Annotated in this window: 45 protein-coding genes and 1 riboswitch; of the genes, 24 read left to right on the top strand and 21 right to left on the bottom strand. The window is 71.2% G+C overall.

The window, feature by feature from the left end; genetic code table 11:
• Positions 1 to 84: 84 nt before the first annotated feature.
• From JJ683_RS13165 to trpS, 3 genes are all read right to left on the bottom strand, one after another.
• Positions 85 to 2979: an FAD-binding and (Fe-S)-binding domain-containing protein gene (locus tag JJ683_RS13165; protein ID WP_200174736.1), complete on the bottom strand. Its 2895-nt coding sequence runs from the start codon at positions 2977 to 2979 to the stop codon at positions 85 to 87.
• A gap of 93 nt (positions 2980 to 3072) precedes the next feature.
• Positions 3073 to 4131, bottom strand: coding sequence for an inner membrane protein YhjD (yhjD, locus tag JJ683_RS13160; protein ID WP_200174735.1), 1059 nt, complete (start codon positions 4129 to 4131; stop codon positions 3073 to 3075).
• Positions 4132 to 4157: 26 nt separating this feature from the next.
• Entirely contained in the window at positions 4158 to 5219 is a 1062-nt protein-coding gene (gene trpS / locus JJ683_RS13155) for a tryptophan--tRNA ligase (RefSeq protein WP_200174734.1), read from the bottom strand.
• A gap of 136 nt (positions 5220 to 5355) precedes the next feature.
• On the opposite strand from trpS, the gene JJ683_RS13150 reads away from it, so the two are divergent.
• Positions 5356 to 5784 (top strand): CBS domain-containing protein, encoded by a 429-nt coding sequence (locus JJ683_RS13150; RefSeq protein WP_200174733.1) that lies wholly within the window; start codon positions 5356 to 5358, stop codon positions 5782 to 5784.
• Between the two features lie 58 nt (positions 5785 to 5842).
• Here JJ683_RS13150 and JJ683_RS13145 read toward each other — a convergent pair whose 3' ends face one another.
• From JJ683_RS13145 to JJ683_RS13125, 5 genes are all read right to left on the bottom strand, one after another.
• Entirely contained in the window at positions 5843 to 6322 is a 480-nt protein-coding gene (locus tag JJ683_RS13145) for a barstar family protein (RefSeq protein ID WP_200174731.1), read from the bottom strand.
• A gap of 31 nt (positions 6323 to 6353) precedes the next feature.
• The gene (locus tag JJ683_RS13140; protein WP_372435298.1) at positions 6354 to 6758 is read right to left on the bottom strand and encodes a guanyl-specific ribonuclease; all 405 of its coding nucleotides are present in this window, start codon (positions 6756 to 6758) and stop codon (positions 6354 to 6356) included.
• Positions 6759 to 6828: 70 nt separating this feature from the next.
• The gene (locus tag JJ683_RS13135; RefSeq protein ID WP_200174729.1) at positions 6829 to 7641 is read right to left on the bottom strand and encodes an exodeoxyribonuclease III; all 813 of its coding nucleotides are present in this window, start codon (positions 7639 to 7641) and stop codon (positions 6829 to 6831) included.
• A 10-nt stretch (positions 7642 to 7651) separates the two neighbouring features.
• Positions 7652 to 8860: an MFS transporter gene (locus tag JJ683_RS13130; protein ID WP_372435297.1), complete on the bottom strand. Its 1209-nt coding sequence runs from the start codon at positions 8858 to 8860 to the stop codon at positions 7652 to 7654.
• Positions 8861 to 9065: 205 nt separating this feature from the next.
• Entirely contained in the window at positions 9066 to 10289 is a 1224-nt protein-coding gene (locus JJ683_RS13125) for an NADP-dependent isocitrate dehydrogenase (protein ID WP_200174728.1), read from the bottom strand.
• 389 nt (positions 10290 to 10678) lie between these two features.
• Positions 10679 to 10799: riboswitch (SAM riboswitch) on the top strand.
• Positions 10800 to 11209: 410 nt separating this feature from the next.
• On the opposite strand from JJ683_RS13125, the gene JJ683_RS13120 reads away from it, so the two are divergent.
• Together JJ683_RS13120 and metX are read left to right on the top strand one after the other, a co-directional pair.
• Positions 11210 to 12532 (top strand): bifunctional o-acetylhomoserine/o-acetylserine sulfhydrylase, encoded by a 1323-nt coding sequence (locus tag JJ683_RS13120; protein ID WP_200174727.1) that lies wholly within the window; start codon positions 11210 to 11212, stop codon positions 12530 to 12532.
• Positions 12533 to 12534: 2 nt separating this feature from the next.
• Positions 12535 to 13680 carry a homoserine O-acetyltransferase MetX gene (gene metX / locus JJ683_RS13115; RefSeq protein ID WP_200174725.1) on the top strand — a complete coding sequence of 382 codons (1146 nt, stop codon included), beginning with the start codon at positions 12535 to 12537 and terminating at the stop codon, positions 13678 to 13680.
• A 103-nt stretch (positions 13681 to 13783) separates the two neighbouring features.
• Here metX and JJ683_RS19145 read toward each other — a convergent pair whose 3' ends face one another.
• The 3 genes from JJ683_RS19145 to JJ683_RS13100 all read right to left on the bottom strand — a co-directional run bounded on the left by JJ683_RS19145 (position 13784) and on the right by JJ683_RS13100 (position 16413).
• Positions 13784 to 14149 carry a DUF3017 domain-containing protein gene (locus tag JJ683_RS19145; protein ID WP_200174724.1) on the bottom strand — a complete coding sequence of 122 codons (366 nt, stop codon included), beginning with the start codon at positions 14147 to 14149 and terminating at the stop codon, positions 13784 to 13786.
• A gap of 44 nt (positions 14150 to 14193) precedes the next feature.
• Positions 14194 to 15045 carry a bifunctional methylenetetrahydrofolate dehydrogenase/methenyltetrahydrofolate cyclohydrolase gene (locus JJ683_RS13105; RefSeq protein ID WP_200174723.1) on the bottom strand — a complete coding sequence of 284 codons (852 nt, stop codon included), beginning with the start codon at positions 15043 to 15045 and terminating at the stop codon, positions 14194 to 14196.
• A 318-nt stretch (positions 15046 to 15363) separates the two neighbouring features.
• Positions 15364 to 16413: an Rv1352/Rv1906c domain-containing protein gene (locus JJ683_RS13100; protein WP_200174722.1), complete on the bottom strand. Its 1050-nt coding sequence runs from the start codon at positions 16411 to 16413 to the stop codon at positions 15364 to 15366.
• A 486-nt stretch (positions 16414 to 16899) separates the two neighbouring features.
• On the opposite strand from JJ683_RS13100, the gene JJ683_RS13095 reads away from it, so the two are divergent.
• The 7 genes from JJ683_RS13095 to JJ683_RS13065 all read left to right on the top strand — a co-directional run bounded on the left by JJ683_RS13095 (position 16900) and on the right by JJ683_RS13065 (position 22830).
• The gene (locus JJ683_RS13095; RefSeq protein ID WP_200174721.1) at positions 16900 to 17301 is read left to right on the top strand and encodes a hypothetical protein; all 402 of its coding nucleotides are present in this window, start codon (positions 16900 to 16902) and stop codon (positions 17299 to 17301) included.
• 218 nt (positions 17302 to 17519) lie between these two features.
• Complete coding sequence (locus tag JJ683_RS13090; RefSeq protein WP_200174720.1) at positions 17520 to 17984, top strand: tRNA (cytidine(34)-2'-O)-methyltransferase; 465 nt, start codon at positions 17520 to 17522, stop codon at positions 17982 to 17984.
• 31 nt (positions 17985 to 18015) lie between these two features.
• Positions 18016 to 19680, top strand: coding sequence for an ABC-F family ATP-binding cassette domain-containing protein (locus tag JJ683_RS13085; RefSeq protein ID WP_200174719.1), 1665 nt, complete (start codon positions 18016 to 18018; stop codon positions 19678 to 19680).
• A 115-nt stretch (positions 19681 to 19795) separates the two neighbouring features.
• Entirely contained in the window at positions 19796 to 20110 is a 315-nt protein-coding gene (locus JJ683_RS13080; protein ID WP_200174718.1) for a helix-turn-helix transcriptional regulator, read from the top strand.
• The gene (locus tag JJ683_RS13075; protein ID WP_200174717.1) at positions 20103 to 20699 is read left to right on the top strand and encodes a hypothetical protein; all 597 of its coding nucleotides are present in this window, start codon (positions 20103 to 20105) and stop codon (positions 20697 to 20699) included. The genes JJ683_RS13080 and JJ683_RS13075 overlap by 8 nt, the downstream gene beginning before the upstream one ends.
• Positions 20696 to 21634, top strand: coding sequence for an ABC transporter ATP-binding protein (locus tag JJ683_RS13070; RefSeq protein ID WP_200174716.1), 939 nt, complete (start codon positions 20696 to 20698; stop codon positions 21632 to 21634). The genes JJ683_RS13075 and JJ683_RS13070 overlap by 4 nt, the downstream gene beginning before the upstream one ends.
• Positions 21631 to 22830: an ABC transporter permease gene (locus JJ683_RS13065; protein ID WP_200174714.1), complete on the top strand. Its 1200-nt coding sequence runs from the start codon at positions 21631 to 21633 to the stop codon at positions 22828 to 22830. Before JJ683_RS13070 ends, JJ683_RS13065 begins: the two co-directional genes overlap by 4 nt.
• A 113-nt stretch (positions 22831 to 22943) precedes the next feature.
• Here JJ683_RS13065 and JJ683_RS13060 read toward each other — a convergent pair whose 3' ends face one another.
• On the bottom strand, positions 22944 to 24818 hold the full coding sequence (locus JJ683_RS13060) for a flavin-containing monooxygenase (RefSeq protein ID WP_200174711.1): 1875 nt from the start codon (positions 24816 to 24818) through the stop codon (positions 22944 to 22946).
• Between the two features lie 200 nt (positions 24819 to 25018).
• Between JJ683_RS13060 and JJ683_RS13055 the strand changes: the two genes are divergently transcribed.
• A complete protein-coding gene (locus JJ683_RS13055; RefSeq protein WP_200174709.1) occupies positions 25019 to 26290 on the top strand; it encodes a helix-turn-helix domain-containing protein in 1272 nt (423 codons plus the stop codon).
• Between the two features lie 189 nt (positions 26291 to 26479).
• On the top strand, positions 26480 to 27487 hold the full coding sequence (locus JJ683_RS13050) for an esterase/lipase family protein (protein WP_242474688.1): 1008 nt from the start codon (positions 26480 to 26482) through the stop codon (positions 27485 to 27487).
• Positions 27488 to 27607: 120 nt separating this feature from the next.
• Here JJ683_RS13050 and JJ683_RS13045 read toward each other — a convergent pair whose 3' ends face one another.
• The 3 genes from JJ683_RS13045 to JJ683_RS13035 all read right to left on the bottom strand — a co-directional run bounded on the left by JJ683_RS13045 (position 27608) and on the right by JJ683_RS13035 (position 31695).
• Positions 27608 to 30937: an error-prone DNA polymerase gene (locus tag JJ683_RS13045; RefSeq protein WP_200174742.1), complete on the bottom strand. Its 3330-nt coding sequence runs from the start codon at positions 30935 to 30937 to the stop codon at positions 27608 to 27610.
• A 229-nt stretch (positions 30938 to 31166) separates the two neighbouring features.
• Entirely contained in the window at positions 31167 to 31367 is a 201-nt protein-coding gene (locus JJ683_RS13040; RefSeq protein WP_207280202.1) for a hypothetical protein, read from the bottom strand.
• Positions 31368 to 31404: 37 nt separating this feature from the next.
• Positions 31405 to 31695: a hypothetical protein gene (locus tag JJ683_RS13035; protein WP_200174706.1), complete on the bottom strand. Its 291-nt coding sequence runs from the start codon at positions 31693 to 31695 to the stop codon at positions 31405 to 31407.
• Positions 31696 to 31796: 101 nt separating this feature from the next.
• Between JJ683_RS13035 and JJ683_RS13030 the strand changes: the two genes are divergently transcribed.
• The 9 genes from JJ683_RS13030 (at position 31797) to JJ683_RS12995 (ending at position 36791) form a co-directional block, all read left to right on the top strand.
• Positions 31797 to 32690 (top strand): alpha/beta hydrolase fold domain-containing protein, encoded by an 894-nt coding sequence (locus JJ683_RS13030; protein ID WP_200174704.1) that lies wholly within the window; start codon positions 31797 to 31799, stop codon positions 32688 to 32690.
• A gap of 285 nt (positions 32691 to 32975) precedes the next feature.
• On the top strand, positions 32976 to 33140 hold the full coding sequence (locus JJ683_RS13025; protein WP_182359248.1) for a hypothetical protein: 165 nt from the start codon (positions 32976 to 32978) through the stop codon (positions 33138 to 33140).
• 66 nt (positions 33141 to 33206) lie between these two features.
• Positions 33207 to 33341: a hypothetical protein gene (locus JJ683_RS19455; RefSeq protein WP_277952134.1), complete on the top strand. Its 135-nt coding sequence runs from the start codon at positions 33207 to 33209 to the stop codon at positions 33339 to 33341.
• 64 nt (positions 33342 to 33405) lie between these two features.
• The gene (locus tag JJ683_RS13020; RefSeq protein WP_200174703.1) at positions 33406 to 34338 is read left to right on the top strand and encodes a hypothetical protein; all 933 of its coding nucleotides are present in this window, start codon (positions 33406 to 33408) and stop codon (positions 34336 to 34338) included.
• An 85-nt stretch (positions 34339 to 34423) separates the two neighbouring features.
• Positions 34424 to 34657, top strand: a complete 234-nt coding sequence (locus JJ683_RS13015) for a hypothetical protein (protein WP_200174702.1) — start codon at positions 34424 to 34426, stop codon at positions 34655 to 34657.
• Between the two features lie 52 nt (positions 34658 to 34709).
• Positions 34710 to 35093 (top strand): hypothetical protein, encoded by a 384-nt coding sequence (locus JJ683_RS13010; RefSeq protein ID WP_200174701.1) that lies wholly within the window; start codon positions 34710 to 34712, stop codon positions 35091 to 35093.
• 327 nt (positions 35094 to 35420) lie between these two features.
• Positions 35421 to 35996 (top strand): carboxymuconolactone decarboxylase family protein, encoded by a 576-nt coding sequence (locus JJ683_RS13005; protein ID WP_200174700.1) that lies wholly within the window; start codon positions 35421 to 35423, stop codon positions 35994 to 35996.
• 145 nt (positions 35997 to 36141) lie between these two features.
• The gene (locus JJ683_RS13000; RefSeq protein WP_200174699.1) at positions 36142 to 36492 is read left to right on the top strand and encodes a type II toxin-antitoxin system RelE/ParE family toxin; all 351 of its coding nucleotides are present in this window, start codon (positions 36142 to 36144) and stop codon (positions 36490 to 36492) included.
• Positions 36489 to 36791: a helix-turn-helix domain-containing protein gene (locus tag JJ683_RS12995; RefSeq protein ID WP_182346126.1), complete on the top strand. Its 303-nt coding sequence runs from the start codon at positions 36489 to 36491 to the stop codon at positions 36789 to 36791. The genes JJ683_RS13000 and JJ683_RS12995 overlap by 4 nt, the downstream gene beginning before the upstream one ends.
• Before the next feature lie 205 nt (positions 36792 to 36996).
• Here the strand turns inward: JJ683_RS12995 and sigJ are convergent, their stop codons facing one another.
• From sigJ to JJ683_RS12975, 4 genes are all read right to left on the bottom strand, one after another.
• On the bottom strand, positions 36997 to 37905 hold the full coding sequence (gene sigJ, locus JJ683_RS12990; protein ID WP_200174698.1) for an RNA polymerase sigma factor SigJ: 909 nt from the start codon (positions 37903 to 37905) through the stop codon (positions 36997 to 36999).
• Positions 37906 to 37932: 27 nt separating this feature from the next.
• Entirely contained in the window at positions 37933 to 38475 is a 543-nt protein-coding gene (locus JJ683_RS12985; RefSeq protein WP_242474687.1) for a hypothetical protein, read from the bottom strand.
• Positions 38476 to 38509: 34 nt separating this feature from the next.
• Positions 38510 to 38902 (bottom strand): GNAT family N-acetyltransferase, encoded by a 393-nt coding sequence (locus tag JJ683_RS19140; RefSeq protein ID WP_235686464.1) that lies wholly within the window; start codon positions 38900 to 38902, stop codon positions 38510 to 38512.
• Between the two features lie 119 nt (positions 38903 to 39021).
• Positions 39022 to 39414, bottom strand: a complete 393-nt coding sequence (locus JJ683_RS12975) for a type II toxin-antitoxin system TacA family antitoxin (protein ID WP_200174695.1) — start codon at positions 39412 to 39414, stop codon at positions 39022 to 39024.
• Between the two features lie 113 nt (positions 39415 to 39527).
• Here JJ683_RS12975 and JJ683_RS12970 point away from each other — a divergent pair, with 113 nt between their 5' ends.
• Positions 39528 to 39986: a DoxX family protein gene (locus JJ683_RS12970; protein ID WP_242474686.1), complete on the top strand. Its 459-nt coding sequence runs from the start codon at positions 39528 to 39530 to the stop codon at positions 39984 to 39986.
• A gap of 94 nt (positions 39987 to 40080) precedes the next feature.
• Here the strand turns inward: JJ683_RS12970 and JJ683_RS12965 are convergent, their stop codons facing one another.
• Complete coding sequence (locus tag JJ683_RS12965; RefSeq protein ID WP_307810912.1) at positions 40081 to 41664, bottom strand: DNA polymerase Y family protein; 1584 nt, start codon at positions 41662 to 41664, stop codon at positions 40081 to 40083.
• Complete coding sequence (imuA', locus tag JJ683_RS12960; RefSeq protein ID WP_200174694.1) at positions 41654 to 42514, bottom strand: DnaE2-dependent mutagenesis accessory factor ImuA'; 861 nt, start codon at positions 42512 to 42514, stop codon at positions 41654 to 41656. Before imuA' ends, JJ683_RS12965 begins: the two co-directional genes overlap by 11 nt.
• A 409-nt stretch (positions 42515 to 42923) precedes the next feature.
• Between imuA' and JJ683_RS12955 the strand changes: the two genes are divergently transcribed.
• Positions 42924 to 43682, top strand: coding sequence for a Clp protease N-terminal domain-containing protein (locus JJ683_RS12955; RefSeq protein WP_200174693.1), 759 nt, complete (start codon positions 42924 to 42926; stop codon positions 43680 to 43682).
• 162 nt (positions 43683 to 43844) lie between these two features.
• Positions 43845 to 45056, top strand: coding sequence for a low temperature requirement protein A (locus tag JJ683_RS12950; protein ID WP_200174692.1), 1212 nt, complete (start codon positions 43845 to 43847; stop codon positions 45054 to 45056).
• The last annotated feature ends 210 nt before the right edge of the window (positions 45057 to 45266 follow it).

Genomic DNA, 45266 nt, shown 5'->3' with positions numbered 1-45266 from the left:
CGTTGCTGCTGGCCGCCGGCGCGATCCGCCTGCTGCGCCGGCGCCGCTGAGTCCACCCGGCACGTCGGCCACCCGGCGCCGCCGTCACCCGGCGGCTCCGAGGCGCTCCGCGAGCACCTGCGCCAGGTGGCGTGCCCGCACGTCCGCGCCGTCGCGCGCCTGGGTGCGGCAGCTGAACCCGTCAGCGATGACAAGGGCGTCCGCGCCGGCGGCACGGATCGCGGGCAGCAGATTCTGCTCGGCCACCGCCATCGACACCTCGTAGTGCCCGTTTTCGAACCCGAAGTTGCCGGCCAACCCGCAGCAGCCCGGGCTCATCTCCGTCTGCTGGATGCCTGCGCGGCGCATCAGCGCACGGTCGGCGTCGTCGCCGAGCTCCGCATACTGGTGGCAGTGGGTCTGCACCACCGCATCCTGCGGTTCCGCCGGCGGCTCCCAGCCGGGCGTGTGGTCGACGAGCTGCTCGGCGAAGGTGCGCACCAAGCCCGACAGCGCGCGGGCGCGGTCGTCCTCCGGAAGCAGCCGGGTGATCTCGCTGCGCAACGCCGCGGTGCAGCTCGGCTCCAGGCCGATCACCGGGTTGCCCGCCGCCAGATACGGCGCCAGCACGTCCAGGCTTTTGCGGACGGTCTTGCGCGCCAGTGGCAGCTGCCCCGTGCTCAGCGCGGTGAGCCCGCAGCACACCGGCCCGCCGGGCAACTCCACCCGGTAGCCCGCGTCCTCGAGGACGGCGGCCGCGGCCATGCCCACACCCGGATCCAGGTGATTCGTGAACGTGTCCGGCCACAGCACCACCGTGCCCCGCGCGGCCACCGGCACCGGTGCCCGGTCGCGCCATTGCCGGCGCAGCGTGCGCGGCGCGAACCGCGGCAGGTCCCGCCGCACGTCGATGCCCGCGACGCGCTTGGCCGCCGCCCCTGTCAGCCGGCCGCCGGACAGCGCGTTCACCACCCGGGGCGCCCTCGAGGCGAGGCGCGCCCACTGCGGCAGCCGGCCCAGCGCGTAGTGCACGCGCGGCCGGAGGCGCCCGCGGTAGTGCTGGTAGAGGAACTCCGACTTGTAGGTGGCCATGTCCACGTTCACCGGGCAGTCGGACTTGCACGCCTTGCAGCTCAGGCACAGGTCCAATGCGCCGAGCACCTCCTGGGAGCGCCAGCCCTCGTCGATCACGTCGCCCTGCAGCATCTCGAACAGCAGGCGGGCCCGCCCCCGCGTCGAGTGCTTCTCATCGCGGGTCACCTGGTAGCTGGGGCACATCGCGACGCCGTGCTCCACGCGGCACTTGCCGATACCCAGGCACCGGCTCACCGCCTGCCGGAAGCTGCCGCGGTCGTCGGGATAGCTGTACGCGGTATCCCATTCCCGCACGCCCAGCTCCAACCAGCGGACGTCGTCGTCCACCTTCTTGGGGTGCACGAGGATCCCCGGGTTGAGCAGGCCGTCCGGATCCCACAGACCCTTGAACCGCTCGAACAGGCTGATGACCTGAGGACTGTAGGCGCGGGGCAGCAGCTCGGACCGGGCCTGCCCGTCGCCGTGCTCCCCGGAGATCGACCCGCCGTAGCGCGCCACGATGTCCGCCGCGTCGAACAGGAACGCGCGATAGCGGTCCACCCCCGGCGCCGTGGACAGATCCGCGTCCAGCCGGATGTGCAGGCAGCCCTCGCCGTAGTGACCGTAGGAGACGCCGCTCAGGCCGTACTCGCCGAGCAGTCCGCGGAAATCGGTCAGGTAGTCGGCGAGGTGCTCGGGCGGTACCGCGGCGTCCTCGAACCCCGGGTAGGCCGCGTCCCCGTCGACCGTGCGCGCTGCCAGTCCGCTGCCGTCCGCCCGCAGCGACCACACCACCTTCTGCTGCGCGAGGTCGGTGAGCACCACGGCCCGCCCGTCGGAACCGACGGGCATGCCGATGCCGCGCGCGAGCGCCTCAGCGGCCGCGCGGGCTTCCTGTGCGGTCGCGCCGCCGGTCTCCACCAGCAGCCAGTCCGACGTGTCCGGCAGCGCGTCGGCGGCAGTGGCGCGCGCACCATGAAGGCGCACGCCCGCGAACAACTTGCGGCCCATGCTCTCCACCGTGAGCGGAGAGTGTTCGAGGATCGCCGGCACCGCCCGCGCCGATGCGACGTCCCCGTCGAACCCCAGCACCAGCAGCGCGCGGTGCGCGGGCGGCCGCACCAGGTCCAGCGTGGCGCTCAGCACCACCGCGCAGGTGCCCTCGCTGCCCACCAGGGCCCGCGCCAGGTTGCGGTGGTTGTCCGGCAGCAGCTCGTGCAGGCCGTAGCCGCTGACCTGCCGCGGGAACCGGCCCAGCTCGGTCCTCAGCACCGCCAGGTTCTCGGTCGTCAACGCGTCCAGGCCCCGGTACAGCCGCCCCGCCGCGTCGTCGCGCGCGGCGGCCGCGGCCATCTGTTCCGCTGTGGTGGGCCCCAGATCCAGGCGCGTGCCGTCGGCGAGCATCACCTCGAGAGCACGGATGTTCTCGCTGGTCTTGCCCCAGGCCACCGAGTGGGAGCCGCAGGAGTTGTTGCCGATCATCCCGCCCACGGTGCAGCGCGAGATCGTCGACGGGTCCGGCGCGAAGGCGAGACCCGACGGCGCGAGCGCCTCCCGCAGGCGGCCGCCGACGACTCCCGGCCGCACCACCGCCGTCGCCGCGGCGGTGTCGATGTCCTCGATCGCGTCGAAATACCGGAAGGTGTCCATGACGATGCCCGCGCCCAGGCAGTTTCCGGCGATCGACGTCCCCGCGCCGCGCATGGTCAGCGGCACCGCGTGGTCGCGGCAGGCCGCCAGGGTGGCCGCCACATCGTCCTCGCCGCGGGGCAGCACGACGGCCGTGGGCACGTGGCGGTAGTTCGACGCGTCGGCGCTGTAGAGGGCGAGGGAGGCCGGATCGTCGAGTACGTCGGCCGCGGTGGAGCGGCGCAGCCGGGCGACGACGTCTGCCGAGGCGCCGACGGTGTCCATCCGGCTCGCCATCGGGTCCTCCTTCACGGGTGCGGCGTGCGTCTCCCGCGAGCGTAGTCCCCCGCCGGTTCCGCCGGGCCGGACCGGGCGTTCAGCGCCGCCCCGTCAGCGCCGGCGGCCCCGCGCCATCCGGCCGATCCCCCAGCCCGCGGCGGCACCCACACTCACGCCCGCGAGCGCGGCGATCCCCGCGCCCGGCTCGCGCTCGTCCACCCGCGGCCGGATGACGACGGGATCGGGCACCGGCACCGGCGCCAGGTCCAGACTCTCCTCACTGGTGGCCGCGAAGGCGGTGGCGAAGAGGGTGATCCGCGCGGTGATGTAGGCGAAGACCATGATGCCGATGATGGGGCCGAAGGTGGCGCCCGCCGGGCCCTGCACGATGTTCGACAGATACACGACCGCGACGCGCTTGAACAACTCGAATGCGATCGCCGCCAGCAGGGCCCCCATCGTCGCGCTGCGCAGCGCCACGCGCTCACGCGGCAACCGGGCGATCACCCAGGTGAACAGCACCCAGGAGGCCGCGATGCCCATGAGGACGGACACCACCGTCAGCAGTACTCCGGCCCCCGGCATGGCGTCCAGGTGCAGCCATTGAAGCACCTTCTTCCCCAGCGCCCCGGACCCCAGCGCGGTCACGCCCAGCGAGACCGCCATCGCCGCGCCCAGCCCGCACAGCGCGCCCAGGTCGTGAACCTTCTTGGCCAGGAACTTGGGCGGCGGGCTGGTCTGCTCCCACTGCTCGGTCAGCGCGGCGCGCAGGTGCGCCATCCAGCCGAGCCCCGTGTAGAGGGCGCCCAGGATGCCCAGCACGCCCACCGCCGCACGCGAGTTGATCGCCGTGTCGACCAGTTCGTTGATGGTGCCGCCCATCGACCCCGGCACGTTGTCGGTGATCTGCGTGCGCAGCTCGTCCAGCAGCTCCGCGTTGCCGGCGAGCACGAACCCGGCCACCGCGAAGGCGACCATCAGCAGCGGAAACAGCGCCAGCACAGTGAAATAGGTGACGGCGGCGGCGTAGTGGTCGCCTCGCTCGTCCTTGTAGCGGGTGGCCGCCCGCATGACGTGGTCGAACCAGGGCCACGCGGCCCGGCGCCGGTCCAGGAACGACGGGCCCTTATCCTCGTCGGTCTTCCCGGTCGCAGTGCCGCTGCGGGCCATACGGCTCAACTCCTTTCCCGCGGAGGTCAATCCCCCGAAGCGAGGAAGCCCACCCTGTCGTAGACGCGCTTCAGGGTTCCCGACGCTACCGCACGCGCCCGCTCCGCGCCGTGCGAGAGCACGCGGTCGAGCTCGGCCGGGTCGGCCAGGTATCCGTCCACCGCGGCACGCAGCGGCGTGACGAACTCGGTGAGGACCTCGGCGGTGTCGCTCTTCAGCTCGCCGTAGCCGCTGCCCGCGAACCGCTGCTCGAGCTCTGCGATGCCGCGGCCCGACAGCGCCGAGTTGATCGTCAGCAGGTTCGACACGCCCGGCTTCTCCTCGCAGTCGAAGCGCACCTCGTTGCCGGTGTCGGTCACCGCGGACTTGATGCGCTTGGCGGAGACCTTCGGGTCGTCGAGCAGGTTGATGATGCCCTTGGGGTTGTCCCCGGACTTGCTCATCTTCTTCGTCGGCTCCTGCAGGTCGTAGACCTTGGCGAACTCCTTGATGATCGTGGCCTCCGGCACTACGAACGACTTGCCGTACCGCGCATTGAACCGCTGCGCCAGGTCACGTGTCAGTTCGAGGTGCTGGCGCTGATCCTCGCCCACCGGCACGAGATGCGAGCGGTAGAGCAGGATGTCCGCCGCCATGAGCACCGGATAGGTGAACAGCCCCACCCCGGTGCTCTCCGTGCCTTGCTTGGCCGACTTGTCCTTGAACTGCGTCATCCGGCTGGCCTCGCCGAACCCGGTGATGCAGTTGAGCACCCACGCCAGCTGCGCGTGCTCGGGCACCTGGCTCTGCACGAACAGCGTCGAGCACTGCGGGTCGATGCCGATGGCTAGCAGCTGCGCCACGGCGACACGGGTGCGCTTGCGCAGCAGCTTCGGATCCTGCGGGACCGTGATCGCGTGCATGTCGGGGATGAAGTAGAACGCGTCGTGTTCGTCCTGCAACGGCACCCACTGCCGCAGCGCGCCGAGGTAGTTGCCGAGGTGGAACGAATCCGCGGTGGGCTGGATGCCGGAGAGCACCCGGGGCTTGCGCTCCTCCGCCGGGGCCGGTGGTGCCGCGGGGGCCGGTGACGTGGACGGTTCTGCCATGTCACCCATACTTTCACGGGCCGCGCAGCCCCCCGCCCCCGGCCGAGGTGGCGCCCACGCCCGCACCCCTGGGAAAGTGTCGTGGCTCACAGTAGAATCGTGTGATCGTCCGAGGACGCTCAACAGGGGAGTCCGCATGCGTATCGCAGACGTTCTGCAGTCCAAGGGCACCGCGGTGCTCACCGTCGCACCGAGTGTCACCGTCCGTCAGGTCATCGACGACATGGCCCGCCACAATGTGGGCGCGTTGGTGGTGGTGCTCAACAACGAGGTGCTGGGGATGATCTCGGAGCGCGACATCATCCGCCGGCTGCACCAGTGCGGCGCCGGCGCGCTGGGCACGCCGATCGCCGAGATCATGTCCACCACCGTGTTCACCTGCGCATTGGGCGACTCGGTGGACAGCCTCGCGGCCACCATGACCGAGCACCGCATCCGCCACCTGCCCGTCGTCGTGGACGGCGCGCTGCGCGGAATCGTCAGCATCGGCGACGTGGTCAAGAGCCGCATGGACGAGCTCGAGACCGAACGCGACCACCTCGAGTCCTACATCCACCGCGGCTGACACCCGGCTCGGCCGAACCTCGCCGTGGCGTTATCCCACCGCGGCGCGCCGCCGGAGCTCAGCCCAGTTCCACCGGCTCGGCGCCGAAGTCGCGCCACTGCTCCTGCACGTCGTCCGACTCGCCTGGGGCCACCACCAGCAGCACCCGGAACTCCACCTCGGAGTCACCGTAGTGCTCCTCGTAAAACTGGAACGCGTCGACGAACCACTCGAGCTCGTCCGGCTCGTCGGCCAGCAGCTCGGACGCGTGCCGGATGACGATGGCGTACCCGGACGCCTCCCCCACGGTCTCGTCGAGCTCGCGCATGCACTCGTCGAACGCGTCCTTGTTGTTGCCGAAGTAGTCGGGGAACTCGAGGGCGGCCGAGAACTCCTCGAACACCCCGCCGACGGTGTGCATGTGCTCCGCCGAGACGGTATTCACCGCGAACCCGGCGTTCTCGAGAGCCACGATGACCTCGCCGGCCGCGGTGTCGCCGGGCCGGGCGATCCCGACCGTGCGCCCGCCGGACGCGGCGAACTTCTCGACCTCGGTCATGGCGCCTCACCTCTTCTGCGGGCGGCCACCGTCAACGCATGCGCGTGAACGTCGAGTAGTGGTCGCCCGTGTACCAGGCTGAACCCTCGTCCCCTGTGACTATGCGCTCCGCGTCCCGTCCTTGGCCAGGTTTCCTCGGATTGACGTCCCATTCCCGGTACCGGATGCGATCGCCGTCGGCGTCGCTCCCCGGCAGCCTCTTCTCCCTGTTGCCGAAGCGCTGCCCGCCCCGGGTGCCCGGGGCGTCGGCCGCCTCCGGCCAGTCGCCCGCGTCGATGAGCGCGAGGGTGCGCCAGGCGGCCTCCGGGACCCCGGGGACCGCGGGATGGCCGCCGGCCTCGGCCACCGCGTGCGCGCCGGCCGTCGCTCCGTCCCCGGGCACAGCCGCCGGGCCGCAGCCGGCAAGCAGCGCGGCGACGACGGCGAGGGCCGCCACCAGCAGCGCAACAGCGCGACTGGGCCCCCGAGTTGTGGACCGCAACACAGCGGGCCGCAGCGGGGGCCGCTCAGCGCGCATAGGTGACGCTGACGGGCGCGTGGTCGGACCAGCGCGTGTCGTAGCTCTCGGCGCGCTCCACGACGCCTGCGGACGCCGACGAAGCGAGCCCGGACGTGGCGACGTGGTAATCGATGCGCCAGCCCGCGTCGTTGTCGAAGGCCTTGCCGCGGTAGGACCACCAGCTGTAGGGGCCGTCGACGTCGCCGTGCAACGCGCGGATCACGTCCACCCAGCCCGTGTCCTCGGCGAACATCCCGTCCAGCCACGCGCGCTCGTTCGGCAGGAAGCCCGAGGACTTCTTGTTGCCCTTCCAATTCTTCAGGTCCCGCTCGGTGTGGGCGATGTTCCAGTCTCCGCACACCACGGCGTCCCGGCCGGCCGCCGCTGTGCGCGCCATGTGCTCGGCGAACGTCGCCATGAACCGTTCCTTTTCGTCCTGCCGCGGGGTGTCGGTCTCCCCGGACGGCAGGTACAGGCTGGCCACCGTCATGTCGCCGAAGTCCGCCTCGATGTAGCGGCCCGACGCGGCGAACTCGGGGTCGCCGTGGCCGATGCGATGCGCATCGGCGGGCACCCTCGACAGGATGGCCACACCGTTGCGCCCCTTCTGCTCCGGTTCGGCGGACACTATGTGCCAACCGTCCTCGGCGGCCGGCGCCAGCGCGGTGTGCAGCTGCGCGTCGGTGGCCCGCACCTCCTGCAGGCAGACCACGTCCGCCCGGGTACCGGCCAGCCAGTGGAGCAGCCCGTGCTCCTTCTTGGTGGCGGCGCGGACGCCGTTGATGTTGACGGTGCTCACGGTGAGATCGCTCTTCGACACGCCCTGAAGGCTAATGCACCGTCACCGGCGCGTCGTCCCGGTCCGCGTCCGCCCGCACCTTGCCTGCGTCGGTGCGCCGTTGCACCGCCGCGCTCACCGCCAGGATCAGCAGACCGGCCACCGCCAGCCCGGCGCCCACCGCCGCCGGGGCGGTGTACCCGAAACCTGCGGCGATCACGACGCCGCCCAGCCATGCCCCGCCCGCATTTGCGACGTTGAGCGCGGAATGGTTGAGCGCCGCGGCCAGGTTCTGGGCGTCGGCGGCCACGTCCATGAGCCGCGTCTGCAGCGCCGGCACCATCGCCGCCCCGGAGGCGCCGACCAGGAACACGGCGGCGAGCACCGTCACCGGGTTGTGCGCAGCCACGACGAACAGGCCCATCACGGCCGCGATGAGGGCGAGCATCGCGAACATCGACGGCATCAGGGCCCGGTCGGCTAGTCGTCCGCCGACGAGGTTGCCCGCGACCATGCCGAGGCCGTAAAGCGCCAACGCCATGGGCACCAGCGCGGAGGACAGGCCGGCGACGTCGGTGAGGGTGGTCGCGATGTAGGTGTAGACGGCGAACATGCCGCCGAAGCCGACCATCCCGACGGCCAGCGTCAGCCACACCTGCGGCCGCCGCAGCGCCCCCAGTTCGGCGCGGGGGCTCGACGACGGCGCTGCCGCCATGGACGGCACCCAGCGCAGCAGCGCCGTCATCGTAGCCAGCCCGATCACCGCCACCAGGCCGAATGCGCTGCGCCATCCCAACTGCTGGCCCATCGCCGCGGCGAGCGGGACGCCCAGCACATTGGCCACCGACAGTCCCAGCATGACCGTCGCGACGGCCTTGGCCCTCCTGCCCGCCCCCGCCAGACGCGCGGCCACGAGCGACGCGACCCCGAAGTACGCACCGTGCGGCAGCCCCGCGAAGAAGCGCGACGCGATCAGCACGTTCATGTTCGGCGCCAGCACGGTGACGGCGTTGCCCACCGTGAAGGCGGCCATGAGCGCCACCAGCAGGCGCCGCCGCTCCACGCGCGCGGTGAGCGCGGAGATCGTCGGCGCACCCACCACCACGCCCAGGGCGTAGGCGGAGATCACGTGCCCGGCCGCCGGCTCGGACACCCCCATGCCGTCCGCGATCTGCGGCAACAGCCCCATCGCCACGAACTCGGTGGTGCCGATGCCGAAGCCGCCGAGCGCGAGAGCCGTCATCGCAACGCGCACGGACATGCGGGCACCGCCTTCCTGGTCGTGGAGTACCGGCATGGCTTTTCACCAACGGCACGGCGGCCACCCGCCCCCACGCTCAACGGGGCACGGGCGCGCGATCATTCCCCGCCGTCGGCATGACACGCGCCACGCATGGCGACGGCCGGGGCCCGATGGGACCCCGGCCGGATATCCGCCGCCGGACGCCGCTGCGCGCGGCGCCGCGTCAGGCGCGGGCCTTCGCGGCCTTGAGGTTGTCGTCGAGCGCCCCGAGGAACTCCTCGGTCGTCAGGTAGCCCTGGTCGCCCCCGACGAGCAGCGCCAGGTCCTTGGTCATCTTGCCGCTCTCGACGGTCTTGATGACGACGTCCTCGAGCAGGTGGCAGAACTCCACCACATCGGGGGTGTTGTCGAGCTTGCCGCGGTGCTCCAGCCCCCGGGTCCACGCGAAGATCGACGCGATGGGGTTGGTGGAGGTGGGCTTGCCCTGCTGGTGCTGGCGGTAGTGCCGGGTAACGGTGCCGTGCGCGGCCTCAGCCTCCACCGTCCGCCCGTCCGGCGTCATGAGCACGGAGGTCATCAAGCCCAGCGAACCGTAGCCCTGGGCGACGGTGTCGGACTGCACGTCGCCGTCGTAGTTCTTGCAAGCCCAGACGTAGCCGCCCTCCCACTTGAGCGCGGAGGCGACCATGTCGTCGATGAGGCGGTGCTCGTAGGTGAGCCCGGCGGCGTCGAACTCCGCCTTGAACTCCTCCTCGTAGATGCGCTGGAATTCGTCCTTGAACATGCCGTCGTAGGCCTTGAGGATCGTGTTCTTCGTCGACAAGTACACCGGGTAGTTCTGCTGCAAGCCGTAGGACAGCGACGCGCGGGCGAAGTCCTGGATCGACTTCTTGTAGTTGTACATCCCCATGACGACGCCGCCGTCCTCCGGGATCTTGCACACCTCGTGCTGGATCGGCTCGCTGCCGTCCTCGGGCGTGTAAGTGATGGTGACGGTGCCGGCGCCGGGGACCTTGAAGTCGGTGGCGCGGTACTGGTCGCCGAAGGCATGGCGGCCCACGACGACCGGTTTGGTCCAGCCTGGGACCAGGCGCGGCACGTTGGAGATGATGATGGGCGCGCGGAAGATGGTGCCGCCGAGGATGTTGCGGATGGTGCCGTTGGGCGAGCGCCACATCTTCTTGAGGCCGAACTCCTCCACCCGGGCCTCGTCCGGCGTGATGGTGGCGCATTTGACGCCGGCGCCGTGCTTCTTGATGGCGTTGGCCGCGTCGACGGTGACCTGGTCGTCCGTCGCGTCGCGGTGCTCGACGCCCAGGTCGTAATACTCCAGATTCACATCCAGGTACGGATGGATCAGCTTGTCTTTGATGAACTGCCAGATGATGCGGGTCATCTCGTCGCCATCGAGCTCGACGACGGTTCCCTCGACCTTGATCTTGGACATGTGGTCCGCGTCCTCCTAGACAAGCCTGTTCAACTCGCGCAGCGCGGCCCATCTTGTGGATGCACGCCCGTCGGCCGGCTGCAGGGCGACCGCGCGGCGCACGTGCCCCTCGGACACCGGCCGTACTGACATACTCCGTCATGGTGCAGATTAGTACCCCGGGTCACAGATGTGGTGACGTGGTGACGAAATCCGCATCGGGAACCGGGATGGCGGGCACGGTCGCGGCACCCGGCCGCGCGCGCCCCGCGCTCTGCAGTACGAGCGTACTCGATAGCCCGCGCCCCGCACCCCTTCAGGTCCCGGTGACTACAACCGGTCCGGCTCCGCGAACCCGCCGGAACCGACCAGTTGAAACCGCAGGGGCGTATGCGGCTAAGATCGGGTCAGGTCATGAGCGTCAGCGTCAAGCCCCGGCTTGCTGGCCGGCAACCCTCCAACCGCGGTGGGGTGCCCCGGGTGATGACCAGGTCGTCCGTGGTCGCCTTCCCTCTACGGCACGCAGGCCCCCGCGCAGGCGTGACTCCCGCCGGGCAGGCGACCGTTGCGGACGACAAGCGCGGGCCCGCTGGGGCGGGCCCACAGAAAAGGGGTAAGCCCCAACGGAGGTTCACACATGTGTTGTCGTAGCTGACGGAAGTACCGATGCCCGCATCGCCGCCGCCAGCCCGGGCCACGCCCGGCGTCGCGACGCGATGCACCCTGCCCGACGGCTTCGCCCGCGCTCGCCGGCGAGGCCCGCGCACGCACCGCGACGGGAAGCGTTCGACCTCCGTCGCGGCGCCGCGCACCATCGGACCACAGCACCACCGGACCATGGAGCGCACCGCGCGGGCACACGCCCGGACCGGCCGGAGCCATCCGCCCTCCGTCGCGCACGCCCACCGGGGCGCGCGGCGACCAGCCCCTGGAGCACAGCGATGACAGAGAACACCGATCCCACCGCCAACTGGTCGTTCGAGACCAAGCAGGTCCACACCGGCTACACCCCGGACCCGACGACCAAGGCGACGGCGCTGCCGATCTACCAGACCACGTCGTACCAGTTCGACAGCACCGACCACGCCGAGGCGCTGTTCTCGCTGGCAGAGCCCGGCAACATCTACACCCGCATCATGAACCCCACCGTCGACGCGGTCGAGCAGCGCATCGCCGCGCTCGAGGGCGGCGTGGCGGGGCTGCTGCTGTCCTCCGGCCAGTCCGCCACCATGTACGCGCTGCTCAACATCGCCGGCGCCGGAGACCACATCGTGTCCAGCCCGCACATCTACGGCGGCACGTTCAACCTGTTCCACTACACGCTGCGCAAGATCGGCGTGGACGTGAGCTTCGTCGACGACCCCGACGACATCGCGCAGTGGCGCGCCGCCGTCAAGCCCAACACCAAGGCGCTGTTCGGTGAGACCATCGGTAACCCGCGCGGCGACGTCCTCGACCTGCCCGGCATCTCCGGTGTGGCGCAGGAGGCCGGCGTGCCGCTGATCGTCGACAACACGATCGCCACCCCCTACCTGCTCAACCCGCTCGAGCACGGCGCCAACGTGGTCGTACACTCTGCCACCAAGTACCTCGGCGGCCACGGCACCACGATCAACGGCGTCCTCGTCGACGGCGGCAACTTCGACTGGACCGTCAAGCAGTCCGACGGCACGCCTCGCTTCCCCGGATTCACCGAGCCGGACGAGAGCTACCACGGCGTCGTCTACGCGGACCTCGGCGCGCCCGCGTTCGCTCTCAAGGCGCGCGTGCAGCTGCTCCGCGACATGGGCAACGCCCCCTCGCCATTCAACGCGTTCCTCACAGCGCAGGGCCTGGAGACGCTGAGCCTGCGCATCGAACGGCACGTGGCCAACGCGCAGCGCGTCGCCGAGTTCCTCGAGGCACGCGGCGAGGTCGAATCGGTCTCCTACGCCGGCCTCGCCTCGTCGCAGTGGCACGAGCGCGCCAAGAAGCTGCTGCCCCGCGGCACCGGCGCCGTGCTCACCTTCAACATCGCCGGCGGCGAGAAGGCCGCGCGCGCCTTCATCGACGCGCTCACCCTGCACAGCCACGTGGCCAACATGGGCGACGTCCGCTCGCTGGTGGTCCACCCGTGGTCCACCACGCACCAGCAGCTCTCCGAGGCCGAGCGCGAGGCTGCCGGCGTCTACGCCGGCCAGGTGCGCCTGTGCGTGGGCATCGAGGGCATCGACGACATCCTCGCGGACCTGGCGACCGGCTTCGCGGAGGCGGCAGCATCTTGACCATGAGCACGGTCCACCCTGCCCGTCCGGCGTCGCTCGCGTGGCCGGACGGGCAGTCGGGCGCCGTCGAGATAGGACCGCTGGTCCTCGACTGCGGAATCCGGCTCCCCCAAGTCACCATCGCGTTTCAGCGGTGGGGCGCACTCAACGCCGCGCGTGACAACGTGGTGCTCGCGCTCCACGCGCTCACCGGAGACACGCACGCCGCCGGCCCCGCCGACGAGCGGCACGCGTCGCCGGGCTGGTGGAATGGCCTGATCGGTCCGGGGCTGGCCCTCGACACCGACGAGTGGTGCGTGATCACCACCAACTCGCTCGGCGGCTGCAACGGCAGCACCGGGCCGTCGTCCCCCGCGCCGGACGGGCGCCCGTGGGGCTCACGCTTCCCGTACCTGTCCATCCGCGACCAAGTGCGCGCCGAGTCCCGCGCGCTCGAAGAACTCGGCATCGACCGCGTCGCCTCCGTGATGGGCGGGTCGATGGGCGGCGCCCGCGCGCTCGAGTGGGAGGTCACCTATCCCGAACAGGTCGACTCCGCGCTGATCCTCGCCGTGGGCGCGCGCGCCACGGCGGACCAGATCGGCACGCAGACCACCCAGCTCGAGGCGATCCGCCGCGACCCCGACTGGCAGGGCGGCGACTTCTACGGCACCAGCCTCCGGCCCGACACCGGCCTCAAGCTGGCGCGACGGTTCGCCCACCTGACCTACCGCACCGAGTTCGAGCTGGACGAGCGCTTCGCCAACGCTGGCCAGATGGACGAGGACCCGCTCAAGGACGGCCGCTACGCGGTGCAGAGCTACCTGGAATACCAGGCGGACAAGTTCGTCGGGCGCTTCGACCCCGGCAGCTACGTGATCCTCACCGAATCGCTCAACCGGCACGACGTGGGCCGCGACCGCGGCGGCGTGCAGGCGGCGCTGGCCGGCTGCACGGTCCCCACCATCGTCGCCGGCTGGGACTCCGACCGGCTCTACCCCCTCCGGCTACAGGCGGAGATCGCCGAGCACCTGGCCGGATGCGTCGAGTTCCTGCAGTACGAGAGCCGCTACGGGCACGACGCGTTCCTCATCGAATTCGACGCGGTCGACGCCGCCATCGGCAAAACGATGGAACTGGCGCGCAAGGCGGCCGCCGCGCGGCGCTGACGCGGAATCCTGTGCTCCCCCGGCCAGGACCCCGTGCGGCCCGCCAGGACTCAGTACGGCCCGCCGGGATTCCGTGCGGCCCCGCCGGGTGACGGCCGCCCGGCTACCCGGTGCCCAGCGACTCGATCGACAGGCCCAGCCAGATGATCAGGCCGCCGAACGCGGCCAACGTGGCCACATCGAAGGCCCGGCTGCGCACGGCCAGCACCCCCACCCGCTCCGGCGAGAGCACCAGGCGCACCGCCGCCGCTATCAAGGTGACCAGGCCGAACAGTACAGTGCCGCGGCGCCACCGGTCCATCGCCACGAGCACCATCGCCGCGAACAGCCCGCAGGCGATGAGGATCAGCGGCAGGTGGATGGTGCGCAGCCGGTAGAGGAGCGTCGTCGGCGGACCCGTGGGCGCGGCGATGCGGCTGGGCACGGCCTTGCCCGCTCCCGGACCTCCCCCGTCGCCCGCGTTGCTCATCAGCTGTCCCCTACTGTGTTCCCGACCCGGCCTTCGTCGTCGGCCTACCCTGCGTCCCGTTCGGCACGCTCGACCACATTCTGCAGCAGGAAGGCCCGGGTGAGCGGGCCGACGCCGCCCGGGTTCGGCGACACGTGACCGGCCACCTCCCACACGCCCTTGTCGACGTCGCCCACCAGGCCGGCGTCCGTGCGCGTGACCCCCACGTCGAGCACCGCGGCGCCCGGCTTGACCATGTCGGCGGTGACGAGTCCAGGCCTCCCGGCGGCGGCGATGACGATATCCGCGCGCCGTACCTCGGCCGCCAGGTCCTTCGTGCCCGTGTGGCAGAGGGTGACCGTGGCGTTCTCGGTGCGCCGGGTGAACAGCAGCCCGATCGGTCGGCCCACGGTGACCCCGCGGCCGACGACCACCACGTGGGCGCCGGCGATCGGCACCTCGTAGCGGCGGAGCAGATGCAGGATCCCCCGCGGGGTGCACGGCAGCGGAGCCTCCTTGCCCAGCACCAGGCGGCCGAGATTCGTCGGGTGCAGGCCGTCGGCGTCCTTGTCCGGATCCACCGCCTCCAGCGCCTCGTTCTCGTCGAGGTGTTCCGGCAGGGGCAGCTGCACGATGTAGCCGGTGCACTCGGGGTTCGCGTTGAGCTCGGCGATGGTGTCCAGCAGCTGCGCGCGGGTGACGTCGGCCGGCAGATCCCGGCGCAGCGAGGTGATGCCCACCTTGGCGCAGTCGTTGTGCTTACCGCGCACATAGGTGTGCGAGCCCGGGTCGTCCCCCACGAGGATCGTGCCCAGGCCGGGCGTGATGCCCTTCGCCGCCAGCGCCGCCACCCGGGTGGTGAGGTCGGCGAAGAGTTCGTCGCGGGTCAGCTTGCCGTCGAGAGTCGTCGCAGTCACCATGCCATTCTGGCAGGTCCGCGCCCGGCCCGCCGGGGCGGTCCGGGCGGGCGTGGCGGACATGGGTGACCGACTTCGCGCTCGAAGTTCGAACGCGACCCTGACGTCGCGCTCGAAGTTCAAAGGCGAAACCTCGTCGCGCCCGCAGTTGCCGGGTCCGGTCCGTAGTTACGGACCACATGCGGCAACTGCGGGCGTCACCTGATGTCGCGCTCGAACTTCGGGCGCGAAATCCACACTGTGCTCGAAGTTCGAACGTCACTGAAGAACGGGGCCCGCCCCGCCCGAACTTCGCACGCGACACCGAAGCCGGAGTGGTCACCGCGCCCGGTACTGCAGCACTTTCTCGTCGGCGAGCCGCGTCGGTCCCTGCGTGATGACGAGGGCGCCGGGGCTGATCGCGTACTGCACCCCGTCGTTCGTCGCGGTGAAGCCGGAACCCGAGGGCACCGGGTCATCGATCTCGATCGCCGCGCCGTCCTCCAGCCGCACGCCCTTGTAGTAGAAGCGACCGACGCCCGTCCGGCAGATCACCACCAGCGACCCGCCGGTACGGGCGGCCACGACGGCCGGGTCGTCGGAGTTGCAGCGCGCCGACGCGCGGCCGACGAAACCTTGGCCGTCAGTGGGCAGATCGCCGCTGCGCGCGGGAGGCGGGGTAGTCGCCGGCGGGGCCGTGGCGGGGGCCGCACCGGTGGGCACCAGCCGCAGACGTTCGACGCGCACGGCCACATCGCCGGGCAGGATCGTGAGATAGCCGGGCCCGGAAACGTTGTCGTTGGCGATGATGCACTCGAACGCGCCGGTGGTGCACGACAGCCGCTCCCAGTAGCCCGACGCACCGTCGGCCGGTGACACGGCGTACTCGCCGGGCTGGATGTCGGAACCCACCTTGAAGATTCCGCTCGTGGGCAGCACGCCGGTGTCCACGCTGGGCGTCGGGGCCTCTGCCGTGGTCGGAACCGTCCCTGTGTCCGGAGCGGAGGCTTCGCTGGTGGCCGGGGCGGGTGCAGTGACGGCGCCGGCATTCTCGGCTGTGTCGCGGTCGCCGATCAGCACCACCACGAGCGCCACGATGAGAGCCGCCACCGCCAGCACCGCGACGGCGCCGACCACCCACGGCCACTGCTTCTTCGGCGGCGGGGGCGGAGGCGGCGCGGCATAGCGATAGCCGTATGCCTGCTCCAGCGGATAGCCCTGGTCCTGCGGGTAGGGCCGCTGCAGCGGGATCTGCTGCGTGGGATCGTCGTGGGCGTATCCGGGATGGCCGTACGGGGTCTGCGAATACGCGATGGGGGTGTCGTCGCCCGGCGGGCCGTCACCGTACGGGTGCTCGGGATCGGGCGGCGTCTGCGGCGGCACGGACATCGCTGGCCTTTCTGGAGCGTCTCGGCAGGTATGACGACCGTAGTCCGAGCCGCGCCGCTCTGGGCCCGAAGCCTTTTCATCACCGCCGCTTCACACAGAAGCTCCTGCGGCCGATTCGTGGATCTACGCTTGTCGTCGGAAGCTCCGGCACGAACGAGGCGACGGAGACGACGCGCGGGCGGCGGCGACGATCCGGCATCGGCGGACTCGGTACCGGAGCGCCGGATAGTCGCCCGGCTTCTTCGAACCGTGAGGGATCACCAGCGACGATGATCTTCCGGAACACGGGCCCGGCGACGGGTCCACGCAGTCGAGCTCCACTACCGCGTCAGCGCTTTCGGAATCCGGGTGCCTTCCTCGGATTTGTTTCACGCTGACCCCGGCCATTAGATTCATTGCCGGCGTTCCGCTTCGAAGGGGCGGACCGATCTTTTCAGGGGAGTGTTGATGGCTCTGTTCCCATCGGCGGCTCGAGGTGCCGCGGCAGTGCTGATCGCAGTGTCGTGCACGGCCTGTTCGGGTGTAGAATCCACGCACCTCGCTAACGACGCGGATTGTGAAGTTGTTTCAGAATTAAATTATACTCGTGATGCAATCCTGTCGACCACGGGAACTTTCCCCCAGGGCAGCAGGAACCGCGATTCATTCTGGAATGATAAACTCGATAAATACTGCCGACTGGGCGAACTGCATGATGACACCTCGCACAATGTGACAACGCAAACATTGTCACATTCACTGACGGACGTCGGGCGTCAATTCGTTGCCATATTTGATTCTGCGGAATGCAGCATAGCGGTTAGTCGCGAATGCCTGGCCGACCTGAACGCGCAATTTAACGAGTTAACCCAGAAGATAGATGCAGTCGACGAGTTCTGCGCGGAATAGTCTCGCATGACTGAGGCGCTCGAGGTTCGAAGGCCGCGCCGCGTCGCGCCCGTAGTTGCCGGGTCAGGTTCGTAACTACGCACCGAATGCGGCAACTGCGGGCGCCACGTGACTTCGCGCCCGAAGTTCGGGCGCGACGGAAGTCCCGCGCCAACCACGCTTGAACTTCGAGCGCGACACCGAGCAACCCCGCCGACCCGAGTGGCATCCTGTACGCCGTGCTCAAAGTGATGTTCCACCAGCCGCTCATCCCGCCGAACACCGGCAACGCCATCCGCATGGTCGCCGGTACCGGGGCGGAGCTGCACCTGGTAGAGCCGATGGGGTTCGACCTGTCGGACAAGCATGTGCGCCGGGCCGGGCTCGACTACCACGACCTGGCCCGGGTGTTCGTGCACCCCGACGTGGAGTCGGCGTGGGCGGCGGTCGCCCCGGGGCGGGTCTTCGCGTTCACCACCCACACCTCCACCTCGTTCGCGCAGATCGAGTACCGCGACGGCGACGTGCTGCTGTTCGGGTCGGAGACGACAGGCCTTCCGCAGGAGGTGCTCGATGATCCGCATGTCACCGCGCACGTCCGCATCCCCATGATCCCCGGGCGCCGGTCGATGAACCTGTCGAACTCGGCGGCCGTCGCCTGTTACGAGGCGTGGCGGCAGCTGGGCTATCCCGGCGGCGTCTGAACCGTCGACCCGCACGGTCATACTTGTCCGTGTGAGCGCACTCCTGCAGGCCACCGGCCTCTCCGCCGCGCATGGCGACCGCACCCTGTTCTCCGGCCTCGACCTGACGGTGGGCCCCGGCGACGTGGTGGGGCTCGTCGGCGCCAACGGGGCGGGCAAGTCGACGCTGCTGCGGATGCTCGCCGCGGCCACTCGGACCTGCAACGCAGGCACGGAAGCCAGCGCCGTCATGCTGACCCCTCCCGGCGCGACCGTCGGCCACCTCGCGCAGGAGCACGAACGCCGCCCGGGCGAGACGGTGCTCGGCTTCATCGCGCGCCGCACGGGCGTCGCCGAGGCCGAGGAGGCCATGAATGCCGCCGCCGAGTCGCTGGCCGACGGCGGCGGCGAGGACCGCTACACCCCCGCCTTGGAGCGCTGGCTTGCGCTGGGCGGCGCCGACCTGCCCGAGCGCGCCGCGGCCGTCGCCGCCGACCTGGGCCTGCGGGCCCCGACCGGCGACGCCGACCCGCTCGACGCCCCGATGACGGGACTGTCCGGCGGCCAGGCGGCGCGCGCGGCGCTGGCGGCGCTGCTGCTCTCCCGCTACGACCTGCTGCTGCTCGACGAGCCGACCAACGACCTCGACCTGGACGGCCTGGCGCTGCTCGAACGGTTCGTCGCCGACGCCCGGGTGGGCCTGGTGGTGGTGAGCCACGACCGGGAGTTCCTGGCGCGCACCGTCACCCGGGTGGTGGAGCTGGACCTGGCCCAGCAGTCGGTGGACGTCTACGACGGCGGCTACGAGGCGTACCTGGCGGAACGGGCGGTGGCGCGCCGCCACGCCCGCGAGGCCTACGACGCGTACGCGGACACCCGCTCCCGGCTCGAGGACCGGGCGCAGATGCAGCGCAACTGGCTGTCGCAGGGCGTGCGCAACGCGCGCCGCAAGGCCGGCGACAGCGACAAGATGGGTCGTCGGCTCCGCGCCGAGTCGTCCGAGAAGCAGGCGGCCAAGGCGCGGCAGACGCAGCGGGCGATCGAGCGGCTCGAGGCGGTGGAGGAGCCGCGCAAGGAGTGGGAGCTGCGCATGACCATCGCGCCCGCGCCGCGCAGCGGCACCGTCGTCGCCACCGCCTCGGGCGCCGTCGTGCGCCGCGGCGACTTCACCCTGGGACCGGTGACGGTGCAGGTGGAGCAGGGCGACCGCATCGTCATCACCGGCGCCAACGGGGCGGGCAAGTCGACGCTGCTGGCCCTGCTGCTGGGTACGGCCGCGCCCGACGAGGGCAGCGCTGCGCTCGGCGCGGGCGTGCGGGTGGGCGAGATCGACCAGGCCCGCGGCGCGTTCACAGGGCCGCACCCGCTGGCGGAGGCGTTCGGCGCGCAGGTGCCCGAGTGGCCCGACGCGGACGTGCGGACGCTGCTGGCCAAGTTCGGCTTGCGCGCCGCGCACGTGGGCCGCGCGGCCGCGTCGCTGTCGCCCGGCGAGCGCACCCGCGCCGCGCTGGCACTGCTGCAGGCGCGCGGGGTCAACCTGCTGGTGCTCGACGAGCCCACCAACCACCTGGACCTGCCCGCGATCGAGCAGCTCGAGCAGGCCCTGGATGCCTACGAGGGCACGCTGCTGCTGGTCACGCATGATAGGCGGATGCTCGACGCGGTGCACGCCACCGCCCGCTGGCAGGTCGCGGACGGCCGGGTGCGCGAAGCCTGACGGCGCGGGCGGCGCTGCCCCGGCGCGGGCCTGGACGTCGACGCGCCATCGAGCAAACCCGTCGGGTTATTGTTTCCACTTGCGAATGCGTTGGGTTTATACAACACTTCATTACGTGAGCGTTGCACGCAGGGGACGATCGCTCCCCATCCACAATCGGGTCGGCGTGCTGCGCGCCGACAGACGGATGTCGCGCGCGCAGCTGGCCGAGCTGGTCTCGGTCAACCCGCAGACCATCGGCGCCCTGGAGCGCGGGGACCACTACCCCAGCCTGGACCTGGCGCTGCGCATCTGCGAGGTCTTCGCACTGCCCGTCGAGGCGGTGTTCTCCCGCACGGAGTTCGCGCCGCTCGCACAGAGCCTCCTGCCCCCACCACAGACAGGCCGGACCGGCGGATCCGGCTCAGAAGGCGGTGACCATCATGTCTGACTTCGGCGTCGTCGAGCGCTATCAGGCCTACCGCACCCGCAGATTCCTCGAACAACAGCAGCGACACAGCACGTGGATGCCGAGGCTGCGTACACGCCCGGCGCGCCGCACGCTCGTCGCCCTGCTGTGCATGCTGTACGCGGCGATGATCGTCATCGCCGTCCTCACCTACTGGGAGATCACCGCCGCATACTGGGCGTGGCTGGGCGCGACGGTGCTCATGCTCGTGCTGTGGACGGCGGTGCAGATCGTCTCCGGCCGCCAAGGCGACGCCCCCCGCGATGCGCTCGACGAATACGAGCTGCAGCTGCGCAACAGCGCCCGCTCGATCGGCCTGACGATCACGCAGGTCGCCGCCTTCGTTCCCGCGGCCGTGCTCATCTTCGTCTCCAGCAACGGCGACGCCACGCCCGAACTCGCCTATATGGGCGGGCTGCTCGTGGTCACAGCGCTGCTCATCGGCGGCACCTCCCCGACGCTGATGCTCGCGTGGTCTCGCCCTGACCCGGACCCGGACCCGGAGGACGAAGCGAACGACCGACCTCCGTTCCCCACAGCCGATCCCGAACATCCCATGGAGCAGCAATGACCAGATCGACCACTGTCCGCGGCGACCCGCCGCGCACCCGCGGCACCACTTTGACCATCGACGGCATCTCGAAGTCCTACGGGACCGTCCACGCCCTCGACGACATGAGTTTCACCGTGCAGCCCGGTGAGATCTTCGGATTCGTCGGCAGCAACGGTGCAGGCAAGACGACGACGATGCGCATCGCCCTCGGCGTGCTCGCCGCCGACGCCGGCGAGGTGCGCATCGGCGAGAAGCCCGTCGACCTCGACGTGCGCCGCACCGTCGGCTACATGCCCGAGGAAAGGGGGCTCTACCCCAAGATGAAGGTGGGCGCGCAGCTGGCCTACCTCGCCCAGCTGCACGGCCTGAGCAGGCCCGACGCCGAGGCCGCGGTGCAGCGCTGGACCGAAAGGCTCGGCATCGACGGCCGGGTTGGCGACACCGTCGACGCGCTGAGCCTGGGCAACCAGCAGCGGGTGCAACTGGCCGCCGCCCTGGTGCACGACCCGGCCGTGCTCGTGCTGGACGAACCGTTCTCCGGCCTCGACCCCGTCGCCGTCGATGTCATGAGCGACGTGCTGCGGGAGAAGGCCGCGGACGGGGTGCCCGTCATCTTCTCCAGCCACCAGCTCGAGCTGGTCGAGCGGCTCTGCCACCGGGTCGGCATCATCGCGGGCGGGCGGATGCGCGCCATCGGCACCGTCGACGAGCTCCGCGCACGGGGTGAGGCCCAGCTGGTGGTGCACGCCCCGCAGGCGCCCGCCGGGTGGGCGTCGACCGTGCCCGGGATCGCCACGGCAGAGCAGTCCGGAGAGCACACACTGCTCACCCTCGCACCGGGCGCCGACGACCAGGCGGTGCTCTCCGCCGCGTTGCGCACTGGGCCGGTGCACGAGTTCACGCTGCGCCGCCCGTCGCTCACCGAGCTGTTCCGAGAGGTCGTGACCGCATGAACGCCACCATCTCCCCCGCCCGCGCCGTAGGCCTGGTGGCCCGCCGCGAGTTCACCACGCAGATCCGGAAGAAAAGCTTCCTGATCAGCAACATCATCATCCTCATCGCCATCATCGGCGGGATCATCGTCTACTCCGCGTTCTCCGGCGGCAGCGACGACGGGCACGACGCGACGGTGGCCATCGTCGGCGACCAGTCCCTGGCCCAGCCGCTGGAGTCGACCGGCGAGGCGATGTCGATGACGATCGACGTGCACGAATCCCCCGACGAACAGGCCGCCCGCACCGCTGTCGAAGGCGGCGACGTGGACGCGGCCCTGATCCCCGCGGCGGACGGTTCGGTCACGGCGATCACGGAGTCCGAGCTGAGCGCCGACCTGCACACGGTCATCTCCGCCGCCGTGAGCTCGGCGGCCCAGGAACGCGCGCTCGCTGCCCAGGGGGTAGACGTGGCCGCGGTGGACCAGGCGGTGTCCGCCGCCACCGTGCACGTCGACGCGCTCGACCCGCCCGACCCGGAGAAGGGCCAGCGCATCGCCATGTCCATCGCCGCCGTGGTGCTGCTGTACATGCAGATCCTCACCTTCGGCATGTTCGTGGCGATGGGCGTCGTCGAGGAGAAGTCCAGCCGCGTCGTCGAGCTGCTCCTGTCCACGGTGCGGCCGCTGCACCTGCTGTGGGGCAAGATCTTCGGCATCGGCGCCGTCGGCCTGATGCAGCTCACCGCCTACGGGGTGGCCGGCGTCGCCACGGGCCTGGCCACGGGCGTGCTGACGGTGACCGGCACCGCGGTGGCCACGCTCCTGGCCACCCTCGGCTGGTTCATCCTGGGGTACGCCCTATTCGCGGTACTGTACGCGGCAGCCGGATCCATGGTCTCGCGCCAGGAAGACGTCAACTCCACGGCGATGCCGCTGATGATCCTCATCGTCGCCATGTTCATCGTCGCGTTCTCCACCGTCGACAACCCGGACAGCACGGTGGGCACGGTGCTCAGCTGGATACCACCGTTCTCCGCGATCCTCATGCCGCTGCGCATCGCCGCCGGGGTGACCGGGCCCGGCCAGATCGTCGGCACCATCACGATCATGCTCGTCGTCATCGGCGCGCTGTCGGTGGTGGCCGCCAAGATCTACCAGCGCTCGATCCTGCGCATCGGCAAGGTGGTGGGCTGGAAGGAGGCGCTGGGGCGGTAGCGGCCGGGGCGCGCTGCCCCTCGGTCCGAGCCTCTCCGACAAACACCCGAGCACCGGTTCCCGCGGATCTCGCGGGAACCGGTGCTCGGTTCGGCGGGGCTGCTCGGCGCCGGTCAGCTCAGGTGGTGCACCTCCTGCAGCCCGTAGATGGGCGTGTCGATCCCCTCGTAGCGCGCCTTGAGCTGCAGCGCCAGGTACAGCGAGTAATGGCGCGACTGGTGCAGGTTGCCGCCGTGGAACCACAGGTGCTCCTGTCGGGTCGGCTTCCACATGTTGCGCTGCTCGCCCTCCCACGGCCCCGGGTCCTTCGTGGTGTCCGAGCCGAGGCCCCACACCTTGCCGACCTTGTCGGCGGTGGCCTGGTCGATGAGGTCGGCCACCCACCCGTTCATCGAGCCGTACCCGGTGGCGTAGACGATGACGTCCGCGGGCAGCTCGGTGCCGTCGTCGAGGATCACCGAGCCCTCGGTGATCTCGCGGACGCCGCCGCGGGCCAGCTTGATGTCGCCGTTCGCCACCAGCTCGGCGGCCCCGACGTCGATGTAGTACCCGGACCCGCGGCGCAGGTACTTCATGAACAGCCCCGAGCCGTCGTCGCCCCAGTCGTGCGCGAAGCCGGCCTTCTCCAGGCGCGCGTAGAAGTCGGCGTCGCGCTCGCGGATCTTGTCGTACACGGGGATCTGGAACTCGTGCATGATGTGGTATGGCATCGACGCGAAGGTGAGGTCGGCCTTGTGCGTGGTCATGCCCGCCGCCACCGCGCGCTCCGAGTACAGGTCGCCCAGTCCCAGCTCCATCAGCGAACCCGACTTGACGATGTGCGTGGACGAGCGCTGCACCATCGTCACGTCCACGTCGTTCTCCCACAGCGCCCCGCAGATGTCGTGCGCGGAGTTGTTGGCGCCGATCACGACGACCCGCTTGCCGGCGTACTGGTCGGGCCCCGGATGCCGGGACGAGTGGTGCTGGTCGCCGCGGAACCGCTCGGCCCCCGGGAACTGCGGAACGTTGGGCTTGCCGGACATGCCCGTCGCCATCACGAGGTGCTTCGGGCGCAGGGTCAGCGGCCGACCGTCGCGCTCCACGTGCACCACCCACTCGCCGGCCTCGTCGTCGTAGCGCGCCGAGGTGGCGGTGGTGGAGCACCAGTACGGCACTTCCATGACCTTGGTGTACATCTCCAGCCAGTCGCCGATCTTGTCCTTGGGCGCGAACACCGGCCAGTTCGACGGGAACGGCAGGTACGGCAGGTGGTCGTACCAGACCGGGTCATGCAGGCACAGCGACTTGTAGCGGCCGCGCCACTGGTCGCCGGGGCGCGCGTGCGAGTCGATGACGATCGCCGGCACCCCCAGCTGGCGCATGCGGGCGCCCAGTGCGATGCCGCCCTGCCCGCCGCCGACGATGAGCACGTACGGCTGGACCGCGTAGCCCAGGTCGCGCTCCTCGATCTCCTTCTCCTCCGCCCAGCTCAGCCGGCACTTGTCGGCGCCGTGCTTGGCCCCCATCGGGCGGGCGGCGCCCTGGCTCTCCTCGTGGCCCTTGAGCTCCTGGAGGGTCGTGAGCAGGGTCCACGCCTGGTCGGTGGTGCCGTCGGCGCCGTCGGCGTCGTCCATCCGCAGTCGCAGGTGCCCCTCGCACCGGCCGGTGGCCGTCTCGAAGGTGATCCACGCGGTGAGCACGCCGCCGTCCGTTTCCGGGGCCTCCGGCGACTCGAAGGTGCGCAGCCCCGACGGGTCCGTGCCGTCCAGGCGGGCGGTGAGCATGTCGGCGATCTGCCCGCGGCCCTCGACGGTCTTGAGGTTCCAGGTGAAGGCGACGAGGTCGCGCCAGTGGCCGTCGACGGCGAACATGCCGGCGGCCCGCGCGATGTCACGCTCTGCGAGCGCCGCCTCGAACGCGGCGAGCCAGGCGTCGACGCGCTGCTGCGGGGTGGCCGGCGCGGTGGGCTGAAGCTGGTATTCCGGCCGGGTGAGCATCTCGGTCATGATCGTCCCCTTCGGGTCGCGGGCGGTGATCTTCTGTGATCCACAGCACACTCCGATGGCTGCGTCGCGGCAACGGTTGCACGGGGTTGCACGAAGATCGCCCCACGCCGGACAATCGCGTATGACTGTGGTCCAGGACACAGGGTTCGCAGGCACAGGTTTCTCTTGTGCAGGCTCGGCGCGGCGACGGGATGATCGGTATGGGCGGTTTCAGCGCGGTGCAACCCGGCACCGACCTGCCCCGGTACGCGCACCGGCTGGCCCGGGTGCATGACGCCGTCCTCAGCGGGGCGGCTCCCTCCGACGCGCCGCGCGCCGTCGTCGCCCGCTCCTGGTCGAGGATGCTCGCGGCCGGCCGCACCGCCGACTCCGCCGCACACCGGCTACTGGCCGACCCGTCCGAGCTCGAGCGACGACGGGGCGCCAGCGCGTTGCGGTACGTCATCGGCGAGCTGCGCCTGGTGATCGAGGCCATCGCGGACGCGTCGCACATGCTGCTGGTGGTGGCCGACGCGGACGGCGTGATCCTCTGGCGCTCAGGCTCCGCGGCGGTGCGCCGGCACGCGGACCGGCTGGGTTTCACCGAGGGCGCCGAGTGGACCGAGCAGCGGGTGGGCACCAACGCCATCGGCACGGCGCTCACCGAGGCCGCGCCCGTGCAGCTGTTCTCCGCCGAGCACTTCGAGCAGTCCCAGCACCCCTGGTATTGCACCGCCTCCCCCATCCACGACCCGCGCACCGGCCGGCTGCTGGGGGTGGTCGACGTGTCCGGTCCCGCGATGACCCTGCATCCCACCGTGGTGGCGCTGGTGGAGACGGCGGTGCGCTTGGCCGAGTCCCAGCTGTGGCGCCACCACGAGCAGCGGCTGGAGCAGCTGCGGTCGTCGGCCGCCGCCGCGCTCGCCGGCAGGTCGGGGCCCGCGCTGCTCGTGGACACGGAGGGCTGGGTGGCGCAGTCGGACGGCGTCGGCATCAGCGGCAGAGTTCCGGTCCCCCACCCCGACAAGCCGATGCAGGTGCCGGGCATGGGAATGTGCCGGGCCGAGGAGGTGGCGGGCGGCTGGCTGATCCGCCCGACGGGGAGTTCATCGCGGATCGCCCTCACGTTGACTCTCACGGCCGAGCCCATCGTCTCCGGCGGCGGCCGGGCCGATGCCGGTGCCGCGGTGCTCACCGCGCGGCACGCCGAAATCCTTCTGCTGCTCTACGCCCGCAGGCCGGACGGCATGAGCGCCGCGCAGTTGAGCCGCGATCTTTTCGGCGACGCCGAGCACATCGTGACCGTGCGCGCGGAAGTCTCGCGATTGCGGCGGGTGCTCGGCGGCATCGTGCTGAGCAGGCCCTACCGGCTGGCCGACTCCGTGGAGCTGACCCTGGATCCGGCCGGGGCGGGGCGGGCGGCGGAGTCGCCGTTCGTGCAGCGCGTGGCCTGCCCCGGGGTGCGTGGGACGCTGGCGGGGTCGCGGTACTGACGTTGGGGCCTCCCGGTCCAAGCACCTCCTGCACCGCCCGAGAGCGCGTTCCCGGCGGATTCGGTGGAAACGATGCTCGACATCAGCAGACGGCGCCCCGGGCCGCAGTGCTCACCCCGAAACGCGCGCGCAATGGACACCCGTCTGCGAGACTCCGGGATACAGCTATCGACGGGCGGGGAGCAGCACATGGCGCAAGCACGGTTGATGGCACGGGCGGCCGGCACGAGAACGGCCCTGGCATTCAGTCTGGTCCTGTCCCTGGCCTTGACGCTGGTACTGGCGCTGTCACTCGGCACCGCCTCTCCCGCCGCGGCGCAGAGCCCGACGGACGGTCCGCTGCCGGTGCCGTTCGACATTTCGGCCGGGGTGCGCGCGGGCGTCTTCCCGGAGACCCCGCCGCCGGGCGCGAACGACTGGAACTGCCGCCCGTCCGCCGAGCACCCCTACCCCGTGGTGCTCGTCAACCCCACCGGCACCAATCAGGCGCTCGCGTGGCAGGCGGGCGCGCCGCTGCTCAAGAACGCGGGCTACTGCGTGTTCACCTTCAATTACGGCAACCCCGAGTGGATTTCGGAGATCCCGATCCAGGGTCTTGCCGACATCCCGTCCTCGGCGCGGACGCTGGCAGCCACCGTCGACCGCGTCCTGGCCGCCACCGGCACGGAGCAGGTGGATCTGGTGGGGCATTCGCAGGGTGGTGGCATCCTGCCGGACTATTACCTGACGCAGCTCGGCGGCGCCGCGAAGGTGCACACCAAGGTGGGGATCTCCCCGTCCACCGGCACGACGATGAGCGAGGTGGTGTATCTGCGGTCGCTGATCCCGCTGCTGGGCCCGGCGGTGTACGGCAGCCTGGCGCAGGCGACACCCGCGCTCACCCAGCAGGCGGTGGGCTCGCCGCTGATGCGGCAGGTGTACCCGTCCGGGCGGCCCACCGGCATCGACGGGGTGCACGTCTACAGCATCATCACCCGGTACGACGAGGTGGTGACCCCGTATGACCAGCAGTTCTACCGCGGCAGTGATGTCACGAACATCCTGTTGCAGGACGGGTGCGCCGCGGACCACTCCGAGCACATCTCCACCCTCTACAACGAGCGCTCGTGGCTGTTCGTCCTCAACGCCCTCGACCCCGCGCACGCGCAGCCGGTGCCGTGCTTCTACCAGGCGCCGTTCGCCCCCTGGGTGCACTGACGGGCGGGCGCCGCAACCGGCCTGGCACGGTCCGAGCACCTCCTGCACCGCCCGAGCGCCTGTTACCGGCCGATCCGGTGGAAACGGCGCTCGGAATGCGCAAGCCCGGCCCCCGCACCCCTACCGGAAGTCGCGTGACCGCGCGGCGATCCGCAGGTCGAGCGGTTCGAGCCGGTCGGCCACCACCGTCACCGCGCCGGAGGCGTTCTGCACCGTGCCCCGCACCACCAGCGCCGTCGCGGTGACGGCGAGCCGGCGGTGCCGCGCCCACAGCCCCGCCGAGCAGACCACGTTGACCATGCCGGTCTCGTCCTCGAGGTTGAGGAAGGTGACGCCGCCCGCCGTGGCGGGCCGTTGGCGGTGGGTGACGGCGCCGCCCACCAGCACCCGGTCGCCGTCTGGCACCGCGAGCAGCCCCGATGCCGGGACGATTCCGCGCTCGTCCAGCCACGTGCGGATGAACTCCGTGGGGTAGCTGTCGGGTGAGATGCCGGTGGCCCACACGTCGGAGGCGGCGAGTTCGAGCCGGCTCATGCCGGGCAGCGAGGGCGCCACCGCCACGGTGCCCAGGCCGGGGAGCCGTCCGGGTCGTTCCGCCGCGGCCGCGCCCGCCGACCACAGCGCGTCGCGGCGCCCCAGTCCCAGGCACCCGAACGCCCCCGCGGTGGCCAGCGCCTCCACCTGCGCCGTGGACAGTTCCACCCGCCCGGTGAGGTCGGTCATCGACGCGAACCCGTCGGCCGGCCGGGCCGCCACGATGTCCTCGGCTTTGTTCTTCCCCAGCCCGCGCACCGCGCCAAGCCCCAGGCGCACGTCCCGCCCCGCGTCCTCCAGCCCCGCCTCGACGCCGGACGCGTTGATGTCCACCCCGTGCACCACCACCCCGTGCCGGCGGGCGTCGGCGACGAGGGACTGCGGCGAGTAGAAGCCCATCGGCTGGGCCCGCAGCAGAGCGGCACAGAAGGCGGCCGGGTGGTGCAGCTTGAACCAGGCCGAGTAGTAGACGATGGCGGCGAACGACTGCGAGTGACTCTCGGGAAAGCCGAAATCGGCAAAGGCGCAGACCTTTTCGAAGATGCGGTCGGCCTTGTCCCCGGTGATGCCGTGCAGGCGCCGCATGCCCTCGTAGAAGCGTCCGCGCAGCCGCTCCATCTTCTCCGGCGAGCGTTTGGAGCCCATGGCGCGGCGCAGCCGGTCGGCCTCGGCGGCGGTGAACCCGGCGACGTCCACGGCCAGCTGCATGAGCTGCTCCTGGAACAGGGGGATGCCGAGGGTGCGGGCCAGCGCGTTCTCCATGGCGGGGTGCTCGTAGGTCACCGCCTCCTCGCCGTTGCGGCGGCGGATGTAGGGGTGCACCGAGCCGCCCTGGATGGGGCCGGGCCGGATGAGCGCCACCTCCACCACCAGGTCGTAGAAGGTGCGGGGTTTGAGCCGGGGCAGCGTGGCCATCTGTGCCCGGGACTCCACCTGGAACACCCCCACCGAGTCGGCCCGCCGGAGCATCGCGTAGACGGCCTCCTCCGCCAGGTCCAGCTGCGCCAGGTCCACGTGGACGCCCTTGTGCTCGGCCACCAGGTCGATGGCGTAGTGCAGCGCGGAGAGCATGCCGAGCCCCAGCAGGTCGAACTTGACCAGGCCCACCGCGGCGCAGTCGTCCTTGTCCCACTGCAGCACGGTGCGCCCTTCCATGCGCGCCCATTCGACGGGGCACACGTCGGCGACGGGGCGGTCGCAGATGACCATGCCGCCGGAGTGGATGCCCAGGTGGCGGGGGTAGTCCTCGATCTGTTCGGCCAGGTCCAGCACTGCGCCGGGGATGTCGGTGTCGGCGCGCAGGTCCTGGTCCTGCGACAGCCTCCCCCATCCGCGCACCTGTTTGCTCCACGCGTCCTGCTGCCCCTGGGAGAACCCGAGCGCCCGCGCCATGTCGCGCACCGCCGAGCGCCGACGGTAGGTGATGACGTTGGCCACCTGGGCCGCGTGGTCGCGGCCGTGCTTGCGGTAGACGTATTGGATGGCCTCTTCGCGGCGGTCGGATTCGATGTCGACGTCGATGTCGGGCGGGCCGTCGCGCTCGGGCGAGAGGAACCGTTCGAACAGCAGCCCCGCGCTCACCGCGTCCACCGAGGTGATGCCCAGCGCGAAGCACACCGCGGAGTTCGCCGCAGAGCCGCGCCCCTGGCACAGGATGCCGCTGCGCCGGCAGAAGTCGACGATGTCGTGCACCACCAGGAAGTAGCCGGGGAAACTGAGCTGTTCGATCACGGCCAGTTCGTGTTCGATCTGCCGGTACGCCACCGGGTTGCGTGCGGGGGCGCCGTAGCGGCGGGCGGCGCCGCGCACGGTCAGCTCGCGTAGCCAGGTGGCTTCGGTGTGCCCCGCGGGGACGTCGAACGGGGGCAGCCGGGGGGCGATGAGCCGCAGGTCGAAGGCGCACTCGCGCCCCAGCTCCGCCGCCCGGGCCACCGCGTCCGGGTAGCGGTCGAACAGCACGGCCATCTCGTCGCCGGAACGCAGGTGTGCACCGCCCACCGCGGGGAGCCAGCCGGCCGCGTCGTCCAGGCTGCGGCGCGCGCGGACCGCGGACATGGCCATCGCGAGGCGCCGGCGCCGGGGTGCGGCGGCGTGGGCGGCGGTGGTGGCGGCGGTGTCGAGGCGGTGGCGACGGGCCAGCGTGGCGAGCGCCTCGCACAGTTCGTCGTCCTGCGGGCCACCGTTGCGGGTGAGCTCCACGGTGACGCGTTCGCGTCCGAAACGCTCGGCCAGCCCGCCCAACGCGGCGTCGGCGGCGGCCAGCGCCGTGTCCGGGTCGGGGCTGGAGGCGAGGGCCCTGCGCACGTGGCCTTTGCGGCAGCCGGTGAGGATCTGCCAGTGCCCGCCTGCGGCCTCGGCGAGCCGGTCGAGGTCGAAGCGCGGGCGCCCCTTCTGCCCACCGGCCAGGTGCGCGGCGGCGATCTCGCGGGACAGGCGCCGGTAGCCTTCCTGGCCGCGGGCGAGCACCAGCAGGTGGGTGGCGTCGGGGTCCGGTCCGCCGTCGGCCCCGGCACGTTCGTCCGTCGCATCCAGGCCCAGCTCGGCCCCGAAGACGGTGCCCACGCCCAGCTCGGCGGCGGCCTCGGCGAAGCGGACGACGCCGTAGAGCCCGTCGTGGTCGGTGAGTGCTACCGCCTCCAGCCCCAGACGCGCCGCCTCCTCAACGAGCTCCTCCGGCGGGCTGGCGCCGTCGAGGAAGCTGAACGCGGAGTGCGCGTGCAGCTCCGCGTAGGGGGTGCCGGTGCTTCGCCGCGACGTGTCGGGCGGCAGGTACGGGGCGCGTTTGCGAGACCAGGCGGGGCTGTCGTTGCCGTCGCCGGGATGTTCCGCCCGACGCGCGGAGTTCCGCTCCGGTGCCGGATCCGACCCCGGCTGCGCCGACTCCGGCACCGGCCGGCCGGAGAGCACGCGTTCCATCTCCGCCCAGCTCGGTGGACCGTTGCTCCACCGATTGGCTCCACCCCACCCCACGGCTGTCCCCTTCCCGGACGACGCACGTCACCCGGGCCGCCGGGCTACCGCCCCGGCCGCCCGGGTGCACTGCCGTGGGGAAGACACGGAAGCGCAATAGAACACACATTCGATATAACGAATATAGCCTCGCCGCGCTTGCACGGTCAAGGCGGAGGCTCCGGGGAAAGGCGGGTCAGCCCGATTCCCCGGAAGGCGCAGCGGGTTCAGCGGGCGCAGCGGCCCCTGCCGCCTGCACCTCCCCACCCTCGGCGATCCAGCGGATACGGGGCGTGATCTCCTTGCCCAGCTCCGTATTGAGCCTGACCAGAATCCTGGCAGCCCTCTGACGCGCCTCGGGAGACCAGGCCGCCGGGCCACCCTCGCACTCTGCCATCACGCTCACCTCCACCACACCCATCCTCCCCTGGTTCTCATTCGAAGTCACCACCTGACCGCGGCGACACGAGCGCTGCGTCAAGAAATGCCGACGCGATCTTCTTCTCTTCACGCGACACCAGCGCCGACCTGCTCACGATGTCGATCGCGGAAAGACCGAGCGCGCTCGCGGCGGAGTTCATACTCACCGCCTGCTCGAACGCCCAGGTGAGCCGACGCCACAGCTCGGCCCGCCGGTCCGCGCGATCCTTCTGCCACAGGGTCACGATCACGCCGCCGAATCCGACCACCCCCACGATCACCGTCACCCACGCCTGCACATCCACGCCTCGACCCCCTCCCCTGACGGCGCTCCGGACACTACCGCCGCACGCCGACAGTTCCGCGTCGTCTTATGCTCGCCGGTGAACCGCGGGAAGGATCGTCTATGGGCATCGACACGGCGATCGTCTCCGCCTACCTGCGCCGCACCCGCAAGCCCCTCTACTCCGACGCCGAGCGCTACGCGCAGCACTTGCACCGCCCCAAGGCCGACGCGGGGCCGCCGCGGCGGTTGCGCAGGCGATGCGCGGTCGCCGAGCACACCGTCGAGGGGTTCCGGCACGTCACCGTCGCGCCGCACGCCGGGGCGACGAGCTCCGGGACGGCGGGCTCCGTCGTGCTGTATCTCCACGGCGGCGCGTACGTCAACGAGATCGCCCCGCAGCATTGGACGCTGGTCGGGATGCTCGCCCGGGCCGGTGCGGCGGTGCACGTACCTCTGTACGGCCTGGCCCCGCAGCACACGTTCACCGAGGCGTACGCGATGCTCGACGCTCTGTATGCGGACCTGGCCGTCGACGCCTCCGAGCTGACGATCATGGGCGATTCCGCCGGCGGCGGGCTGGCCCTGGGCTTTGCCCAGACACTCCGGGATTCCGCGCGTCCGCTGCCGCGCGCGCTCACCCTCATCGCGCCGTGGCTGGACATCGCCTGCCGGAACCCGGAGATCGACGCCATCGAGGTATACGACCCCTGGCTGGGCAAGGCGGGTGCACTCGTCGCGGGGCGGGGGTGGGCCGGCGGAGCCGATCCCGACGATCCGCGCCTGAGTCCCGTCCTCGGCAGCATGGCCGGCCTGCCACCGATCGACGCCTACTACGGAACCTTCGACATCACCTACGCCGACGCGCCCGCACTGGCACGCAAGTGCCGGGACGCCGAGACGCCACTGGACTTGCAGGTGGCCGCCGGTGCGTGCCACGTGCATCCACTGGTGCCGACCCGGGCCGGGCGTGCAGCACGGCGGCGGATCGTCACCCGCGCGACCGGGAACCCGTAGCACTCCGCAGGCCCTGCGCGACCGCCTCGTAAAAATCGGCCTGACTTCCCTCAAACCGATTGACTTCGTAACTACCCCGAAGTAGGGTCCCGCCGTAGGGAGTGAGATTCGACACATTGAACCGCTGGGGGTGTTATGCGGCTCACAACCTGTAGCCGCGCCGGAGATCCCGGCTGAACCGCCTTCCCTGACTGCCGCGGCCACCTTCATCCGCGGTCGGCCCATTCACATATTCCGCACCGGTCCGCCGGTTATTCGGCGTGCCCTGCGCACGAAAGGAAACCCATGGGTTCGAAAACTCTGCTCTACGTGATGGCGAATTCCATCACCGCGGTTCCCTTCATCGGGATTCTGCGGGCGTTTGCCTCGGTCGATCCGGCGTCCGCCGCGTTGGGGGACATCGATACCGCCAGCCAGACGTTCGCCGACGGAAGCCTGGCCAACGCGTGACGTCCACCTCGCCGTTCGGGAATCGCCCACACACCACCATCTACCTGCACTCAGGAAGGCCCGTTCATGAGCAGTAACCTGCCCTCCGTCATCGGCACGCTGCTGAAAGCGATCGTCGCCGGCTCCACCAGCGATTCCGCCGACTTCTGGAAGATCGAAACCTGGTCGGTGGAAGACCTCACCGCCGGCTCATTCGAGTAACCCGCGGCACGCCGCGGTCCGCGGCACAGCACCCCACACCCATCCCATCGGGAAAGGAACCCCCATGAAGACCAAGACCATGCGCCGGGCGCTCGGCACCGCCACCGCGGTTGGCGCGTCCGTCGCGCTCGTCGGCAGCGGACTCGCCGGCGCGGCCCCCAGCTCGGAGCTGTCCAGCGACTCGGGCGGATCGTCCGGGAGCAGCGGGTCGAGCGCGTCGGAGGCCAGCAACATCCCGATCGGATACGACAACTACGCCGATTGCCCCAAGGACAAGGTGACCGCACCCACCAAGCCCGGTGGACCGAACAACAGGGGCAGCTGCTACGACCTGTACGTCCGCTCGGGGACGATGAAGCTCGGCAACCTCACGGTGGACATTCCCGACGGCAGCATGAAGATCGCCGTCGGACAGAACTTCAAGGTCGATGAGAACGGCAATCCGATCCCGCTCGACCCCGGCCCCGGCTACGAACTGGCCTGGCTCGCGAAGGACGACGGGCACAACGGCCTGTACAGCAACGACGTGACCGTCCCGGGTGGCGCCTTGGGAACGAGCTCGTCGGAGAACTTCGCACTGACCGGCATCAAGGCAGAGGTCCAGGCGGTCGAGCCTCCTGTGGTCGACCTCCAGGAATCACGGTTGACGATGTCGATCCGCATCAAGCTCTCCAACCCGCTCCTCGGCGATTCGTGCTACCTCGGATCGGCCGAAAACCCGATCAACATCGACTTGAAGCCGACGTACGTCCCCCCTGCGCTGGAAAATGACCACGGTGATGGCGCGATGCTGACCGGACTCAAGAGCGTGGACAACAGCTTCTCCGTGCCTGGCGCTACGGGCTGCGGTCTCTTCGGCAGTCTGAACGGGATGGTCAATTCGAAGGCCGGTGCACCGTCAGCATCGGGACAGAACTCACTGACGACGGTGTCCGACGTCTACAACATCAACTCGCTACACCCGTCGTGGCCGCCCGTGCCGGTCACGACGCCCTAGCCAATCCGCCAGCAGAACGGGAGGAGGTTGCCCTTTACGCCGAACGTCAGCACAAGCTAGCAAATCACAAGAAAGGAAGTAGGACATGAAGTCAACTTCGAAAGCGAGACGGCTGCTCGCGGTCGTCGGCGGCACCTCTGCGCTGGTTCTGACAGCGGCCGGGATCGCCTCGGCTTCCACCGCCATCGACCACGCAGGCGACTCGATCCAGGCGAGTGCCACAGGAGACATCTTCAACCCTGGTGTCCAGATCGTCTCGGGCGCGTATGTGCTCAGCTGCGACAGCCTGGCCGCATCGGGGATGCGTACCCACGGGTAACGACGCCGCCAACCCCGGCTGGGTCGTCAACTCGGGCACCGGCGGCATCGATGTGCCGATCGACAACGTCGCGTTTACCAATTGCGATCTCAACGGCACCCCCGCCACGATCGCAGTCACCAACACCGCGGCGAGCCCGTGGCTGATCAACGTCAACCACGACTCCGGAAGCCCGATCGGCACGCTGAAGATCCCCGCCAATGGCGCAGTAGTGACAGCCGGTACGTGCACCATCGATGTCGACCAGTCCAGCGAGATCACTAACATCCCGTACAGCAATTCGACGGGAGTGGCCTCGGCAAGCAACAGTGGAACGATCAACTTCACGTCCACGAACACCGGTAGCACCCCGTGCCCGCCGTCTGGTACGGCCACGCTGACCGGCAATCTGCAGTTCGATCCGATCGTCCAGGTTCTGGATGCACCCCAGCCCTGACGATCGCGCGGGGTTGAGGTTCGCCCACTGACCCGCCCGGTGGCTGCCATTGGTACTGGCAGCCACCGGGCGGGGACGGGGCACTGAGGCCCCAACGGCCGCCGCGCGCGACCAACACCGGTCGCGCGCGGCGGCCGCGTTTCCGCCCCCAGCGCGCCCCTCGCGACCGCGCTGCCGCCAGCGTAACCGCGCGCACACATTCGTGCCGCGCGAGCGGCTCCGCACGGACCCCAGCCCCCTTCCCCGCAGACCCGTCACATCCGCGCGCCCGGCCTCGTCCTAGGTGCAGAACCCCATTCGATCCGCACCCTCCGGAGGAGCACCGCCATGCCGCGCATCCCCGCCGTCACCCCCGCCCAGGCCGGCCCCGTCGCCAAGCTCGCCTACCGCCTTGCAGCCCGCATGTACGGGGAGGTACCCGAACCGCTCGCCGTCGCGCTGCACCACCCGGGCATCGCCCGCACCAGCACCGTGCACGAGATGCTGGCCCAGCAGGCGTCCAAGAAGCTGCCCGCGAACATCCGCGACATCGCCGTCTACCGCACCGCCTGGACCATCGGCTGCTCCTGGTGCGTCGACTTCGGCACCATGGAACAGCGCCTCGCCGGCCTCGACACCGAGCGCCTCGCCCACATCGCCGACTACGCCACCTCGCCGCTCTACTCCGACGACGAACGCGCCGCCATCGCCTACGCCGACGCCATGAGCGGCGACGTCGCCACCGCCGTCACCGACGAGCAGGTGGCCGACCTCGAGGCCCGCTTCGGCCGCGACGGGCTGGTGGAGCTCACCTACCAGATCGCCCTGGAGAACTCGCGGGCCCGCATGAACTCGGCGCTCGGCATCCACGAGCAGGGATTCAGCACCGACGCATGCCGGGTTCCCTGGGCCGACGGCGCCTGACCGGCCGCAGCCTGACCCGATCCGAGCACCGCCTCCCGCAACACGCCGGGCCGACAGGCCGGTGGGCGGCGTAGGCCGTGCTCGGATCGGGCGGCGGAGGCAGTCTTCCACCGCAGTTATATCGATATTGATATATACTGACCGGGTGGAGCGGAACCGGGAGAAACCGATCCGATGGGTCGGCAGCGCCCTCGAAGACCTCCGGGATCTCACGACCGAGGCACAGGACGACCTCGGATACCAGCTGGGGCGGGTTCAGCTCGGCCTTGACCCTGATGACTGGAAGCCGATGAAGCAGGTCGGAGCAAGATGCCGAGAAATCCGGGTCCGCACCGCGAATGGAGCATTCCGTGCGTTCTACCTCGCCCGGTTCGAGCAGGCGATCTACGTGCTGCACTGCTTCCAGAAGAAGACGCAGAGAACCGCGCAGTCGGATATCGATCTGGGGCGGCGTCGATACGCAGCGGCAGCGGCACACGCGAAGGAGACGTCATGAGCCACAACGACATTATCGAAACCGCCTCGGTGTGGGACGCGATCAGCGACACACCCGAGGAATCGGCCAATCGTCGGCTGCGCAGCGAGCTCATGACCGCGATCCGTGGACAGATCGACCGGTTCGGGTGGTCGCAGACGGTCGCCGCGCAGAATCTGGGCGTGACCCAACCGCGACTTTCGGACCTGTACCGCGGCAAGCTGAGCAAGTTCTCGCTCAACGCGCTGGTCGATCTCGGGGGCAAGGTCGGTGTCCACGTGAGCGTGCGCATCGACACCGACGCGCTGACCCGCAGCTGACCCGGCCCGAGGACTCTGACGCACCGGGGGCGCCACGGGCTGAGCCGCAGCCTGCTGCGGGGGGGTAGGCGCCGGCTGCTGGACGACTGAACACGTCTCCGATCCGAGCGCCGCTTCCCCCGACACGCCGGGCCGACATGCCGATGAGGGCGATATCCGGTGCTCGGATCGGGCTCGGCCCCATTGCCCAGCCCGGCGCACAGGCTCAGCGCACGCCCCGCAGCTTCGCCGGGTTCGCCATGTCGTAGGCGGCCCAGACGGCCCCCTCGCGGACGGTGCAGGCGATGACGCGGCGGGCGATCGCGGGCCGCCCCGTCTCCGCATCCGCCGGGGCCCCGCGGTGCAGCAGCCCCGGCCGCCCGTTCACAAGCACCGGCTCCATCTCCAGCAGCCTGTGCGGCCCGTACATCCGCGCCAGGCCCAGCAGGAACCGCGCCGTCCTGTCCGGCCCCACGATCACGTTGGGCGCCGTGCGGGTGGTGCCGCCCGCGTCGCCGACGAACGTCGCCTGCGGATGCAGCACCCGCACCACCGCGTCCACCTCGCCGGAGGCGACCGCCGCGGCCAGCGCCTGCACGGCGGCCGCGTGCTCGCCGGCCGGCACAGGAGGCGAAGCCGAGGCCACCGTGCGCCGCGCCCGCGAGGCCGCCTGCCGCGCCGCCGCGGGCGTCACTGCCAGCATCGCCGCGATCTCACCGAAGGGGACGCCGAACCCGTCGTGCAGCACGAACGCCACCCGCTGCTCGGGGGTGAGGGTGTCGAGCACGATCAGCGCGGCCAGCCGGTTGTCCTCGTCGCGCACCACCTGATCGAGCGGGTCCTCGGGGCGCGCGCCGGACAGGGGCGTGACGATGGGCTCCGGCAGCCACTGGCCGGTGTACGTCTCGCGCCGCGCCACCGCCGAGCGCAGCCGGTCGAGGCAGATGCGGCCCACCACCCTCGTCAGCCAGGCGCGCAGGTCGTCGATGTCGGCCGGCCCGGCGCGGTCGAGGCGCAGCCACGCCTCCTGCACCGCATCCTCGGCGTCGGCGACGCTGCCGGTGAGCCGGTAGGCGGCCGAGAGCAGGTGGGCATGGTGCGCCTCGAACTCCGCGGCCAGCGCGTCGGAACCCATGAACCGAGGGTAGGGGGTTGGCGCCCGTCAGTGCCGCCGCAGCTGCGCCACGGCCAGGCCCGAGAGCACGTGCCCCAGCTCCCCCAGCGCCAGCACCCACTTGAGCGTGCTCACCGCCGTCACCACGCGCGTGCCCGCGTCGGTGACGCGCTCGCGGTGGTCGATGAGGTACCAGCCCGCGACGTTCTCGACGTAGTCGCACCCCGCCGACACCACCGGTGCCGCCATGAGGAACCGGCGCATCGACTCCGGCTGCGGCCGGCGCGCGTGAAGCGCCCGGGCTCCCGCCCGCAGCGCCATCGCGTAGAGGAAGGGATGCGCCATGTCGAGCGGGTAGTGGGCGCGGTAGCCGGCCAGCTCGCGGGGCGTCATCGAGTCGAGCACCTCGCGGTACCCGGCGGCGGAGGTGGCGGTCTGGATCTTCAGCAGCTTGGGCGCGGCGGAACCGAGAGTCCGCGCGATGTTCGCCTGCGACACCGCGTACACCGCCGCCCAGCCGAGGAACGCGCGCCCGGTGCGCCTCCTCGCGTCGGCGCCAGCACGACCTGCCACAGCATTCCCGTCAGCCATCCGTCGATCCTACGACCCGCGGGCCGGTGCGCGCCTATTCTTCCCGCACGGCCTTGCGAAGGTCCTTCATCAGCAGGAACAGTTGCAGCGGATCGACCGGGGAGGGATCGAACTCCGCCTGGGCGCAGTAGAACTTGCGCGCCGCGTCGTCTTTAGCGTGGATCAGCAGGGCCCGTACACCGATCTCGCCGGCGGCATTCGACACACGTATGAGGGCATCACGCAGCAGCCCACGCCCTAGCCCAGTTCCCTGATGTTCGGTGTGCACGGCCAGCCGGGCCAGAATGATCACCGGAACGGGGTGGCGCGGAACGCCCCTGCGCACGCGTGCCGGGGCGGCATCATGCTCCACGCCGCCGGTGACGAGCGAGTAGAAACCGACGACTTCTGGAGACCCTTCCGGCGTGGTCACGAAGGTCGTCGCCATGCCGGACTGCTGATTCGCCAGCGCGTAGCGCTGCAGCCACCGATCAAGGCTTCCGCTGCCGGACCGGAACCCGGACATGTCCGCTGCGGCGGTGAGTCGCCGCGGTGCGCGATACCGCGTCACGCCTGCGGCTCGAACGGCGGATCCTCGTGCAGCAACGCGCGCAGGCGCGGCTTTAGCACCGCCGGCCGATCGAGCTCCACGTGGAATGCCTGCCATGCGATGTCACCGATCGCGAAATGACGGCGGCCTGCGAGGACATCCTCGGCACGATCGGTGGCGCTGTCCAGGACGAACTCGCTCACGGTCTTGTGCGCGGACGCCGCCGCCTGCTGAATCAGCGCGGACTGCCGCGCGGTAGTGCGGAGGCTCAGGCGCCGGTCCCGCTTTCCCTCGACGGGCCCCGCCGCCTCTCCGCTCTTGTCCTCGTGCTGCATCGCCTGCACCGTCGTCTCTTCCCCCTGCAATTCTCCCCCGCCTTTCCATAATTCTTCCCGGCCGTTCCAGGCCACCCCGGCTCACTCACCCCTGATCGTACGCCTGATGTACACACATCGTCCGCACATCCGCTCCTCGACCAGGCCGCCGACTCGCACCGCGGCGGGCGCTGCGCCACAATCGCCGCATGCCTTCCGCACCGCGCCCGCGCCGCCCGTCCCGTGCCCGCAAGGACCTCTCCCGGCCCGGCCGCCCCCGGCCCGATCGCGCCCTACTCGACCGCGCCGCCGCGCCCGCCCTCGCCGCACTGCTGGGCGGGGCCGGTGCCCTGCACTTCGCGCGGCCCCGGTTCTTCGAGCCGCTGATTCCGCCGCAGCTCACCGGAGTCGCTTCGCGGCGCGACTGGGTGTACGCGTCGGGCGTGGGCGAGCTGGCGTGCGCGGTGGCCATCGCCGTACCGCGCACGCGCCGGGCAGGCGGGCTGGCGTCCGCGGCGCTGCTGGTCGGGGTGTTCCCCGGCAACATCCAGATGGCGCTCGACTACCGCCGGCGCAACCGCCCCGCGTGGCAGCAGGCCGTGGCCTACGGTCGGCTGCCGATGCAGGTGCCGCTGGTGCTGTGGGCGCTGCGGGCGGCGCGCGGCTGAGAGGTGAGCGCCACGGGTGAGGATTCCGACCCGGCTCGTGCCGGGGCGCGGGGAGCCCGAACTCTCCGCGCCGGTAGTCGTCCCGCCTGACCTCTCACCCGTACACCCCCTCCACCGTCCACTCCCCGCCGTGGCACAGCAGCAGCACCGCCGGGGCGCCGGAGGCCAGCACCTGTGCCCGGGCCGCCCGCAGCCCGGCGGCCGGATCCCACCAGAGTTCGTCCACCGGCCACGGCCCCGCCCAGCCGGTGACCGCCCGGGAGCGCCCCCGCCATACCAGCACGGCCGGTGCTGCGGTGAACAGCCCCCGGCCCGTCACCCCCACGGGATCGCCCGCGGCGTCGAGCAGCCCGGCGTCTTCTGAGAGCAGCGTCGACGGCGACGGCGCCGGCAGCCGCCCCGGCCACGGCGCGGACGGGTCGCGGGCCGGGAGCGGCTGCTCGCCCCAGGTCAGCAGCGTCACCCGCTCGCCCGGCCCCCGCCCGCCGGAGAGCACCCCGGAGAGCACGGCCTCTCCGCCCAGCAGGCCCTGCACGCGCGAGGCCGCGCGCCGGGCCCGATCCCGTGCCTCGCCCGCGCCGCCGAACAGCCCCCGCTGCAGCTCCCCGGCCCCCGCCACCTCCACCGGCTCCAGGCGCAGCAGCGTGATCGGGCCGGACGGGCGGGCCGCGTTCCGGCCGCTGAGCCAGCCGTCCATCTGCCAGCGCACCCGGTCGGCCGTCGCGTCGGGCGTGAGCGGCTCGGCGCAGCGCCACGTGCGGTCGTGCTCCTCGCCTTCCGCGGTGGCCGCGTGGATCGCGAGCCGCGTGCAGGCCACCCCGGCCGCGGCGAGCGCGGTATGCAGCCGCTCCGCCAGACGCCGCCCCGCGAACGCGGCCATGTCCACCCGGTCGATCGGCGGGTCGCACCGCGTCTGCACCGTCAACTCCGCGGGCACCGCGCGCGGCGCGGGAAGCCGGCCGGGCTCCGCGCACGCCATCCGGTGCGCCACCACCGCGTCGGCGCCGAACCGGGAGGCGACGTCCGCCCGCGGCAACTCCTCGAAGGCGCCCAGAGTCCGGATCCCCATGCGCTGCAGCAGGTCCACCAGCTCGGCACGCTCGGGTGCGGACAGGCTCGGCTCGTCGGTGAGCGCCGACACCGGCAGCGGCGCTAAGAACCGGCGGTCCTCCCCCGCCGCCACATGCCGCCCACGCTTGGCCGCAACCACCGCGGTGGCCAGGGCGTCGGCGATCCCCACCTGGCATTCGACGCCCGCCGCCGCGACCGCGTCGATCAGCGGCTCGGCCACCGCGTGCTCGCCGCCGAAGTACCGGGCGGCCCGGTGCGCCGACACCACCACCAGCCCCGGGCGCAGGATCTCCACCCCCGGCACCAGCGCCGACACCGCGGCCACCACCGGCTCGAACAGCCGGGCGTCCTTGTCCACGTCCAGGTCGGCGACATGCAGCTCCGGGCACCGCGCCTGCGCCTCACGCTTGCGCAGCCCCCGCCGCACGCCCCGCGACCGGGCCACCGCCGTGCACGCCACCACGCGGCTCGCGTGTAGCACCGCCACCGGGTCCGACGGCTGCAGGTCCTCGTCCGCCGCCGCGGCCACCGCCGGCCAGTCCGGGCACCACAGGGCGAGGATCCTCGTGGAGCCGGAACCACGCACCCCGCCGGGATCACGCGCCACGGCGGCCCTCCTCCGCACGCGCCGCGCGCACAGGTTCCGCGTCCGCCTCCCAGCCCATGAGCCCGTGCTGGTGGCGCAACACCAGCCGGGTGCCGCGCGCGGGGAAGGCCCTGCCGTGGGCACGCACCGTCAGTCCCATCCCCTGCACCCGGCCGTGCCCCTGCCCGAGCCCCTCGTAACCGTTCACCTGCGCGTCGACGCGCACCTCGGCGCCCTCCCACTCGCCGCCGGTCACCACCAGAGCGGTGCCCTTGCTGCGGGCGCGGGCCACCACCGCGCGCGAGCGGCTCGGCGGCACCCTCGCCCCGTCGAGGTCGAGGACCACCAGGTCCATGCCGTCGAGCAGCACCGCCGCCACCCCGATGCGGTCGTCCCCCGGATCCGGCACCAGCGCGATGCGGCCCAAGTCCGCGCCCATCTCCACCGCCGCGAGCAGGCCCAGGCCCCGGTGCCCCACCACGGCCGCATACCCGCCCTCCGCAGTGACCCGGGCCAGCAGCCCGATGAGCAGCGACCGGGAGCCGGTTAGCGCGGTGACGGAGCCGCGGGTGACGCCGCCCGCCGGCAGCACCTCCGCCAGGCCCGGCAACGCGACAAGGAGGTCGCGAGCGTCGGAGCGCCCCGAGCCGGCTGGGCGGTTCCGCGGAACCGTCGTGCGCGCCGGGGCGGGGGCCGGGTCTGAAATCGGGGCGGGGGCCGGCTGCGGAGTCACGACCGGGGCAGAGTCCCGGCTCCGGTCGACCAGCGACGGGACCGCCGCCATCCGCCGTCGCAGGTGCGCGATCGTCTCGGCCCGGGTCTTGTCGGACCCCCCGTCTAGCGTTCTCTGCGCCGGCGACAAACCCGTCATCGCACACTCCTCCCACATTCCGCACGGCCATGCCCGGCCGGGGATCGCGGGGAAGACGCGATCTCGCACTCAAGCCATTTCGACGGTGAACCGGACCGCCCGCACCCCGTCGCCCGCAGGCACCGTATGCGAACACCAGTTCGATGTTCATTCCAGTAAAGCGCGACGCGCCCGCACCGTCAAACCCCCAGGCCGGAAGCACCGGAGAGGCGGCGCGGCCACCCATGCCCCGCCCGGCCCGCACCCCTCGCCGCGCGGGGCGTTTTTCGGTGCCCGCCGGCGGAAAACCACCGAAATCCATACCGAGCGACGAACGCCGCCGCCCGCACGGACACGGCGCACGCGGGCGATCCCGCCCTGCCGTCAACCATCAGTTGACGGTCGAATATCGTCAACCTATTATTGACGCATGAACACCGCCAGGACCCCTATCACCGGCACCGTGCGCCTCGACGACCTCATCGCGGCCATCGCCCAGTCGCACACCGACCCCCTCGAACAGCTCATCGACGCGGTGCTGGCCGCGGACCACCTCAGCGAGGTCGCGGACCACCTGATCGGCCATTTCGTCGACCAGGCCCGCCGCTCGGGTGCCTCGTGGACCGAGATCGGCGCCAGCATGGGCGTGACCAAGCAGGCCGCGCAGAAGCGGTTCGTCGCCAAGCCTGCCGCCGGGTTGGACGCGGGCGCGGGCTTCAGCAAGTTCACCCCGCGCGCCCGCAACGTGGTGGTGGCCGCCCAGAACGAGGCCCGCGCCGGCTCCCACGACCGGATCACCCCCGCCCACCTGACCCTGGGTCTGCTCACGGAGCCCGGTTCGCTGGCACTCCACGCGCTCGCCGAGCAGGGCGTCACCCCGGAGAAGATCCGCGAGGCCGCCACCCGCGCCCTGCCGCCCGCCTCCGACGAGGTGCCCGCGCTCATCCCCTACGACGACGACGCGAAGACGGCACTGGAGCACACCTTCGCCACCGCCCAGCGCATGGGGCACGACTACGTCGGCACCGAGCACCTGCTGCTGGCGCTGCTCGAACACCAGCCGGACGGGCCGCTCGGCACACTCGGCGTGGACCGCGCGGCGGTGCAGCAGTACGTCGCCGAAACGCTGCAGCGCATCGTCGCGCAGCGCGAGGACGGGGGCGACGGCCGGGACGGGGACGACGCGTAGGCCCGGATCTCCGCCGCCCGGGGTGCCCGTCCGCGAGACGATTGCCGAGTGGGGCCGTCCACGGCGCTCTTCTGCGGAAAAGCACCCGACACGGCCCCACTCGGAGTGGGCCCGGCCACCAACCACCCGGCGCACCGGCCCGCGCGCGCTTATCGTCGACCCGTGACGGACACGCCCCCGCCCCCGCCTCCGCGCGCCCTGCGCCTGCCCGCGCTCGGCCGCATGTCCCCGCGCGACCCTCGGGAGGAGGGCCGCGGCTCCTCGCCGCTGGAGCTGCTGTTCGACCTGGTGTTCGTGGTGGCGGTGAGCCTGGCGTCGGCGGCGTTCCACTCGGGCGTCACCGACGGCCGGGTGGGTTCCGCCCTGACCGGCTACGCCATGGTGTTCTTCGCCATCTGGTGGGCGTGGATGAACTTCACCTGGTTCGCCAGCGCCTACGACTGCGACGACGCCCGGTACCGGCTGACGACGCTGGTGCAGATGGCGGGCGTGCTGATCCTCGCCGCGGGCATGCCGGACGCCATGGCGGAACGCGACTTCATGCTCGTCGTCATCGGCTACGTGGTCATGCGGATCGCGATGGTCACGCAGTGGCTGCGGGCGTCCCGCGCGGACCCGCGGCGCCGCCGCGTCGCCCTCACCTACGCCTGCGGCATCACCGCCGTGCAGGCGCTGTGGGTCGCGTGGCTGTTCGTCCCCGGCGCCTGGCAGGTCCCGTTGTTCGTGGTGTTCGCCGCGTGCGAGCTGGCGGTGCCCGCGCTGGCCGAGCGCCGCGACCCGACGCCCTGGAACCCGGAGCACATCGCCGACCGCTACGGTTCGTTCACGCTGATCGTCCTGGGCGAGACGATCCTGGCGTCGACGAATGCGATCATCGTCGCCCGCGATCAGGTGTCGGGCCCGGGCACCCTGATCGTCGTGAGCGCGAGCGCGCTCGTGCTGGCGGGCTCGGTGTGGTGGTTGTACTTCGACCGCCCGCAGCACCACCTGCTCGACCGACTGTCGATGGCGCTGCGCTGGGGGTACGGCCACTATTTCGTGTTCGGGGCGGTGGCCACCATCTCCGTGGGCATCGGGGCGGTGCTGGACTACGACGTGGGCGCGACGGCGCTCTCACACACCGCGTCATCGGCGCTCGTCACCGTCCCGGTCGCGCTGTTCATGGTCATGTTCTGGCTGCTGTCGCTGCGGCACCGCCACGACCGCCCACTCGACGCGGTACTGCTCGCGGGGGCGGCCGCCGTCGGATTCTCGGCGCTGCTGCCGCACGCGCTGCCCGTCGCCGCCGTACTGACCTGCGTGGTCACCGCCGCCGCCACCCGCCGTGCGCGCCGGGTCGACGCGGCCTGCCAGGACGGCGAAGCGCCCAGCTGAACCCCGGCGCGGCATCCGGGCTCGTTCTCGCCGCCGCGGCCGGAGCCGGGCCGGGATGACCGGGGAACGCCTCGCCGGAGCCCGGTTGAGCGGGCGCTGACGGCGGTCGCGCGCCGCGCACTACGCTCGACGCATGCGATGGACCCTCTTGCGCCGCACCGGCGGCCGCGCACACCGCACCGCGCGCACCGTGGCGGCCGCCGCGGCGCT

This window comes from Tomitella cavernea, assembly GCF_016599145.1.
Lineage (GTDB): Bacteria > Actinomycetota > Actinomycetes > Mycobacteriales > Mycobacteriaceae > Tomitella > Tomitella cavernae.
Note: the sequence above shows the minus strand (reverse complement) of the source record. Positions and strands in the feature narration are given on the sequence as shown.

Excerpts from the sequence above, each read along its gene's own strand:
- JJ683_RS13030 (WP_200174704.1), top strand. The coding sequence starts at position 31,797 with ATGGGCATCGACACGGCGATCGTCTCCGCCTACCTGCGCCGCACCCGC.
- JJ683_RS13040 (WP_207280202.1), bottom strand. The coding sequence starts at position 31,367 with ATGGCAGAGTGCGAGGGTGGCCCGGCGGCCTGGTCTCCCGAGGCGCGT.
- JJ683_RS13100 (WP_200174722.1), bottom strand. The coding sequence starts at position 16,413 with ATGTCCGTGCCGCCGCAGACGCCGCCCGATCCCGAGCACCCGTACGGT.
- imuA' (WP_200174694.1), bottom strand. The coding sequence starts at position 42,514 with ATGACGGGTTTGTCGCCGGCGCAGAGAACGCTAGACGGGGGGTCCGAC.
- JJ683_RS13005 (WP_200174700.1), top strand. The coding sequence starts at position 35,421 with ATGCCGCGCATCCCCGCCGTCACCCCCGCCCAGGCCGGCCCCGTCGCC.
- JJ683_RS13025 (WP_182359248.1), top strand. The coding sequence starts at position 32,976 with ATGGGTTCGAAAACTCTGCTCTACGTGATGGCGAATTCCATCACCGCG.
- JJ683_RS13165 (WP_200174736.1), bottom strand. The coding sequence starts at position 2,979 with ATGGCGAGCCGGATGGACACCGTCGGCGCCTCGGCAGACGTCGTCGCC.
- JJ683_RS13065 (WP_200174714.1), top strand. The coding sequence starts at position 21,631 with ATGAACGCCACCATCTCCCCCGCCCGCGCCGTAGGCCTGGTGGCCCGC.
- JJ683_RS19140 (WP_235686464.1), bottom strand. The coding sequence starts at position 38,902 with ATGGCGACGACCTTCGTGACCACGCCGGAAGGGTCTCCAGAAGTCGTC.
- trpS (WP_200174734.1), bottom strand. The coding sequence starts at position 5,219 with ATGGCAGAACCGTCCACGTCACCGGCCCCCGCGGCACCACCGGCCCCG.
- JJ683_RS13050 (WP_242474688.1), top strand. The coding sequence starts at position 26,480 with ATGGCGCAAGCACGGTTGATGGCACGGGCGGCCGGCACGAGAACGGCC.
- JJ683_RS12985 (WP_242474687.1), bottom strand. The coding sequence starts at position 38,475 with ATGGCTGACGGGAATGCTGTGGCAGGTCGTGCTGGCGCCGACGCGAGG.
- JJ683_RS13075 (WP_200174717.1), top strand. The coding sequence starts at position 20,103 with ATGTCTGACTTCGGCGTCGTCGAGCGCTATCAGGCCTACCGCACCCGC.
- JJ683_RS12955 (WP_200174693.1), top strand. The coding sequence starts at position 42,924 with ATGAACACCGCCAGGACCCCTATCACCGGCACCGTGCGCCTCGACGAC.
- JJ683_RS13020 (WP_200174703.1), top strand. The coding sequence starts at position 33,406 with ATGAAGACCAAGACCATGCGCCGGGCGCTCGGCACCGCCACCGCGGTT.
- sigJ (WP_200174698.1), bottom strand. The coding sequence starts at position 37,905 with ATGGGTTCCGACGCGCTGGCCGCGGAGTTCGAGGCGCACCATGCCCAC.
- metX (WP_200174725.1), top strand. The coding sequence starts at position 12,535 with ATGAGCACGGTCCACCCTGCCCGTCCGGCGTCGCTCGCGTGGCCGGAC.
- JJ683_RS12995 (WP_182346126.1), top strand. The coding sequence starts at position 36,489 with ATGAGCCACAACGACATTATCGAAACCGCCTCGGTGTGGGACGCGATC.
- JJ683_RS13045 (WP_200174742.1), bottom strand. The coding sequence starts at position 30,937 with ATGGAACGCGTGCTCTCCGGCCGGCCGGTGCCGGAGTCGGCGCAGCCG.
- JJ683_RS13145 (WP_200174731.1), bottom strand. The coding sequence starts at position 6,322 with ATGACCGAGGTCGAGAAGTTCGCCGCGTCCGGCGGGCGCACGGTCGGG.
- JJ683_RS13060 (WP_200174711.1), bottom strand. The coding sequence starts at position 24,818 with ATGACCGAGATGCTCACCCGGCCGGAATACCAGCTTCAGCCCACCGCG.
- JJ683_RS13015 (WP_200174702.1), top strand. The coding sequence starts at position 34,424 with ATGAAGTCAACTTCGAAAGCGAGACGGCTGCTCGCGGTCGTCGGCGGC.
- JJ683_RS12970 (WP_242474686.1), top strand. The coding sequence starts at position 39,528 with ATGCCTTCCGCACCGCGCCCGCGCCGCCCGTCCCGTGCCCGCAAGGAC.
- JJ683_RS13150 (WP_200174733.1), top strand. The coding sequence starts at position 5,356 with ATGCGTATCGCAGACGTTCTGCAGTCCAAGGGCACCGCGGTGCTCACC.
- JJ683_RS19455 (WP_277952134.1), top strand. The coding sequence starts at position 33,207 with ATGAGCAGTAACCTGCCCTCCGTCATCGGCACGCTGCTGAAAGCGATC.
- JJ683_RS13120 (WP_200174727.1), top strand. The coding sequence starts at position 11,210 with ATGACAGAGAACACCGATCCCACCGCCAACTGGTCGTTCGAGACCAAG.
- JJ683_RS13130 (WP_372435297.1), bottom strand. The coding sequence starts at position 8,860 with ATGTCCGTGCGCGTTGCGATGACGGCTCTCGCGCTCGGCGGCTTCGGC.
- JJ683_RS13055 (WP_200174709.1), top strand. The coding sequence starts at position 25,019 with ATGGGCGGTTTCAGCGCGGTGCAACCCGGCACCGACCTGCCCCGGTAC.
- yhjD (WP_200174735.1), bottom strand. The coding sequence starts at position 4,131 with ATGGCCCGCAGCGGCACTGCGACCGGGAAGACCGACGAGGATAAGGGC.
- JJ683_RS13070 (WP_200174716.1), top strand. The coding sequence starts at position 20,696 with ATGACCAGATCGACCACTGTCCGCGGCGACCCGCCGCGCACCCGCGGC.
- JJ683_RS13125 (WP_200174728.1), bottom strand. The coding sequence starts at position 10,289 with ATGTCCAAGATCAAGGTCGAGGGAACCGTCGTCGAGCTCGATGGCGAC.
- JJ683_RS19145 (WP_200174724.1), bottom strand. The coding sequence starts at position 14,149 with ATGAGCAACGCGGGCGACGGGGGAGGTCCGGGAGCGGGCAAGGCCGTG.